Below are 57671 nucleotides of genomic sequence, written 5' to 3' on the forward strand. Positions count from 1 at the left end.
GGGTCGCGCTCATCGGCTACAGCGCGATCGCAAGCGCGGCGAAGCCGGGCGCCGCGGGTCGCGCTCATCGGCTACAGCGCGATCGCAAGCGCGGCGAAGCCGGGCGCCGCGGGTCGCGCTCATCGGCTACAGCGCGATGTCGCGCGGCGCCCCCCGCAGGCCGGCCCAGAAGAGGTTGATCAACATCTCGGCGGCCGCGTCGACACCGATGTCGCCGGTGCTCAGGCGGCTGGCCACTGCCTCACCCGCGCCCACCAAAGCCACCGCCATAATCTCGATTTCGCGGTCTGTCATCGGATTGCGGGTGCCGGCCCGCACCAGTCCCGCCACCAGTTCGATGATCTGCTCGCGTCCCTCACGGACCATGTGGGCGAACGCCTGCGAACTCGTGGCCTGGGTGTACATCACGATCCACGACGCGCGGTTGGTGTCGATGTAATGGAGGAACGCCACAATGGTGTTGCGCAGCAGATCTTTTGGGCTCTGGCTGAAATCGATATCGCCGCGCACCACGTCGATGAAGCGGCCCATCTCGCGATTCAGGCAGGCACCGAACAGGTCTTCCTTCGATCCGTAGTACAGGTAAAGCATCGGCTTGGAGATCTGCGCTTCGGCGGCGATCGCGTCCATTGAAGTCTCGTGATAGCCGTTGACCGAGAACATCTGCACTGCGGCGTCGAGCATCTGCTGCTCACGGACAGCACGGGGTAACCGCTTGGTCCCACCTGCCATCCTTCTGCGCCCCCCAGCCTGTCTATCTAGCCTGTCTATCTGACTTTAAAGTAAGCAATCGGCTAGTGCCCACAATTGGCCTTGACGCCCTTCATTGCCGCCACCCGCACCAGCGCGTCGTCGACCTGCTGCGGCGGCAATTCCCCGGCATTGACCGCCTGCTCCAACCGGTCCAGGACCGCCGGAACTTCCTTGGTGGTGATCCACAGCGCGATGTCGGTGCCCGCCTGTAAGGTCTTCAGCACTGCCTCGGTCACCCCGAACCGGTCGGAGATCGCGGCCATGCTGGACAGGTCGTCGCTGAACACCGCCCCGTTGAAGGGCGGACCGCCGTAGCCGGTGCCGTCGCGCAGGAACTTGATTGCGGGCGCGCTCAGACTGGCCGGCTCGCTGCCGGTCAAGCCGGGCACCTGCATGTGGCCCACCATCACAGCTACCGGTATCGAGGTCAGCAACGTCTTATAGGGCAGTAGATCGTTGGCGATCAGTTCGGACAGCGGCGGCGTGGTGACACCGCCGGTGTGCGAATCGCCGGAAGCATGCCCATGACCCGGGAAGTGCTTGAGCACTGGCAGTAGGCCGGCATCCCGTAGGCCCTGCGCGTATGCGCCGGCGTACTCGGTCACCTTGGCGGGATCCGAGCCGAACGAGCGATCGCCGATCACGGTGTCGTCGGGTTGGTCGGTGACATCGACGACCGGGGCGAAGTCGACGGTGATACCCAGGTCCTTAATCTTGCGGCCACGCTCGGCCACCAGATCGTGGACCTGCGCCGGGGTCATGGTCGCGGCCATCTCCTTGGCCGTCGGCCCCCTGCCTCCCAACAACGTCCGCAACCGAGAGACCCGGCCGCCCTCTTCGTCGACGCCCACTGCCAGGGGCAGCGGAGTGGCGGCCGCCGCGATCTCCGCGAGCGGACCGGGGAGCATGGTCAGGTCGGTGTCGCTGTCGATGATGATGCCGCCCACATGCGAATCGGTGATCACGGCCTTGGCGTCGGCGGCATCCTTCACACCGACCATCAGCAACTGGGCCAGCTTGTCGCGGAGATTCGGGATCTTTGCGGGGACGTCGGCCGGATCAGCGCAGACCCGAGGCGCCGGCGCGGCGGCGGGAGTCGCCTTGCTGGTCGACGAATTCGGCGGGGACGAGGTGGCCGATCCCTTCGGCGAGCTGCCGTGACCGCAGGCCACCACCAGCGCCGATGCTGCCAGTCCTGCTGCTAGACGTACGGCCAGGGTGCGGGGGAGAGCCATCCGGCCATGCTGTCATGGCGCGTGCCCGGTCGGTGATGTCAGGGCCGACGTTGGGCGCACGAAATTGTTTACCCTGCCGCAAATAGGCGGATGCTGCTAGTTTTTGCCCAACGCCCTATTGACTGGCAGGGAGGAGCCAGCAGTGCCCGGGTTCACGCTCGCTGCAATCGCAAGCATCGCGGCGGGATTGTCGATCGGTGCGGCGGCGACCGTCGGGATCACCCTTGCCGCTGCAGACCAGTACGCGCCGGTGCAGGTGGTCCCTGCGCAGGCTCCAATCGGGCTGAACTCGGTGGAGTACGGCGGGCGCCTACCAAATTTGCCGTGCAACAGCGTTCAGTCTTGTCGGGGCCTGCTGCCCCCGTGGCTGCATTAGACCTCGCGGGTCAGGCACCATCGCTCTGCTAGGTTGAGGGCCATGAATCGGATCGTCGCGCCCGCCGCCGCCAGCGTTGTAGTTGGCCTGTTGCTCGGTGCAGCCGCGATCTTCGGTATCACCCTGATGGTCCAGCAGGACACCAAGCCGCCGCTGCCCGGCGGCGATCCGGGGTCGTCGGTGCTCAACCGGGTCGAGTACGGCAACCGTAGCTAGCCAGACAGCGCAGGCCCCGAGCGCGGGATCTGCGGACACGACATTGGATTCACTGGTGGCGCCGCTTTCTCGCCGATGGCTGCTGCTGGTCGGCGCGGTCGCGCTGATCCTGACTTTCACCCAGTCCCCCGGGCAGATTTCGCCCGACACCAAGCTCGACCTCACCGCCAACCCACTGCGATTTCTGTCTCGCGCGACCGACCTGTGGAACAGCGAACTGCCGTTCGGCCAGTCGCAGAACCAGGCTTACGGCTACCTGTTTCCGCACGGCGCGTTCTTCCTGATCGGACATCAACTCGGCGTCGCCGGCTGGGTCACCCAGCGCCTCTGGTGGGCGCTGCTGCTAACGGTCGGTTTCTGGGGGGTGCTGCGGGTCGCTGAAGCGCTGGGCATCGGCAGTCCGACGTCCCGGGTGGTGGGGGCGGTCGCCTTCGCGTTGTCGCCGCGGGTACTGACCACGCTCGGATCGATCTCGTCGGAAACCCTGCCGATGATGCTGGCCCCCTGGGTGCTGCTGCCGACGATTCTGGCGCTGCGCGGCAAGCCGCTGCCGGGCATGCCGGATAGACCAGTCCGGGTGTTGGCCGCCCAGGCCGGGTCGGCGGTGGCCCTGATGGGCGCGGTCAACGCGATCGCGACGATGGCTGGTTGCCTACCCGCCGCGATCTGGTTGGTCTGTCACCGGCCGAATCGGCGGTGGCTGCGTTACACGGGTTGGTTGCTGTTGGCCCTCATCCTGGCGGTGCTCTGGTGGGTGGTGGCGCTGAGTCAGTTGCGCGACGTCAGTCCACCGTTCCTGGACTTCATCGAATCCTCCGGCGTGACGACACAGTGGTCCTCGCTGGTGGAACTGTTGCGCGGCACCGACAGCTGGACACCTTTCGTGGCGCCGACCGCCACGGCCGGCGCACCACTGGTCACCGGGACGGTAGCTATCCTGGGCACTTGTCTGGTCGCGGCGGCCGGACTGGCCGGCCTGGCCAGTGTGGCGATGCCGGCGCGCGGCCGACTGGTGACGATGTTGCTGGTCGGCGTGGTGCTGCTGGCCATCGGTTACAGCGGCGGACTGGGCTCACCGATTGCCCAGCAGGTGCAGGCGTTTCTGGACGCGGCGGGCACTCCACTGCGCAACGTGCACAAGTTGGACCCGGTCGTCCGTATCCCGCTGGTGCTCGGCCTGGCCCAGCTACTGGGCCGTATCCCGTTGCCGGGTAGTGCGCCGAAGCCGCTGTGGCGTAACGCTTTAGCCCACCCGGAACGGGACCGCCGGGTCGCCGTCGGGGTCGTCGCCCTGATCGCCCTGATGGTGAGCACCTCGCTCGCCTGGACGGGACGGCTCACCCCGGCGGGAGCGTTCAACGCAATACCCGACTACTGGCATCAAGCCGCGGATTGGCTGGACACGCACAACACGGGCACCCCAACACCCGGGCGCGTTCTGGTGGTACCCGGCGCGCCCTTCGCCACTCAGCTGTGGGGCACCAGTCACGACGAGCCACTTCAGGTCCTGGGCAGCAGCCCGTGGGGGGTGCGCGACTCCATCCCGCTGACTCCGCCGCAGACCATCCGGGCCATTGATTCGGTGCAACGCCTGGTCGCGTCCGGTCAGCCGTCCGCCGGCCTGTCAGACACCCTTGCCCAACAAGGCATTTCGTTCGTCGTGGTGCGCAACGATCTTGATCCGGAGTCTTCTCGGTCGGCGCGACCCATCCTGGTCCACCGCGCCATCGCGGGCTCGCCGGGGCTGGCCAAGGTCGCCGAATTCGGCGCACCGGTAGGCCCGGGCACGCTGGATGGTTTCGTCAACGACAGCGGTCTGCGACCGCGCTATCCCGCTTTGGAGATTTACCGAGTGGGTTCGGGCGCCAACCCGGGCGCACCGTACTTCGCCGAAACCGACCAACTGCCCCGCGTCGACGGCGGCCCTGAGGTGTTGTTGCGTCTCGACGAGCGACGACGGCTGCTGGGCCAGCCCGCACTGGGGCCGGTGCTGATGACCGGGGATGCCCGGGCCGCGAGCTTGCCGACACCGGTAGTTACTGTTACCGACACTCCGCTGGCCCGCGAGACCGACTACGGTCGCGTCGACCAGCATTCATCGGCGATCCGGGCGCCCGGAGATGCCCGGCACACCTTCAATCGGGTGCTCGACTACCCGTACCCAGGCGCGCAAACGGTGTACGGGGGCTGGACCGGCGGCCGGATCACCACTTCGAGTTCGTCGGCGGATGCCACCGCACTGCCCGATGTCGCCCCGGCGACCTCGGCGGCGGCAGCAGTCGACGGCGACCCGGCGACCGCGTGGGTGTCGAACTCGCTCCAAGCAGCCGTCGGGCAGTGGCTGCGGGTGGATTTCGACAATCCGGTGACCAACGCCGTCCTCACCCTGACGCCCAGCGCGTCGGCCGTCGGCGCCCAGATCCGCCGCATTCTGGTCGAGACCGCCAACGGCAGCACCACGCTACGGTTCGACGAGGCCGGCAAACCACTCAGCGTCGCGCTCCCGTACGGCGAAACGCCATGGGTGAAGATCACTGCCGCCGCCACCGACGACGGCTCGCCCGGTGTGCAGTTCGGCATCACCGACTTGACCATCACCCAATACGACGCGTCCGGATTTGCGCACCCGCTTCAGCTCAGGCACACCGTGCTGGTGCCCAGACCGCCACAAGGCGCGGCGATCACACGCTGGGACCTGGGAGCCGAACTGCTTGGTCGGCCGGGGTGCGCGCAAGGGCCCAACAACGTGCGCTGCGCCGCCTCGATGGCGTTGGCGCCCGAAGAGCCGGTCAACCTCAGCCGCACCCTTACCGTGCCGAGTCCGACATCGGTGATCCCGACGGTGTGGGTCCGTCCGAGGCAGGGCCCCAAGCTGGCCGACCTGATCGCCGAGCCGGATACCACCCGGGCACACGGCGACTCGGACTCGGTCGAGATCCTCGGCTCGGCGTACGCGGCCACCGACGGCGATCCGGCCACCGCATGGACGGCGCCGCAGCGGGTCGTGCAGTTCAAGAACCCGCCCACGATCACCCTCACACTCCCCCGGGCAACCGAGGTCACCGGGCTGCGTCTGCTGCCCAGCCGCTCAGCCCTGCCCGCCCATCCGACAATGGTGGCGGTCGACCTCGGCGACGGGCCGCAGGTGCAGGCCATGAGCACGAAATCCGATGCTCAGACGCTGCCGTTGCACCCGCGGGTTACCGACACGATCACCATCAGCCTGCTGAATTGGCAGGACATCATCGACCGCAATGCGCTGGGTTTCGATCAGCTCAAGCCACCCGGGTTGGCCGAGATTGTCGCGCTGGGCGCCGACGGCAATCCAATCGCGGCGGCCGACGCCGCCCGCGACCGCACCCGTGAGATCACCCTGGATTGCGACAACGGCCCGATCATTGCGGTGGCAGGCCGGTTTGTGCACACCTCTATCCGCAGCACCGTCGGCGCGCTGTTGGACGGCGGGCCCGTCGCGGCGGTGCCGTGTCAAAGCGGACCGATCGAGCTTCCGGCAGGCCAGCAGGAGTTGTTGATCAGCCCCGGTGCGGCCTTCGTCGTCGATGGAGCTGAGCTGTCCACGGTCGCCCAGTCACCCAGTGCCACAACCACTTCGGCCGCAACCGGAGCGTGGGGGCCGGCCCGGCGCGAAGTGCGGGCACCTGCCTCGGCCGCCTCGCGGGTTCTGGTGATACCGGAGAGCATCAACCCCGGTTGGGTGGCACGCACCGGCAAGGGAGTGCGACTGACGCCGGTGACAGTGAACGGGTGGCAGCAGGGCTGGTTGGTGCCCGCCGGGGATGCCGACACCATCACGCTGACCTTTGCCTCCAACACGGTTTATCGGGCCGGTCTCGCCGTTGGACTGGCCTTGCTGCCGCTGCTGGCATTGCTGGCGTTCTGGCGACGCCGAGGCGTCGACCAGGGCCCTCCGACTGTTGCGTGGAACACCGGCCCCTGGGCGGCGGTGGCGGTGCTGGGCGCGGGTGCATTGATCGCCGGCGCGGTGGGAGCCATCGTCGTCGGGGCAGCATTGGGTGTGCGGTACGCGCTGCGCAAGCGGGAATCGTTGCGCGACGGGCTTACAGTCGCGGCGAGCGCGGGCGGCCTGATCATGGCGGGAGCATTGCTTTCGCGGCAACCTTGGCGCTCGGTCGACGGGTACGCCGGGCACGCAGCGAGCGTCCAACTGCTGGCGCTGATTTCGGTCGCCGCTGTGGCGACGTCTGTCGTAGCGCTGACCGCGCCACGCCGGGAAACCAACGGAGAGTAGTTGGCACCCGTTACTTCCTGCGGTTGACTGGATATCCAGGTTGACGTGAACACCGCCGACCGAGGAGTTGTGGGCCGATAGATGGTTACCTCATGGTTCTCGGCACCCGAATTCTGGCTGGGCCGACTCGTCCTCGAGCGTGGCGTGGCGCTGATCTATCTGATCGCGTTCGTCGCGGCCGCGCGACAGTTCCGGCCGCTCATCGGAGAACGCGGAATGCTGCCGGTGCCGGCGTATCTGGCGAAACGGTCATTCTGGCGGGCGCCCAGTATTTTTCAATTCGGCTACTCCGACCGATCGTTTGCCTTCGTGTGCTGGCTGGGGGCCGCCCTGTCGGCAGCCGTGGCGTGCGGCGCGGCCGGGCTGGTGCCGTTGTGGGCCGGCATGCTGATGTGGTTGACGCTGTGGGGGCTTTATCTGTCGATCGTCAACGTGGGCCAGGCCTGGTACGGATTCGGTTGGGAATCCTTGCTGTTGGAGGCAGGGTTCCTGATGGTCTTTTTGGGCAACGACCGGGTCGACCCGCCGCTGCTGACGCTGTTGCTGATGCGCTGGCTGCTGTTCCGGGTCGAGTTCGGCGCCGGACTGATCAAATTGCGCGGGGACCGGTGCTGGCGTGATTTGACCTGCCTCTACTACCACCACGAAACCCAGCCGATGCCGGGGCCATTGAGCTGGTTCTTCCATCACCTGCCCAAGCCTCTGCATCGGATTGAGGTGGCGGGCAACCATTTTGCGCAACTGGTCGTGCCGTTCGGGCTGTTCGCGCCGCAACCGGTGGCGAGCATCGCGGCGGCGATCATCATCGTCACGCAACTATGGCTGGTGCTGTCGGGGAACTTTGCCTGGCTCAACTGGCTGACGATCTTGTTGGCGTTCAGCGCCATCGATCAGTCGTCGGTGGCGATGTTGCTGCCTGGACTCACTCATCCTGTGGTGCCGGGACCGCCGCTGTGGTTCGCCGGCCTCGTGATCGCCTTCGCGGCCATCATGCTGGTGCTGAGCTATTGGCCGGCACGCAACATGCTTTCGGCGCGGCAGCGAATGAACATGTCTTTCAATACCTTTCATTTGTGCAACACCTACGGAGCCTTCGGCAGCATCTGCCGCACCCGCGGGGAGGTGGTGATCGAGGGAACCGACGAGGTGTCGCTCACCGAGCAGACGGTGTGGCAGGAGTACGAGTTCAAGGGCAAACCCACCGGTTTACGACGATTGCCGCGCCAATTCGCGCCCTACCACCTGCGATTGGACTGGCTGATGTGGTTCGCCGCCATCTCCCCCAGCTATGCACAGCCCTGGATGACAGCGTTCCTGCATCGCTTGCTGGACAACGACACCGACACGTTGAGATTGTTGCGGCACAGCCCCTTCCCGGATGCCCCGCCTCAGTATGTGCGCGCCCAGCTCTACCAGTACCGGTTCACCACAGTTGCCGAGTGGCGCCGCGACCGCAACTGGTGGCATCGCACTCTGATCGGGAGTTACGTCGCCCCGATTCAGCGAGTGTGACGCTGCAGTCACATTCGGGGTCGAGCGTGCCTATGCCGTCACATTGGAGCGCCGTGGCGGCATCAGAGCGTTTCGTCCAGCTCGCCGAGCCGGTCGGTCAGCCGCAGATTCTCCGAATAGTCCACGGGACAGGCGATCAGCGAAACCCCGTCGCCCTCCAGTGCGGTACGTAGTGTCGGCAGCAACTCTTCAGCACTATTGATTCGATATCCCTTGGCGCCAAAGCTCTCTGCGTACTTCACCACATCCGGGTTGCCGAACGACACATAGTGGTGTTCGCCGAGTTCCAGGTCCATCTTCCATTCGATGAGACCGTATCCGCCGTCCTCCCAGATCAGCACCACCAGCGGTATCCTCTCCCGCACCGCCGTCTCGATCTCCTGGGAGTTCATCAGGAATGCGCCGTCGCCAACCACGGCCAGTACCTTGACATCCGGCAGTGCCAGCTTGACACCGAGCGCACCGGGCAAGGCAAAACCCATGGTGGACAGCCCGTTTGAGATCAAGCAGGTATTGCGTTCATAGGTCGGATATAGCCGCGCCATCCACATCTTGGTCGCGCCGGTGTCCACCAAAACCACGTCGTCGCGGTCCAATGCCGCCCTGGTGTCGGCGACGATCCGCTGCGGAGCCAGCGGAAAGCGTGAATCCTGTTGTCCCCGCTCGAACTCCTCAGACAAAAGCCCGGATCCAGGAACGTCGGCGTCGTCGAACCGGTGATCGGGCAGCGCGTCGGTGAGCTCGTTCAGCGAGTCGCTGATGTCGCCGATGATGCCGACTTCGACCGAGTAGTGCGCGTCGACCTCGGCCGGGAACCGATGGATATGGATGATCTTCTTGTCGGCGTTCGGGTTGATCCGGACCGGGTCGAACTCCTGCAGTTCGTAGCCCACCGCAATGACGACGTCGGCGTTGTCGAAGCCGAAGTTGACGTAGTCATGCGTCATGAAGCCCAGCGTTCCGATGCCGTTCGGGTGGTCGTCGGGCATGACGCCCTTGCCGTGGAAACTGCTGGCCACCTTGATACCCAACGCTTCGGAGAAGCGCACCAGGGCCTCGGTCGCGTCGCTGCGTGCCGCCCCGTGTCCGGCCAACACCACCGGAAGGCGCGCTTTGCGCAGGATGTCAACCGCACGAGCAATCTGGCGGGCTGCCGGCGCGTCGGCGCGAACAACGTTGCGCGGCAACGGAGTCAGCTCGTAGTCGTCGTCGTCCTCGTCGATATGTTCCGGGACGGCCAGATAGACGGCTGCCGGGCGTTCGGTCTCGGCCGTTTTGAAGGCCTTGCGGACCATCTCCGGGATGGCATGCGGAGTCGGTATCGCCGCCGACCATCGCGTTATGGGAGCGAACATCGACACCAGGTCGACCGACTGATGCGACTCCTTGTACTCGCGGTCCTGCCCGACCTGTGCCGAGATCGCGACCACCGGGGTGCTGTTGGTGGTGGCGTCGGCAACCCCGAGCTGCATGTTGATCGCGCCCGGGCCCAGCGTCGCGGACACCACCCCGGCGCGCCCGGTCACCCGGCCATACATCTCGGCCATGAACGCCGCGCCCTGCTCGTGCCTAGTAAGCACATAGCGGATATCGGAAGCCGCCAACGCCTGAATGAACCGGATGTTCTCTTCACCGGGTATACCGAAAACGACGGCTACCCCCTCGTTTTCCAAACACTTGACGATCAACTGAGCTGCGGTGCTCATCCGCCACCTCCCTCTTGGAACGATAGTGGCAGGCTAGGTGTTACCCGTTTTGCAACCACTACAGACGAACGCAGACGAAGGAGGCCCATCGTGGCCATCGCCACCATCAATCCGGCCACCGGCGAGACAGTCAAAACCTTCACCGCCGCCACCGATAGCGAGGTCGACGCAGCGATCGCGCGCGCCCATGAACGGTTCCTCGACTACCGCCACTCGACCACCTTCGCCCAGCGCGCCGAGTGGGCGCACGCCACGGCTGAACTGCTGGAGAAGGAAGCCGACGAAACAGCGGCCATGATGACCCTCGAAATGGGCAAGACGCTGGCTTCGGCCAAGGCGGAAGCGATCAAATGCGCCAAAGGTTTTCGCTACTACGCCGAGAACGCCGAGAAGCTGCTCGCCGACGAGCCGGCCGAAGCGTCCAAGGTCGGCGCGAAGAAGGCCTACGTCCGGTACCAGCCGCTGGGAGTGGTGCTGGCCGTCATGCCGTGGAACTTCCCGCTCTGGCAGGCCGTCCGATTCGCTGCCCCCGCGCTGATGGCGGGCAATGTCGGTCTGCTCAAGCATGCGTCGAACGTGCCGCAGTCGGCCCTCTACCTTGCCGACGTGATTGCCCGGGGCGGCTTCCCGGACGGCTGCTTCCAGACCCTGCTCGTCCCGTCCGGAGCCGTCGAACGCATCCTGCGCGACCCGCGGGTGGCTGCGGCCACGCTCACCGGCAGCGAACCGGCCGGCCAGTCGGTGGGCGCCATCGCTGGTGACGAGATCAAGCCCACCGTGCTGGAACTCGGCGGCAGCGACCCGTTCATCGTGATGCCGTCGGCGAATGTGGATGAGGCAGCGAAGACCGCGGTCAAGGCCCGGACCCAGAACAACGGGCAATCCTGCATCGCCGCGAAGCGATTCATCGTGCACACCGACATCTACGACGCGTTCGTCGACAAATTCGTGGAGCACATGCAGGCGCTGAAGGTCGGTGACCCGACCGACCCGGACACCGACGTGGGTCCGCTGGCCACCGAGAGCGGCCGCGACGAGATCGCCGGGCAGGTGGACGCCGCCGTCGCGGCGGGCGCCACGGTCCGCCTCGGCGGCAAGACGCCCGACCGGCCGGGTTGGTTCTATCCGCCGACGGTGATCACCGACATCACCAAGGACATGTCGCTCTATACCGAAGAGGTGTTCGGCCCCGTCGCTTCGATGTACCGCGCGGCGGACATCGACGAGGCCATCGAAATCGCCAACGCCACCACCTTCGGGCTCGGCTCTAACGCCTGGACGAACGACGAGGCCGAGCAGGAGCAGTTCATCGATGGCATCGAGGCCGGGCAGGTGTTCATCAACGGGATGACGGTGTCGTTCCCCGAACTCGGGTTCGGGGGCATCAAGCGGTCGGGCTACGGTCGCGAACTCGCGGGTCTGGGGATCCGGGAGTTCTGCAACGCGAAGACGGTCTGGGTCGGCTAGCGCTGGCGAGCAGACGCAAACTCGCACGAATCGAGCCGATTTTGTGCGAGTTTGCGACTGCTCGGCGTCACACGGACGCGAAGACCTTGTCGTCCTCGACGGCGAAGGTGTCCTCGAGCTGCAATGGCGAATAGTCGACGTCGATCTCGCTCAGCGGCCGGCCCCGCGCACTGGAAATTGTGCCGAACCGGCGCATGCCCTTGTCGGCGGAGTACTGCAGCATCTCGTCCTTCGACAGTTCGAAAGGCGGATTTTCGCCGTACAGGGTGAAGCCGTCCTCGGTGAGCTGCAACGCCAGCGGAATGAGCTCGTTCATCCGGTTTTCGAACACCGTCCAGTTGGCATCGTCGGCAGCGACGTGCCGCCGGCAGGTGAAGGTGCCCCACGCCATGTGCCGACGCTCGTCGTCACCGATGCGCCGCACCAGTTCCTGCATCCCCGGCAAGATGCCGCGCTTGACGCAGATCTTCTGCCAGGCGTAATAACCGGTGAGGGCGAGCATTCCCTCGACGATGTGGTTGTAGGTGACCGACGCCCGAATCTGAGCGGCCGGTGACGGGTCGATGGCCAGCTTGTCGAGCGAGTTCGGCAACTCCTCGTAGAAGATCGTCCGATACGAGGGCAGATCGTCGAGGTATTTGTGCAGATCGTCGGTCACCCCGACGGCGTCGAGCCACATCCGGAACACCTGGGTGTGCTTGGCTTCCTCGAAAGCGAACTGCGTCAAGTACATTTCGTCGCCCAGTCGTCCCTCGGCCCGCATGGCGCTCATGAACGGCTGGATGTCCTGCGTGACCGACTCCTCTCCGGCGATGAACTGCGCGCACAGCCGGATGGCATAGTCGCGCTCATCGTCGGAGAGCTCCGCGAAGTCGGTCTGGTCGCGGGAGAAGTCGATATCGGCGGGATTCCAGAACTTCGCGTTGCCGCCGGCGAACAACTTCAGCGGCATGCTGGCCCAGTTCAGGCCACCGGCACTGATCGAGCCGAATTGTGTGCGCGTCATGGGATCTCCTTTGATCGGACCAGGGCTGGGCTGACGGCAGGTCTGGGGGCGGAGAACGCAGCTGACAGGACGGCGACGAGCCTGCGCACGGCCAGTGCCGGCTGCTCCGGGGTGGGCTCGTCGAGGCCGAGGATCGGATCCAAGCCGCGCATATAGGGCGCCAGCGCCAGGTGCGGAAAAATCATCAGCAGCAACGACAACAGCACGTCGGTGTCGGAATCCTGCCGTAGGTCACCGCGGCGGTGCGCGTCGTTGACCAGCGGGCGGAGCACCTCCAGGTAATGCCGGTGCACAACGGTCCGCACGCTGATACGGGCGTCGGTGTCAACCTCCAAAGTCGCCGCGGCATGCAGCGAGCGTTCTCGTGGATGCTCCGCGTAATAGGCGACCCAAGCGTCAAGCAGGTCGGTGAGGAAATCGAAGAACGGCCGGCTCGGGTCGATTTCGCGAACGACGTCCTCGACAAAGGTGCGCACCCGCAGGCTGGCGACATCGGCGATGTAGGCGTACAGGTCGCGCTTGTCCGCGAAGTACTGGAACAGGCTGCCCTTGGCGACCCCGGCGCGCCGGGCGATGACGTTGAGGCTGCCGTTGGAGAAGCCGTGCGCGCCAAATTCGGCCTCTGCGGCTTCGATGACAGCGGCGCGGCGAGCCGGGTCGACACGGGCCCAAGTAACCGTCGGCATAAGACTCCTTGCGACGAATATGACCACTGGTCATATTACTGTGAGGTAGTTCACAGTCAAGGTTAATGCCGGGTCCGCGCGCCCGCGCGGGACCAAAGGTTGCCGCTACGGACGCGTTATGGTGCCATTTCGTACGCGCCGTTGAGCGGCAGCACGTATTCGTTCCACACCTTGTCGTAACGGGCCGCGTCGTTGGCCGGGCGACGGATCATCCGCAGCGCGAACTTGGCCTGGTCGTCGGTGGTGGCGGCCTTGTCGTTGAGTTCGACGGCGTAGCTGTTGAAGTCGCGGACCAGCAGGCCGAAGATCTCGTCGAGCAGCGCTTCGTCCACGCCAGTCAGCGGCGCTTCCTCCAGGATCAGCTGCGCATAGGGCACCAAGGCGAAGATCTGGCCGACCCCGAAGGCGAAGTCGATGTCCTTCTGCTGCGCCGCAGTCGGAGTCGCGGCGGCCAGCAACTCGGCCAGCACGTCGATCTGCTCGCGCAGCAGCGCGACATTGGGCAGGTGGGCGTAGCTGTCGAAAGAAGCCCGCCAGTCGTGGAAGCGCACCTTGCCCAGGCCGCCGGTCGGGCCCTGGTTGAACAGGAACGAGTCGTCGGCGTCGTCGTCGCGGCGGCCGATCAGCGGCAGCGCGGCGTCCGGCGCGAACAGGAAGTTGGGCATGAACTTGGCGAGCAGTCCGATGTTGATGTGGACAGTGCCTTCCAGTCGGGGCAGCATGCCGATCTCCTGGGCGACAGTCTCGAAGAACATGTCCTTCTCGACGCCCTTGGCGGCCATGACATCCCACAGCGCGGTGATGACGCGCTCGCCCTCGCCGGTGACCTTTGCTTTGACGAGCGGGCTGTACAGCAGGTAGCGGCGGTCCTCGGCGGACGCGCTGCGCATGTAGTCGCTGGCCCGAGTGGCGACCAGTCGCATCGCGACCAGACGCGCATAGGAGTCGGTGAGCAGTCGGCGCACATGGCTGAAGTCGGTGACGACGGAGCCGTAGAGGTGGCGGTTGGCGGCGTGGGTGACCGCCTCGTACAAGGCGTGGGTACACATGCCGATCGAGCCCCAACCGAGGTTGTACTTGCACACGTTGACGGTATTGAGCGCGGCGTGGAACGCACCCATGCCGCGGTGCAGCAGGTCGGCCTCGGTGACGGGGTACTCGTTCAGCGCGTAATTCGCCACATAGTTCGCCGAGTTCACCACGTTCTTCTTGCAGTCGTAGCGGTCGTCGTGGGAGTCGGCGGCGAAGAAGACGTATTCGTCCTCGGCGTCCGGGCTCGCGATCTTGCCGAAGGTGGACGCCATCCGGGCGACATTGGCGTTGCCGATGTAGTACTTCTCGCCCGATGCGGTCCAGCCGTGCTCGGAGGGCGTCAGGATCATGTCCGTCTGGTAGATGTCGGCTCCGTGCGCCTGCTCGGACAGACCGAAGGCGAACACCTCACCCTGCTCGAGCTGAGCTGCCGCTTTGCGCTTGGCGTCCTCGTTGTCGCTCATCCAGATCGGGCCCAGACCCAGCGCGGTCACCTGGAACGGGTACCAGTAGCTCAGCCCATAGAAGCCGATGATCTCGGCGAACTCGCTGATCCGGTAGGTGTCCCACCGGCAGTCGTCGGCGCCGTACTCCGCCGGGGTCAGCAGCGACGCGAAGATGCGGTTCTCCGCGATGTGGTTGAGAAAGTCGGTGTACCAGGCGCGCTCGCGGGCGTCTTCCTTGAGCTTCGCCTTGCCACGCTTCTCGAAGAAGTCCACCGTGGCCTGCATAATCTCGCCCGACCTGGCGTCCGGGTATTTGCGTTGCAGGTTGTTGGGGTTGAGCAGCATCAGGGTGGCTCCAGCACGAGGGGTGAGTGAGGTCAGAAAAGGCACGACGGCTCGACCGTACTGCACCGGTCTTGTTGCTGGAGCAGGTCTGGACAAAACGGCACTGTCGGCCGACCACCAAACCGACCTAGCATCAAAGGCGTGTCAGAACTCAATACCGCCCGCGGAACGATCGACACCACTGATCTAGGCGTGACGCTCATGCATGAGCACGTGTTCATCATGACCACCGAGATCGCACTGAACTACCCCGAGGCGTGGGGTGATGAGGAGAAGCGGGTCGCTGACGCCATCGCCCGACTCAACGAGCTGAAGTCGCGAGGGGTGGACACCATCGTCGACCTCACGGTCATCGGCCTGGGCCGCTACATCCCGCGCATCGCCCGGGTTGCCGCCGCCACCGGCCTCAACATCGTCGTTGCGACGGGTTTGTACACCTACAACGACATACCTTTCCGCTTTCACTACGAAGGCCCGGGCGGGATGCTGGGCGGCCCGGAGATCATGGCCGACATGTTCGTCCGCGACATCGAGCAGGGCATCGCCGACACCGGCATCAAGGCCGGAATCCTCAAGTGCGCCACCGACGAACCCGGCATCACGCCCGGGGTCGAACGCGTGCTGCGCGCCGTCGCTCAGGCGCATAAGCGCACCGGGGTACCGATCTCCACCCATACCCACGCAGGGTTACGACGCGGCCTCGAGCAGCAACGGATCTTCGAGGAAGAAGGCGTGGATCTGACTCGGGTGGTCATCGGGCATTCCGGCGACAGCACCGACGTCGGCTACCTCGAGGAACTCATCTCCGCCGGCTCCTACCTCGGGATGGACCGGTTCGGCATCGACGTGATCCTGCCCTTCGAGGAGCGGGTGGGCATCGTCGCCACCATGTGCGAACGCGGGCACGCTGACAAGATGGTGCTATCCCACGACGCCAACTGCTATTTCGACGCGCTGCCCGAAGATCTGGTGCCGCAGATGGCGCCTAATTGGCACTACCTGCACATCCACAACGACGTGATTCCCGCCCTCAAAGAGCGTGGCGTCACCGACGAGCAGTTGCACACCATGCTCGTCGACAATCCACGCCGCATATTCGAGAGGCAGGGCGCCTATTCGTGACGGTCCCGCCGATCGGAACCCAGATTTCACGGCTGGCCGAACTCGCCCCGGACGAACCGGCCGTCAGCTGCAACGGACAAACCATCACCCGTGCGGAACTCGAGTCCTCGGCCAACCGGTTGGCTCGCGCCTATGCCGAACGCGGCGTCACCGCCGGCAGCTACGTGAGCATCGTGCTGCCCAACTCGATCGAGTGGGTGCAGGCGACGGTGGCGTGCTGGAAATTGGGCGCGGTGCCCCAACCGCTGTCGCCGCGGCTTCCGGATGCGGAATTCGAAGGCTTGCTTGAGCTGAAGCCGCGATCGCTGCTGATCGGGCGTGCGGATCCGAACGGTGTAATACCTAGCGTGCCTCCGGGTTTCGTTCCTGATGAAGGCGTGTCCGATGCCGAACTCCCCGAAGCGGTGTCGCCGGCCTGGAAGTCTTTGGCCTCCGGGGGCAGCACCGGACGACCCAAGCTGATCGAGGCCGGCGGCGACAGCCGGATTCCGTCGGCGATCGGCTACCCGCTGGGGGCCGCAGAAGGCGACACCAGCCTGGTGCCGGTGCCGCTGAGTCACAACACCGGGTTCACCACCGCGACGATCGCCTTGTTGATGCGCCACCACCTGGTGCTGCTGCCCCGTTTCGATCCGCACGAATTCCTGCGACTCATCGGCGAACACCGGGTCACTTTCATCACCACGGTGCCGACGATCATGCAGCGGGTGCTGCCCGTCTACAACGCCGACCCGAACTCCTATGACCTGTCTTCGATCCGCCGGTTCTGGCATGTGGGCGCGCCCTGCCCGCCTGCCGTCAAGGAGGCGTGGATCAAGCTGCTGGGGCCCGAGGCGCTGTGGGAGCTCTACGGCGGCACCGAATTGCAGGCATTGACCTTCATCAACGGCGAGCAGTGGCTGGCACATCCCGGATCGGTGGGCCAGGTAGTCGCCGGGGAAATGAAGGTGCTCGACGACGACGGCAATCCCTGCCCGCCCGGCGTGGTCGGCGAGATCTATATGCGCCCCAGCCCGGGCAGTCCCGCGACCTACCGCTACGTGGGCGTCAAAGCCAAGAACCGGGACGGCTGGGATTCGCTGGGCGATCTCGGCTATTTCGACGCCGAAGGTTTCCTCTACCTGTCGGACCGCCGGGTCGATATGTTCACCGTCGGCGGCCGCAATGTCTATCCGGCAGAGATCGAGAACGCCTTGTCCGAACACAGCGACGTGTTGTCCTGCTTGGCCGTCGGCCTTCCTGACGAGGACCTGGGCCAAGTCCCGCACGCGCTGGTGCACACCGTCAGCGGGTCTGTCCTGGACGCTGCAACGGTGCAAGCGTTCGTAGGCGAACGGTTAGCGGCATACAAGGTGCCGCGCACCGTCGAATTTGTCGATGCGCCCCTGCGGGACGACGCCGGTAAGGCACGTCGAACGGCGGTGCGTGACAATGTGATAGCGCGACTGCGCGCTGCGGAACACCCAGGGGGTCAACCGTGAACGAGGCCTTTGCTGTGCAGTACTCCGGGCTGAGCGACATCGGTTGCGAACGTTCCGAGAATCAGGACCGCTGGGGAAGGGACGACGATCAGTACTTGTTCATCGTCGCCGACGGTGTTGGTGGCAGTAGGGACGGCGCGCTGGCCGCCCAGACGATGGTGGACATCCTGCCCAGGTACGTCGCCCACCACCTGCCGCTGGACCAGCGCGACCAACCGGACGCGGCCGACCGACTGGCCCGCGCCGTCTCCGAACTCTCCGACGACCTGCACGCCAAGGCGCAGACCGATGCCCGCTATCAGGGCGCGAACAGCACGCTGGTCGCGGTGGTCATCGCGGGCACCCGCGCGTTGGTGGCCCACCTCGGCGACAGCCGGGCCTACCTGCACCGGGAACTACCGCTGCAGCGGTTGACCCGCGATCACACCCTGGTACAGGCCCTGGTCGACGCCCACCAGGTCGATGCCAAGGACACCGGCCGCCATAAGGCCCGCAGCGTGGTGACCCGCTACATGGGGATGCCGCCACCCGCCAAGGCCGACGGCAGCGCCGTGGAACTGCAACCCGGCGACCGGATCCTGATCTGCAGCGACGGCCTGCACGGTGTGGTGAAAGAGGCGGGGCTGGCCAAGATTCTGGATCTGAATCCTGATCCTGGCTACGCGTGCCGGGACCTGATCTCGGCGGCCCGCGACGGCGGCGGACCCGACAACATCACCGCTGTGGTGATCAACATCTTCAGTCAACACGGGTTGCCGGCGACGCAGCCGGTGAAGATGGCTGACTGACCCCAAAGTGCCGTCGCCGGAACGCATCCCGGACATAGGCCAGCATGACCTCGGTAACGTTCGCCGAAAGTGGTGTTACAGCAAGACGATTGGGCCGCGTCGGCGGATTGGTGATGTCGGCGACCGTCAGCGATAGGTGCGGACGCAGTCCGCGCACCGCGTGCCGCACGGCGCATTCTTCAACGGCGTAGGGGTATCGCGAGCACACGGTCGTGACCCCGGACTGACCTTCGTGCTCCCACGGCATTTCGTACAGCGGCGTCCCGTCGGGCACCCCCGGCGTGAACGGGAAGACTGCGAATGGCCAGCGATGGTCGTGTAGGTCGCCACTCACCGTCCTAGGGAAGACGTGCATCGCGACGGAGTACTCGCGACGCTCCGGCACCTCGGCCACCAGGCTGTCGGCCGCCTCGATACGGACGTACTGATCGGCGATGTCCGACGCCCGCCACGCGCCGGCATCGTCGAGGTGGCGGTTGAACTTCTCGAAGTTCTCCAACAGTGTCCGCAGCGTTGGCGAATCCCGCGGCGAGGTCAATATGGTCAGGTCAGACATAGCGCGGCGATGCCAGCATCTTCGGATGGTCATCGCGTGGCTGGCGATGCTGACGATCATCTCGGTCGCCGCATTGACCCTCAGCGTCGTGGTGTGGATGCGATTGCCGCGCCGGTCGCCCGCACCCCCGGAGTACTCGCCCTACCCCGCGCAACCACCGTCATACGGTTCTCCGTACCCTCCGCCGACCACACCGGGGCCTGCCACACGTTGGGAACACCATTCGGGGTGCACCGGAACGACCATCGACTACCAGACGATCGAGCGGATGAGGCTCACGGCGCGATCGCGTCGGCTTCCCGGTCCTGTGATTCGTCCTGCTTTTCGCGTTTCTCCCAGCGGCGCAACGCCTCCCGGCAAGGTGACTCGACCAGCGCATAGCTCACCGCAGCGATCGCAATGCCGAAGAGCAGAGTCAGTGCCAGCACCGTCGGCATGTGCCCGGAGAACGCGAATACCCCGAGCACCGGGAATACCATGTCCAGCGCGGCCAGGTGCCAGATGAACAGGCCGTAGGACCAGCGCCCCAAGGTGACCATCAACGTGCTGCCGAGCAGTCGGTGCGGCGTATCGAGGCGGTCCAGCACCAGCGGCGCCACCAGAGCGAACGCCACCACCGAACCCATCGCGGTCTTCACCGAGAACTGCAAGGCGGTGCTCGGCACCAGGCCGGCCGGACCCGCCAGCGGAGATGCCGCCACCAGGAAGGCCGCCACCGCCGCCACAGCCATCACAACGCGGCGGCGAGCCAACCGGTGCGGCCAGCCGACCGGGCTGTGCACCAATTCGGCCAGCAACATTCCGGCGGCAAACCAGGAGAAGAACGCCGGCGGCCAGTTCACCGGATTGGCACCGGGGCCACCACCCAGAACGGCCAGTGGCAACCAGCCCCAGCCCCAACTGAGCGCTCCGAGCGCAGCGATCGTCGGAATGCGGGCGCCTACCGGGATCCGGCGCGCCAGGAACGCCAGGATCGGCAGAGCCAGGTAGAAACCGACCTCGACGGACAGGCTCCACATCTGGGTAAGACCGCCGGTGAGGGTCAGCGGCACGTAAATCTGGGTGAGGGTGAGGTTTGCCAACCACACCGTCAGGTTGGCGTGGTTCGAATCCGGCAGCAGGGTCAGGATCACCACCACCGCGACCAGATATGCCGGCATGATGCGAACCAGGCGCGACCGTAGATAGTGGCCCGTCCGCGGCCTCGGCGACAGATCCCTTGCCGCCGCCGCGTGCGCACGCCACAACAGGAATCCGGACAACGTGAAGAACACCGCGACGGCCAGATCGAAGCGGCCGAACAACCGGCCGTCGATCCCGCTGGCGTGTCCGGTCTGGAAGGCGACGTGGGTGACTACTACACCCATGGCGGCGCACGCGCGCATGCCCTCGACGGCAGGCAGAAAGCTACGGGTCCCACCCACCTGCTGGTCGTCGGTCACGGTCACAGTCTGCCGGGGCGCTGCTCCGAAGTCTTCAGTGCGCCTAAGCTTGGCTCGAGTTCGTCCGTCGAGCGAATGCCCTCTGCTGTTAGGGTCAAGCGGGTCTGCCTCGCTGCTTGGTCAGGTCGGAGCGGGTCGCGACCAATTCTTGGACCAGAAGGAGGTCACAGCAACGTGAACCGAGCAGTCATGTTGCGCATCGCCGCATGCGGGACAATCGGACTCGGAGCCGCACTGCTGATCGCCGCGCTGCTGTTGTCGACCTATACCAGCAACAGGATCACCAAGATCCCGCTCAATATCGATGCGACGCTGATCGCCGAAGGCAACGGAACCGCGCTGGACGCGGCGTCACTGTCCAGTGATCACGTCGTCGTCAACCAGAATGTGCCGCTGGTCTCGCAGCAGCAGATCAGCGTGGAGACGCCCGCCAACGCCGAGGTGGTCACCCTGCAGGTCGGGTCCTCCGTCCGGCGCAGCGACAAGCAGAAGGACACCGGCCTGCTGCTGGCCATCGTCGACATCGTGACCCTTAACCGCAAGACCGCGCTGGCGGCGACGGACGAGTCACACCGCGGCGCGGTGCAGAACCCGCGCGGCGTCGGCGACGAGACCCCGCCGACCGCAAAGCCGGTGCGCCACGAAGGTCTGGCGTACCGCTTTCCGTTCAACACCGAACGCAAGACGTACCCCTACTTCGATCCGATCGCGCAGAAGCCATACGACGCGAACTACGAGGGTGAAGAAGACGTCAACGGGCTGACCACGTATCGGTTCACCCAGAACGTCGGTGTCAACAGCGAGGGCAAACCGGCCGCGCCGATCCCCTATCTGTCGCTGTACGGGGCGAATGAGGACGGCAAGATCACCACCTCCGCGCAGATGTGGGGGGTCCCCGGCGAGCCGGGTGAGCAGATCACCATGACGCGCTACTACACCGCGAAGCGCACTTTCTGGGTCGACCCGGTGTCCGGCACCATCGTCAAGGAAACCGATCAGGCCGACCATTACTACGCCCGCGACGCGCTCAAGCCCGAGGTGACACTGGCCGACTTCAAGGTCACATCCACCCCGGAGACCGTCGAATCTCAGGTCAATTCGGCGCGCGACGAGCGGGACCGACTGGCCCTCTGGTCACGGGTATTGCCGATCACGTTCACCGCTGTCGGGTTGATCGCGCTGCTCGGGGGTGGCGTGCTCGCGTCGTTCAGCCTGCGGACCGAGAGCGCATTGACCGACCCCAGCCTGGACCGCGAGGACACCGACTTTCTCCGGCGTGCCGGACTGGAGCCACCGATCCCGGGGGCTGAGGCAGAGACCGAGAAGATTCCCGCGCAGCGGCCGGATCTCCATGAGGAGTCGAGTCCACCGGGTGCAGATCCGCCCGCGGATCCGGCCCCACCCGATGCCGGGCCGACTGAGCCCGGTTCGCCGCCCGCGAGTCCCGCCGGCCCGACCGAGCGGGCTTAACGCTGCCCGTCCGGGCCTTACTTCTACGCTGGTCCCGGCCGGCGTACGCGTTGGTCCTTGCGCTGTTGGTGCTCGGGCCGGTTCTGGCGCCGGGGTATCTGCTGCTGCGCGACGCGGTGTCCACTCCGAGGTCGTATCTGTCGGATACCACGCTGGGCTTGACGGCGGCTCCGCGCGCCAGCCCGCAGGATTTCGCGGTTGCACTGGCATCGCATGTGCTCGACGGCGGAATCGTGGTCAAGGCGCTGCTGCTGATCGGACTGTGGCTGGCGGGTTGGGGGGCGGCCAGACTGATCGCCACAGCGCTGCCCGAAGCCGGCGCCGCGGGCGAGTTCATCGCGATCACCCTGGCGATCTGGAACCCGTATGTCGCTGAGCGACTGCTGCAGGGACATTGGAGCCTGTTGGTCGGCTACGGCTGTCTGCCGTGGATCGCGGCGACAATGCTGGGACTGCGGATGCGGGGCGGTGGCTGGTGGGGCTTCTGCGGCCTGGCCTTCTGGGTGGCGCTGGCCGGGCTGACGCCGACCGGGCTGTTACTCGCGGCGACGGCGGCACTGGTGTGCGTGGCGGCCCCGGGTGACGGCTGGCCGCGGTTGTTGTGTGCGATCACAGCGTTGGGCGTTGCGGTGGTAGCTGCCCTCCCGTGGCTGATCGCGTCGCTGCTGGGCTCGCCGCTGGCCACAGCCACGGCCGCCAACGGGCTCGGTGTGAATGCGTTCGCGGCACGGGCCGAACCGGGTCTCGGCACATTAGTCAGCCTGGCCGGCCTGGGTGGGATCTGGAACAGCCACGCCGTACCGGACTCGCGGACAACGCTTTTCGCACTGATGTCCACCCTGGCGCTGTTCGCCGTGGTGGCGGCCGGACTTCCCGCGGTGCTACGTCGTCCGGCCGTGGTGCCGTTGTTGGTGTTGGCCGCAGTGTCCGTGCTGGTGCCGGCCTTGATGGCCACCGGGCCGGGTCTGCAGTTGCTGCGCGCGATCGTCGACGCCATACCCGGCTTCGGTGTGTTGCGCGACGGCCAGAAGTGGGTTGCGCTGGCCGTGCCCGGGTACGCGCTGGCCGGTGCCGGCGCGGTGCTCGTGCTGCGACGCTGGTTGCGCCCCGCCGTGGCGGCCGTCTGCTGCTGCCTGCTGCTGTTGCTGGCGCTGCCCGACCTGGCCTGGGGAGTCTGGGGAAAGGTCGCCGCGGTGCACTATCCACCCGGCTGGTCAGCCGCGGCGGCGGCGATCAACCGCGAGCCCGGCCCGGTGGCCGTCCTGCCGGCCGGCACCATGCGGCGGTTCGTCTGGTCAGGCCCGGCCCCAGTGCTCGATCCCCTCCCCCGCTGGGTGAGTGCGGATGTGCTCAGCACCGGCGATCTGGTCATTTCCGGCGTGACCGTACCCGGCGAGGGTGCCCACGCCCGGGCGGTCCAGGAGATGCTCAAGTCCGGGACCGAACCGGTGACGCTCGCTTCGGCCGGGGTGGCGTGGCTGGTGGTCGAATGCGGCACTGCCGGTGACATGGCGGCGAGCGCACACACGGTGTCGCAGCTGACAGCGGTCTACCGCGACAAGGACATTGCGGTCTATCGGATCGGTGGACATTCCGAGGGGGTCCCCGCCGCCCGTCGGCACGCGGTGCTGGCTGCGCATCTGGCGTGGCTGGCCCTGCTGGTGGTCGGGGGCGTTGGTGCGTTGATCGGGATTAGACGAGCCCGCTGACGCGCTGGCCCGCTTGAACGGTTTCCAGCACGGTACGCAGCGCGTCGGCACTCTGCCGCCAGGAGAACTCCACACTGCGCGCTTGGGCTTTGAATCCGAGTTGGTCGCGCAGGACTGGATCGGATAGCAACTCGTCGAGCCGGTCCACCAGTTCGGCGCCGGTATCGACCAATATGCCGGTGACGCCGTCGATGATCGAGTCGGACAGGCCGCCGGAGGAGCGATACCCGACGGTCGGCACGTGGTGCTGGCCCGCCTCGACCACCGCCAGGCCCCACCCCTCTTTCCGGGACGGCAGTACGTGCACCCAGGAGTGTTGCAGCAGATGGTGTTTGGCCACGTCGTCAACGTGGCCGTGGAACGTGACGGCGTCAGACACACCTAGCTGTTGCGCGTGGTCGACGAGCCGCTGACGCCACCACCCGCCGCCGACGACGTCGAGGTGCAGACCCGGGATGCGGGGTCGCAGCGCTGCAAGCGCATCCAGCGCGTCCTCGATCTGCTTGTGCGGCACCAGCCGAGACAGCACCACCACGCGCGGCGCCTCCGCCCGCTGACCGGACAGCGTCTGCGCCGGCGCCTCGTCTAAACCATTGCGAACCACAGCGATTCGTTCGCCGTCCACACCGAGTGCCACCAGATCCCGCGCCGAGGGCAGCGACACGGTCACGTACTGGTTGTGTCGGTGCAATCGCGGGGACAGCGTCGACTCGACGAACCAACCCACCCGGGACAACACTGGACCCGCCACCGGCCACTGCTCGCGGTGGCAGTGATGCACCAGCACCACCACCCGCCGTCCGTAGAGCAGCCTGGCCAGGAAGGGCAACCCATTCTGCGTGTCGACGACCACGTCGGGTCGGACGTGGCGCAGTGAGCCGAACCCGATTTTGGCCAGCGCCATCGCCAGCATCGCCCAGATATAGACGGTGTAGCGGCCCCCGGCCCGACTGATGCGTACCCCGTCGACGACCTCATGACGGAGGGCGCCCGGGTAGCGCGCAGTGCGCAACGTGACATCGACGCCATCGGCGGCGAGTTGCGCGCCGATGCGCTGCAAATAAGTCTCGCTGCCGCCGCCCTGCGGATGCCCGGTATCGCGCCAGCACAGCAGCAGCACGGATCGCAGGTCAGACATCGGTTACAGCGTAACGGGCGATGAGACCAGCGCTCGCCGCAAACTGGACGCAGCGGTCGTAACCTTTGCTGTTTCGCCCGCCACTGGCCCGCATTGAAAGAATTATCCAGATTAGGCTCGGCGAATCGGTGGCGAGATCCTATGGTGGGCGCAGTACCGTGCGTCAACGGGAGGTGGGGTGTGGAAGGCACACCATTTGGCCGCTACCGCCTGATCGAGTTGCTGGGCCGCGGTGGCATGGGCGAGGTGTGGCGGGCGTTCGACACCGTCACCGAACGCGTGGTCGCACTCAAGGTGCTTCCCGCCGAGTTCGCCGACGACGAAACCTTCCAGCAACGATTCCGCCGCGAAGCTCGCTCGGCAGCCGGACTCGACGAGCCGCACGTCGTCCCCATCTACGACTTCGGCGAGATCGACGGACGCTTGTTCGTCACGATGCGCCTCATTCAGGGTCATGATCTGCAAACCGTGCTGGCCGATGGGCCGCTGGACCCCACGCGCGCGGTTTACATCATCGAGCAGGTGGCCTCAGCGCTTCACGCCGCTCACCGCATCGACCTGGTCCATCGCGACGTCAAACCCTCCAACATCCTGGTCGCCGAGGACGATTTCACCTACCTGATCGACTTCGGTATCGCTCGCTCGGCGGGCGACACATCACTGACTCACGGCGGCGGCGTCGTCGGGTCCTTTGCCTACCTGTCCCCCGAACGGCTGACCAACGGGCGCAGCGATCACCGCGCCGACATCTACGCTCTGACCTGCGTGCTGCACGAATGCCTCACCGGAAGCCAGCCCTTCCCAGGCGGCAGTCTCGAACAGCAGGTCGGAAACCACCTATCCAAACCCCCACCGCGTCCGTCCACCCTGCGGGCGAACCTGCCCGCCGACCTCGACCGGGTCATCGCCAAAGGGATGGCCAAGAACCCCGACGATCGATACCGCACTACCAAGGAATTGATCACCGCGGCGCGCACCGCCGTCACCGCACCTCTCCCCAAGCCCGCGTCACCACCAGCACCAACACCGCCACGGGCCCAATCCGGATCCGACCAGCCAACTGTCCGCGCGCCGTACCCGGCACCGCAGGGACACCAGCCCAAGACCCCGGTCATGTACTCGCCCTACCCGACCCCGCCGAAGGCGGCATCCTTCGCGCGGCCCGCGGTATCCGTCCCCAATCCGCCTAGTACGCCGCCGGCCACCCCGAAGCCCCGTAGCCGCCAGATACGGGTGTGGGCAGGCATCGCTGCCGTCGTCGTCGTGTTGGCCGTTGTTGCCGCCGTTGTCATAGTGAGAGGCCGGAACTCGGACAGCGCCGATGCGGTCAGCTCGGCACCGACCACCACCACCTCTGCCGCCCCTCTCGTTGCCCGGGGGGCATTGAACGGGCTGCTCCTCAGTGTCGACGCGATCAACGCGGCGATGGGGGCCACCAAGCTGGCCGACTCGGGTGGTCGCCATGCGATCGGCAAGAGTCCCGTCCAGATCTCGCCCGCGGAGTGCCGGGTCGTCCACGCGCTGGATTCCGCTGCCTACACGGGTAGTGCGTGGACCGATTCGCTACAGGAGGAGTTCGTCGAGGATCCGGCCAATCACTGGATCGACCAGGCTGTCGTGCGGTTTCCCTCAGCGACGAGCGCGGCCGAGTTCGTGGAGAAATCACTGCCAGTATGGGCGGCCTGCGAGAACGCAACCTATTCCGTGAAGTGGCCTAACAGCGAACCCAATCAATGGTCTTCCGGGCCGGTATCGAACGTCCTCGGGACCCTCTCGATCAACCTCAAAGGCAGCGGTTGGAGTTGTCAGCAGGCGCTAACTTCTGCCAACAACGTGGTGGTCAACGTTTCGGCATGTAATTACGGCCTCACGAGTGAGGGGGTCAGCATCGCTGAGCAGATCGCGGCGAATGTTCCCAAGTAGCGCCCGATCCATGGGTGCGGCGCGGACGTAGGGTGTGCGCGTGGCGGTCACCGACGTCTTCGCGCGACGCGCGCGGCTGCGCAGATCGGCACGACTGCTGTCGGAGTTCCGCTTCGAACAGTCCGACCCGGCGCGCTTCTACGGCGCGCTCGCCGCCGACACCGCAGCGATGGTCGGCGACCTCTGGCTGGCGAACCGGGGCGCGTCCCCGGCCGGGCGCACCCTGCTCGACGTCGGCGGCGGACCCGGCTACTTCGCCTCGGCGTTCGCCGACCTCGGGGTCCGCTACATCGGCGTCGAACCGGATCCGAGTGAAATGCACGCCAGCGGACCCGTGTTCGCGGGCGAACGAGGCAGTTTCGTCCGGGCGTCGGGCATGGCACTGCCGTTCGCCGACGATTCGGTGGACATCTGCCTATCCTCGAACGTCGCCGAGCATGTGCCGCGTCCCTGGCAGCTTGGCAACGAGATGCTGCGGGTGACCCGGCCCGGCGGGCTGGTGGTGCTGTCCTACACCGTGTGGCTGGGCCCGTTCGGAGGCCACGAAATGGGACTTACGCACTACCTCGGCGGCGCACGTGCCGCAGCCATGTATGCGCGCAAGCATGGCCGTCCGGCCAAGAACAACTACGGGTCGTCGTTGTTCGCGGTGTCCGCCGCCGACGGCATGAAGTGGGCCGCGAGCACTGGGGCGGCTTTGGCGAGTTTCCCTCGCTACCACCCGCGATGGGCCTGGTGGATGACGTCGGTACCTGGACTTCGCGAGTTACTGGTGAGCAATCTGGTGCTGGTCCTGCAAGCGCAGTAATGAAACATGTTCTCGTTTTGCGCCGGCTTGGGTAGGGTGGCGATTGTGACTGCAGTAACAACCGCTACGACGGAGTACGACAAGCTATTCATCGGCGGCAAGTGGACGGAGCCGTCGACCGACCAGACCATCGAGGTGCACTGCCCGGCCACCGGCGAATACGTCGGCAAGGTTCCGCTGGCAGCGGCCGCCGATGTGGACGCAGCGGTCGCTGCGGCCCGGGCGGCATTCGACAGCGGCCCGTGGCCTTCGACGCCGCCCAAGGAACGCGCGGCCGTCATCGCGAGCGCGCTCAAGCTGCTCGAAGAGCGCAAGGAGCACTTCGCCAAACTGCTCGCCGACGAAACCGGCCAGCCGCCGATGACCATCGAGACGATGCACTGGATGGGTTCGATGGGGGCGATGAACTTCTTCGCCGGCCCCGCCGTCGACCAGGTCAAGTGGCGCGAGATCCGCAACGGCTCCTATGGGCAGACGATCGTGCACCGCGAAGCGATCGGTGTGGTGGCCGCGATCGTGGCCTGGAACGTGCCGTTGTTCCTGGCGATCAACAAGCTCGGTCCGGCATTGCTGGCCGGATGCACCGTGGTGCTCAAGCCGGCGGCCGAAACACCGCTGACGGCAAACGCTTTGGCGGAGGTGTTCGCCGAGGCCGGGCTGCCCGAAGGTGTGCTGTCGGTAGTACCCGGCGGCATCGAAACCGGACAGGCACTGACCTCCAACCCCGACGTCGACCTGTTCACCTTCACCGGCAGTTCGGCGGTCGGCAAAGAGATCGGCAAGCGCGCCGCGGACCTGCTCAAGCCTTGCACCCTGGAACTCGGCGGGAAGTCGGCGGCGATTCTGCTCGAGGATGTCGACCTGGCGTCGGCGATCCCGATGATGGTGTTCTCCGGGATTATGAACACCGGTCAGGCCTGTGTGGGCCAGACCCGCATTCTGGCGCCACGCTCGCGGTACGACGAGATCGTGGAAGCGGTAAGCAATTTCGTGCAAATGCTGCCGGTCGGGCTGCCGTCCGACCCGGCCGCCCAGATCGGATCGCTGATCTCGGAGAAGCAGCGCAGCCGGGTCGAGGGCTACATCGCCAAGGGCATCGAGGAAGGCGCCCGCCTGGTGTGTGGCGGCGGCCGTCCCGAAGGTCTGGACCAGGGCTTCTTCGTGCAGCCCACGGTGTTCGCCGACGTCGACAACAAGATGACCATCGCCCAGGAGGAAATCTTCGGGCCGGTGCTGGCGATCATTCCTTATGACACCGAAGAGGATGCGATCAAGCTCGCCAACGACTCGGTGTACGGCCTGGCCGGCAGCGTGTGGACGACCGACATCCCCAAGGGCATCGAGGTTTCGGAGAAGATCCGCGCCGGGACGTATGCCATCAACTGGTACGCCTTCGACCCCTGCTGTCCGTTCGGCGGCTACAAGAACTCCGGCATCGGTCGGGAGAACGGGCCTGAAGGTGTCGAGCACTTCACTCAGCAGAAGAGCGTGCTGATGCCGATGGGGTACACGGTCGAGTAACTGCGGCGAGCAGACGCGAACGCCCTCGAAACCGAACGGTTTTGGGGGCGTTTGCGTCTGTTGGGCCGAACTAACGACCCTTGAACTGGGCCTGGCGTCGCTCGATGAACGACTGCACGCCTTCGGCGGCGTCCGCGCTGGCGAACAACTCGCCGACCGCGGGTCGCAGTCGCTCGATCGCGGCCGACTCACCCTGGGTCCGGGCCAGATGCGCGGATGCGAGCGTGGCCCGTACCCCCAGTGGGGCGGCGCGATCGGCGATGGTGTGCGCGATCTCGCGAGCCTTCGTCAAGGCATCGGCAGCGTCTTCGGCAACATCCTGGACCAGCCCAAGCCGATAGGCCTCGGCGGCGTCGAACTCGTCGCCGGTCAGTAACCAGCGCATGGCGTTGCCCCAGCCCGCCTCGCGGGGCAGCCGGATGGTGGCGCCGCCGAACGGATAGATCCCGCGCTGCACTTCCAGCTGGGTGAAGCGGGTTCCGGCGGCCGCGATGCGGATGTCGGCAGCCAGCAGCAGTTCGATGCCCAGCGTCATGCACCAGCCGTGCGCGACCGCGATCAGCGGCGTGGTCCAGGAGCCGTCCAACCGCCACGGGTCGCGGCCGTCCTCCGGAAACGCCAGCTCTCCGGCCGCAATCCCGGGGCCGACGTCGACGAGGTCCAAGCCCGCAGTGAAGTGGTCGCCGTGGGCGAACAGCACTCCGACGCGAAGCGAGTCGTCGGATTCCAGCAGCGCATAGGCGCGGGACAGATCGGCGAGCATCGCCCGATCGAATGAGTTGCGCTTGTGCGGCCGGTTCAGGCCGATCAACAGAACATGCCCGTCCCGCTCGAGCGAAACGGTGTCGAGGGAGATGAGAGTGCCGGCATCGAGGCTTGTCATCGACCCAGTGAACCGCATAAATATGAATTATACAATAGTCCATAATCGTTTAGATCGACTCGATCACAAGTCGATAGCGAGCGGTTGCTTACTAAGTGGCGTTCTTATATGCTTCTCAGCATATTCATGGGTTGAGCGTCTCAGTGGGGAGGCGCCGCGCATGAGCAGGAAACGCCGGGAGTAACCATGTGGATCATCGAGCTCAACATCGCCGGTCTGCGATATACCCGCGAGATGCCAGACGTGCGGCACCCGTTCCGAAAGGGTTCTCGCCATCTGCACTGGCCGGCACTCCGGCACAGCCCTCAGGCATCCCAAGCCGCATGACGCCAACAACCACCAAGCGCCCCAGCACGCGGGACAAGATGCTGGTCAGCGCCGCCCAGGTGATGCGCGAGCGCGGTGCCGCCGGCGTGACCATCGACTCGGTTCTGGCCCGCAGCGGCGCGCCGCGCGGCTCGGTGTATCACCACTTCCCCGAAGGACGCAGCCAGATCCTGTTCGAGGCACTGCGCTACGCGGGCGACTCCATCACCACCGTGATCGACGACGCGGCCGACCGGGGCGCCCGGGCGCTGCTGCGCGAATTCGTCAACTACTGGGACCACCTGCTGACCGATGGCGGCTTCACCGCCGGTTGCCCGGTCGCGGCCGCCGCGCTCGGCTCGGCCGACGATGAGCTCGAACTCACTGTCGCGGCCGGCGACATCCTGGACCGCTGGTCGACAGCGATGACCCGGGCATTCATCGCCGATGGCTTTGACGAACCGACTGCGGCGTCGCTGGCGGTCACATCGATAGCCGCAATGGAAGGCGCCATCATGCTGTGCCGATCGACGCGCAGCGCCGCACCCCTTCGCGCCGTCGGTGAGCAGCTTGAATTCCTGGTCAAGGCAAGGGAATTCGTTCGTCGCAATGAATTGGCCGACAAGCGCGGCGCCTGAACGGCCTCGACTGAGTGCCGAAGCGCTCGACGCGACGACGGGCGCCTACGCCGGCACCGAGGCTGCCCAACGCCGCGGCCACCGGCCCGTAGCAAATGGTGTAACAGCAAACCCTCAACGCCATCGGACAGCCACCGAACTGCTGCTGCACCGCCCGTTGATCGGCGACGCACCAACGGAGCACCGGGCACCGGACAGAACGGCGCCGTTGTTACCGGCGGTACCGGCGCATCGGCGGCACCGCCGGACTGCTCGTCAGCATCAACGGGGACAACGGAGCAAAAGGGCCCCATTAACCCCTGGCCGGGCAGAAACTTCAGTCGCTGGCGGGCAGCGGCTTGACCTCTTTGAGCCCCAGTTTGGTCTCGCCCACGCTGAGACTCCCCTTGCCGGGCTTGGTCACCAGCACCTCGGCGCCCGTTTCGTCCACGTAGCGCTTGCCCATCACACTGCCGTCGGCAAACGCCGGATCGAGGTCGCCCTCTCGTGGGCCGCCCATCTCCACCATCGGCGCGCCGCCGCAACGCAGGTCGTCGAGGCTGTCGGCACTTCTGACGACGATCACCTGGGTGTCACAGACCTGGCTGGCCAGGCGGCTTCCGTTCTTGATCATGATTGCGTCCCTACTAGATTCTCGATGATCTCCCGGCGAAGCACCTTGCCGGTCGCGGTAGTTGGCAGCTCGTCGCGAAACACTACTCGGTCCGGCGTGCGGGACCCTCGCAAACTCTTTCGGACATATTCACGCAGTTCGTCCGGGTCCGGATCGATGCCCGCGAGCGGTACCACGACGGCGACGATCGCCTGGCCCCACTGCGAATCCTCCACCCCGACCACCGCTACGTCGCGCACGTGCGGGTGTTCGATCAGCACCTCTTCCAGTTCGGCGGGCGCGATGTTCTCACCGCCGCGGATGATGGTGTCGTCACTGCGGCCGCCGATGAACAGATATCCGTCGACGTCCAGCATGGCGATGTCTTTGGTTGGGAACCAACCGTTTTCGTCGAGCACCGAGCCGATGCCGGTGTAGCGGCCGGACACCTGCTCGCCGCGGACGAACAGTTCGCCGGTCTCCCCCGGCGCCAGCACGGTGCCGTCCTCGCCGCGAATCTGCAGTTCGATGCCGGGCACCGGTTGTCCGACCGAGCCCAGTCGCCGGGCAATCGTCGCGTCGGAGGCCGCCTGCGCATCGCGGTGGTCGTCGGGCGTCAGCACAGCAATCGTCGAGCTGGTCTCGGTCAGTCCGTAGGCATTGACGAAACCGACGTCCGGCAACAGTTCAAGAGCCCGCCGCACCAGCGGCAGACCGACTTTCGAGCCGCCGTAGGCCAGGTTTCGCAGTGCGGCCAGCTTGTGTTCGCCGGTCTCGAGCACGTTGACGATGCGGTCCAGCATGGTCGGCACCAAGGTCGCGGTGGTCACCTGCTCGTCATTGACCAGACGTACCCACTCGTTGGCGTCAAAGCTGGTTAGATACACCATCTTTCGGCCCGCATACAGGTTAGACAGCGCGGCCCCGACCCCGGCGATGTGATACGGCGGCACGCAGATCAGCGCAGCGTCCGCGGGGCCGGCCGAGTCGAATTCGACCGTCCCGGTGACATAGCTGGTCAGGTTGTTGTGGGTGAGTTCGACGGCTTTCGGTTGCGACGTGGTTCCTGACGTAAACAGCACTATCGCGACGGAATCCGGGTCGGGGAACTCCGCGACCGGGTCGGCGCTACGGGCGGCGGTGACGAAGTCATCGGACAGCATCACCCGACGTTCGACGTCGTCAACCGTGTCTCGGTAGCGCTCGTCGACGATCACCAGCGGATCGGGCAACCGGTCGATCAGCGCGGCAATGCCGTCGGCGGACAACCGGTAGTTGATCGGCGTGAAGCTCAGCCCAGCGCGGGCGGTCGCGAAGATGAGCAATGGCAGCATCGCGCCGCCGGTTCCGATGTACACCACGTGCTTGGCACCGGACGCTGCGATAACCCCCGCACTGCCGTCGGCGAGGTCGCTGAGCTCCTGCGTCGTCAGCCGCAGGTCCCCAGAGACAACGGCCGTGCGGTCCGGGTTGCCCGACACAGCCATCTCGAGAAGCAGCGAAATGCTCAAGTTCGATCCTCCGGGCCCGTTACAAATCTAGCCCACAGTGTAACTCATGGATCGACGGATCAGGTGCCCGTCCACTTCGGCGGGCGCTTCTCGGCAAACGCGATGGCGCCTTCCTTGGCGTCCTTGGACATGAAGATCGGCGCCAGGATTTCGATCTGCTTGGTAAACCGGGTCTCTAGGCTCCAGCCGCGGGATTCGGTGATGATCCGCTTGGTGGCGGCTACCGCGAGCGGGCCATTGGCGGTGATCTTCTCCGCCAGTGCGATCGCCGCATCCAGCGCCCCGCCGGGCTCGGCCAGCACGTTGACCAGGCCCAGCGCATGCGCGCGCTCGGCGGATATCTGGTCACCGGTCAGCGCCAGCTCCATGGCGATCGCGGGCGGAATGCGCTCGGGCAGCCGCAACAATCCCCCACCGCCGGCGACCAGGCCGCGCTTGACTTCCGGAATACCGAACGCCGAGTCTCGCGAGGCCACGATCAGGTCGGTGGCCAGCGCCAGCTCGCAACCGCCGGCCAGGCAGAATCCCTCGACCGCAGCGATCAGCGGCTTGGCGGGCGGACGCTCGGTGAAGCCCATGCCCCGGCCTTGGACGACGACATTCTCGCCGCGGGCAAAAGCCTTAAGGTCCATGCCTGCGCAGAACGAGCCGCCGGCGCCGGTCAGGATCGCCACCGAAAGGCCGGCGTCGTCGTCGAGCCGATCCATGGCATCGGCCAGGCCCCTACTGACCGCGGCATTCACCGCGTTCTTTGCCTTCGGGCGGTTGATCGTGATGATCAGGATGCGGTCCCGCTGCTCGACCAGGACCTCGGGCTCGGTGTTAGCTTCGTCGCTCACATTGCCGATCGTAACCGCCGACCTGCGTGACGAATCGGCCGGTCAATGTAACGCTGTCGGCGACCTGGGATCAGGCCGGAGCCAGCGCCTCCGGGACCACCGTCAGCTCACCGGACAGTCCTGCGGCCCTGCGTATTTCGACGAACTCGGCGACCATCGCCTCGGTCACTTCGTGCGGGTCCTTGAGCGTGCGGCCGTCGGACAACACCGAGATGTTGAGTTGATCGACGTAGCTCCACACAGTGATGTTCAGACCGCTGCCGGCGGTCAGTGGCCCGACGGAATAGATCTCGGTCACCAGCGCACCGCCCACCCGGCCACGGACCCGCGGACCCGGCACGTTCGAGATGTTCAGGTTGAGCACCTTGTTCTGCCCGTCGCGGCTGGCCAAATACCTGAACATCGCCTGCGTCGCCGTCGGCGGCCAGTAGGCAGCCCAGCGGCTGATCAGTTCCGGCCCCAGCAACTGATGGCTTTCCTTGGCGAAGACCGCGTTGTCATGTGCGGCTTTTACCCGTTCCAGCGGGTCGTCCAGGTCGGTGGGCAGCGCGACCATCATTCCGGTGAACTTGTTGCCGGAGATCCGCTCCGGCGAGAAGTCGAAGCTGATCGGCACCGAGGCCAGCAGCGGCTCGGCCTTGCCGTCGTAGCGCAGCAGCAGGCTGTGCAACGCCCCGCTGGCCATGGCCAGCACCATGTCGTTGATCGTCGCGCCCAGCTTCTTGCCCGTCGCCTTGACATCGGCCAGCGCCAGCGTGGCGGTGGCAAACCGGCGCTCGGAGTCAAGCATGTGGTTCATGAAAGTCGGCGGGGGCGTGAACGGCATGGTCAGTTCCGGCGAAAGCTTGCGCGAGCTGCGTCGTACCCGCCGGACGCCTTGCGCGGTGTAAGCGACGGTTGCAGGGATGCGCTTGATGTGCCGCATGTGGTCGACGAACGCCGTACTCATCAGCTCCCGTTTGGTCGGCGCCGGATCAGGCGTGTAGGAGCTGACCTGCGGCGTCGGCATCAGATCCATGCCGTGCGCCATCAAGTTGGCCGACGCGACACCGTCGGCCAGGGCGTGGTGGATCTTGAGCACAACGGCGATCCGGTCATTGGCCAGGCCCTCGACGAAGTACATCTCCCATAACGGGCGGGCGCGGTCCAACTGCGTGCTGCCGATCTCCCCGATCGCCACGTCGAGTTCACGGCGGCCACCCGGCGCCGCGACCTGCCATGGCCGGACGTGGTAATCGAAGTCAACCTCGCAGTTTTCCCGCCACATCGGGTGGTGGAACCGGTACGGAACGTCGATCAGCTGGTAACCGAGCGGGACCAGCTTGTCCATCCGGCTGGCGATGACCTGACGAAACGCATCGATAGAAAAGCCACGACTGGCCGGATCGAGTTCGATGACGGCCACCTTGAGCGTGTGCATGTGCACGTTCGGCGTCTCGCTGTACAGCAGTACCGCGTCCCACCCGGTCAGCCGCTTCACCGCAGTTCCCTACCCATAGCGCGACCTTACAAGCGGTCGGACTTCAGATGACTTCTTTGGCGAACTGTGTCCGGGTGCGGTGGACCTGGTTGAGGAACAGCGACGTGGCGTGGGCCATCGCACCCGCGCGTGGTCCGTCGAGCATGTCGAAGCCGTGGCCCGCGCCCGGCAGTTCCACGTAGTTGACCGACGAGGTCGAAACCGCACGCAACCGCTCAACGAAGCTACGGGCCTGCGCCACCGGGATCACGTTGTCCTTGCTGCCGTGAATCACCAGGAACGGCGGTGCGTTTCGGTGCACGCGGGCAATCGGCGACGCGTCCCGGAACACCTCGGGGCGACGGGCGATCGAACGCTGGACCACCACCCGCTCCAAGAATTCGACGAACCGCGCGCGTTCCGGCGTGGAGCGGTCCTCCCAGTCGTAACGGCCGTAGATACCGACGACGGCGTCGACGGAACTGTCGGCACCCTCAGGCAGCTCGGCCTGGTAGCTCGCGTCATCGGGGGCCAGTCCGGCCAGGGCAGCCAGGTGACCGCCGGCCGAACAACCCGCCACCGCGACGAAATTGCGGTCGCCACCGAACTTGTCGACATTGGCCCGCGCCCACGAAATGGCGGTTTTGACGTCGGTGATGTGGCGCGGCCAGCGGTTCTGCGGCGACACGCGGTAGTTGATCGCCAGGCACACCCAGCCCTGCTCCGCCAGCCGCGACAGCAGTGCGGTCCCCTGCATCTGGGTGCTGCCGTGCACCCAGGCACCGCCCGGCACGAACACCAGCACCGGCGCGGATTCCAGTGACACATCCTTGCGGCGCCATACGTCCAGCGTCTGAACCGGGTTATCGCCGTAGTGGACGCCCCGGCGGTAGAGGTACTTACTCCGGCGCAGCGCCTTCCTGAATGGGGGCGTGGGGTCTGCGGCGGGCCACTCGACGTCCAGTTCGGCGGCCGACACCATCCCGCGCAAGGCCGCGATCGACACGTCGTTGGTGCTCTCGCGATCACGACGGCGCTCTTCCTCGCTGCCCCGACCCTTGAACGATGCGGACATCAGTTCAGGCGCGAACCGCATGCCCCAGACGCTCAGCGCGGCGACGGTCCCGATCGGCTCGAGTCGCTTTCCGACCAACGGCAGGGAAGCCCCCGCCTTGCTCATGGCCAGCAGATAGTCAGCAGGACTGGCCTGCAGCATCCACTTGACGCAAGATTTGGACTGTCCACTCGCGGTCATGCTGGGGAGCGTACCCCTACTGACCGGTAATAACCCAGCATTATCTCGGGGTCGCCTGGCGGTGCCCGGAACGCCTGTGCATCCGAATCAGTCTCACCGCGTAGGCAATGGCACTGGCGGTGAACATCGTGGCGGTCAGCAGCAACCATCGGCCGAGAAATGGCTGTTGGGACCCTCCGGTGGCGGCCTGATACGTATCCGCCCCCTGTTCGATGATGCCGGGCAGGAATACCAGCAGCGTGAGGCCCGCTCCGAGAGCCGGGACTCGAATGTAGTTACGCACCGGAACTTTTGATTCATGCCGACTGCGGCGCGCCGGCCTGGACAGCGCCGAGTCCAGTGCCGCGTCGGCCAGCGCGTAGATCGGGAACAGCACCAGGTCATGGCCGATGACGGCGGCGGCAAACCAGACGACGATCGACTGCCACCACACACCCGGATTCCACAACGTGACGGGCTTGGCGATCAGCAGTACGTAACCCAGCATCGCTAGACCGGCCAGCATGGTCAGCAGATGCAGCGGATGGGCTCCGTAGTACCGCGTGAAAAGCTTTGCCAGGTTACGCATTTCGACCCGGAGCGAAGTCGATGGAGGCAACCCATTTGGTGTTGTGCACCCCGGGCAGCGCGGGGACGATGATCCGGGCCGGATAGCCGTGGTCCATCGACAGGTCTGCGCCGTTGACCCGCAAGGCGAGCAGCGCGTCCCGATCGACGATCTGATTGGCCGCCAACGTGGCCACGCTGAACGCGCCGCCACGTTGCAGCGACGTCACCCGCGCTGAATCCGGTGCCGCCACCCCGGCCAAGCGCGCCAGATCGGCCAGCCGCACCCCGCTCCAGGTCTGCACCGTCGACCAGCCTTCGACGCAGGCGATAGGTAACCGCGCGGTGTGTTGTGGCATGCCGTTGAGCGCCGCACGGTCCAGCACCACCGCGGCCGGCCCACCGCGCAGGACCAGTCGCCATTGCTCGCCAACCGCTTCGGGCGTGATGCCGGCGACGGCCGCGGTCCTGTTGATCGGGAAATCTCGACTGCCCGAGGGCTGCCGGCCGCGGGGCAGCAGCAGCGCAACACTGCGGGCCGGCCCGCCGAGAGTCTGGCCGACCGTCAGAACCGCGATCAGCAGCACGCCGGATCCGACGAGGGCCAGCGCACCGCGCCGACTCATCGTCGGCTCGGCCGGATCCTCGGCGACCAGTCCGGTGTCGTCCGGCGACTCCGCACGAGTACCAGAGGTGCTGGTATGAAACACTTCTCGTAGCGGTAGCGATCGCAGCCCGGTGATCATGTGCGGAATCTTGAGCGCGATATGCGTCAGGAAACCCGCGATGAAGACCCAGGCCCCGAAGTAGTGCGCGTCATAAAAGCTGAATCCGAAGATGTAGTCGTACTGAATGTTGAGCACGCCGGTGACGATCTCGAACAGCAGACCGCCGACCAGCATCAGCAACGACAGCCTCTCGGCCAGCTGCGCGATCGAACGCGCCGGCGGCCAGACGAACAACTTCGGGATCACCGACCACAACTTGGCCAATACCACCGGGATGATCACCAGCCCGAGCCCCACATGCAGCCCTTGCGTCAGCCGGTACAGCCAGGACGGGTGGGTGGGCCAGGTGAAGAGCGGTAGTCGAAGCCATCCGACGTCGGCCGGGATGGCTTGGCCGAACTGCGGCGCGTAGGCAATGTAGGAGAGCAGGCCGGTGACGATGATGACCGGCAGCACTATCAGCAGCACCAGCCCGAACACCGAGGTCAGCCACAGGCCGCGCAGCGGGCTCTTGAACCGAACCCGCACGCGTGCGCTCACAGCGCGGCCAGGGTGGCGATCACCCGCCCGCCGATCATCCGGATACCGGTCAGGGTGAGGCCGACTTGGGCGGCAAGGATTGCGGCGCTGTCCACGCCGACCGAGGCCCAGCGGAACCACTCCCCGACTTCGCTGCCGGCTTCCAACCGCACCCACCGCTCTCGGATACCGATGGCCTGCGTGTCGAACTCGGCAATGCAGCGACCGCCACGGCCCAACAACTCCGCGGCCCGACCGACAATGCGCCGGGGGTCGCCACCGAGGCCGACATTGCCGTCGATCAACAACACGGTCTGCCAACGGCCCGTCCCGGGCAGCGGCTCGAACACGTCACCCAGTAAGACCGGAGCACCGCCACGGGTCGCGAGCCGTATCGCGGTCACTGACCGGTCGATACCCAGCGCCGGCACACCACGCTCGATCAGCCGGGCCACCAGACGGGCCGGACCGCAGCCCAGCTCGATGGTCGGTCCGCTGCACATCTGGGTGACGGCCTGATCGAACGCGTCATCCGACGCCTGCTCCTGAGCGTTCGCAGAAGTGTGGTCGGCTGCGGGCGCTACCTTGCCCAGCCAGCGGTGAGCGGGCAGCGGGGTTATCTCGCCGTCATCGTGCCGGATCCAACATCGTTCGCCGTCCAGTGCCCGCTCGTACAGATGCCCCAGCATTTCACGCCTCTCGCATCCCGCTTGACCACGTCGCGTGAACACTCGGTGACCGCCGGCCACGTCTGCCAGCTTCTCCATCGATACCCCGTTCGCTGAGAGGCCAACCCATAGATGTCAATGGTTCCGCTCAGCGATCGCGAAAAGTCCACACCAATGATTCGGTGCCGAAGCGGGCCGAGATGGCGCAGGTTGGATACTGAGTTCGTGTCGGCACCACTGAACGATCCCGTCCATCCAGACCTACGCCGCATCGCGCGCTTCGCGCCGCGACGATTGGTGGGTCCCCGAAGTCTGCGGATCATGCGGGTGCTGATGAATTTGCGGCCCGGTGGCGGATCCGACGACGTCGAAGTACTCACCCTGGGATCCGGTGTCGGTGTTCGCCTGTACCGACCTGCCGGCGTCGCCGAGCCGGGTCCGGCCCTGCTGTGGATTCACGGCGGCGGCTATGTGCTGGGCAGCGCGGAACAGGACGACGACCTGTGCCTGCGCTACAGCCGACGGCTGGGGATCACCGTCGCGTCGGTCGAGTACCGGCTGGCGCCCGAGCACCCGTATCCGGCTCCGCTGGAAGACTGTCACGCGGCCTTGGTGTGGCTGGCCGGGCTGAGCACGGTAGATCAGGCGCGGGTGATCATCGGCGGCGCCAGCGCCGGGGGCGGGTTGGCCGCCGGGTTGGCCCTGTTGGCGCGAGATCGCGGTGAAGTCGCACCACTATTCCAACTGTTGGTGTACCCGATGGTCGATGACCGCAGCTCTGCATCTGCAAGCCCGGTCAGCGACAACTTTCGGCTCTGGAACCAGAAGTCCAACCGCTTCGGCTGGGCGGCCTATCTCGGCGATGCGGATCCCGCGGTGGCCGTCCCGGCCAGGCGCGAGGATCTCGCCGGTCTGCCGCCCGCCTGGATAGGAGTGGGCACTCACGACCTGTTCCACGACGAGGACCTGGCGTACGCCGAACGACTACGCGACGCCGGAGTGCCGTGCCAGGTCGACCTGGTGCCGGGCGCGTTCCACGGATTCGACCTGGTGGCAGCAAAACTTCCGGTGTCACGGCAATTCTTCGACAAGCAGTGTGAAGTCCTGAGTGCCGCGCTGGCGCCAGCCGGGTGAATCACATCGCGAAGTAGACGAGGTCGCCGCCGATAATCGTCGCGGCCACGAGTCCGGCATCCAGCTCGGCCAGTGCGACCTGCGGCGGTTCGGAGAGCACGCACAGATTCCCCGGCTCGCCTATCTCGACCGTGCGGGGTCGGTCCGGCCGATCCGGCCAGCCGAGAAACATCGTCAGCGCCGTCCGCGGCGAGACACATTCGGCCGCATTGAGGACCGCGCCGGATCGGGTGGTGCGCGTCACCGCGGCCCGCATCGCCGCCCACGGGTCGCCGTGGCCGAACGGCATGTCCGTCGACAACGCCACCGCAACCTTCGCATCCAACAGCGACGCGACCCGCCAGAGCTGATCGTGCTCGTAGGCGGGCACCTCCGCGAGGTACTGGTCGCCGCGTTCGGCCACGAAGTTGGGCTGTGTGACCACCGTGAGGGCCAGGTCGGCCAGATCCACCAAGTTGTCTTCAGGCACCACGGCGGCGTGTTCGATGCGGTCGAGCGGATGACTGCCCGCCACCCGCAAGGCTGCAATGGTCACCACCAATTGGGCGGCGGTCACGCAGTGCACGGCTACCGGTTGCCCGACGCTGTGCCGGTCAGCTATCCAGGCCGTCAGCGCATCCAGGTCCAGACGATCGTCGTGCAGGATCTTCTTACCCGGTGACAGCAACCGCACTCCCGGCCGGAATTCGCCGCTGCGGTGCGCCATCATCAGCGAAATCAGGTGCCCGGCGTCCACATCCGGCGTGGCATCGGTAACGCCGGTGACGCCGGTCGAAGTGATGCGCCGGCTCAGTTCGGCCAGATCGGTTTCGCGTTGCTGCAAAGCTTCCGACCAAGGGTCGGCGCTGCGCAGCCGGCCGTCGGGATGACCGGCCAGGCCGACGCGTCCCAACGCGGCCGAATTGAGCACCCACAACGCGCCGCTGCGGTGCTGGACGCGTACCGGCACATGCGCCAACACAGCGTCCAAGGCCCTGCGGTCCAGGTCTCCGGCCACTGACTCGTGGTATCCGATAGCCCGGATCCAGCCGTCGGCGCCCGGTGCCGCGTTCGACAGGGCATGCGCGAGCTGCTGCCGGTTGCAGACCGCGGGAGGTCCGACGGAGAGCGAATCCAGTGCCGACGCCGCCGAGCGCAGGTGCACGTGGTGATCGTGCAGACCGGGCAAAACGGTTCCGCCGCCGGCGTCGAGCACGCCCTCTCCGTGTCGCGGCGTCAGGCGGGCACCCACTTCTTCGACCCGCACCCCGACGCGGATATCGGCACTCGTCCCATCCAGCAGGGTGGCTCGCTGAATCAGCACGTCAGGAGTCTTCGTTCGGCGACCATCTGTTGCACGACGGCGTTATCGGCCCCCAGCGCCACGGCGGCCTTATCGACCGCGGGAGCTGACGGCGGTCGGGCCAGGAACTTCGCGTCCGGGGGATGAGTCGGCAGCGCCGCATAGGTCGCGGAGACCGCCGCCATGGAAACCTCGATCAGTTCGCCGCCGCCGCGGTCCAGCGATTCGACGACAGCGCGGGCGGCCTCCAGGCCGGTCAACGGGTCGGCGATGGCGTCGCCGCAAAACACCGGACCGCCCGTCCCTAATGAACCGCCCACCAGACCGCCCGCAACGGCGGCGTCGTCGCCGAACGCCGGCCGGCGGGATTGTGTGCCGTACCCGGTGATCCGCAGCCAGATGCGCCCAGCGGGTGGCGCGATGTCGTCAGGCCCGAGGTGTCTGCGTGCCAGCGCTTCGGGTCGCGACCCTTCGATCACGATGTCGGCCACCGACAGCAGGTCGCGCAATTGGTCCGCCTGCCCGTCGAAGTCCAGACAGTAGGAGAGCTTGTCGGCATTGATCCAGTCGAAGAAGGTCCGGTGCCCGGCCCGGGTGCCGTCGGGGCGGCCGGGGCTCTCCACTTTGATGACGGTGGCGCCGGTCCTGGCGAGCAGCTTGCCGCACAGCGGGCCCGCCCACATCGACGACAGGTCGGCCACGATCAGTCCGGCCGGACCGCGTCCGGGTACGCGCGGCGACGTCTGCCGGATCCGCGGCGGCGCGGCGGCGGCCTCACTCAGAGCTGCGGCGGGGATGTCGAGCAGTTCGGCACGCTCGATGATCTCGGCCAGCGGACGGGTGGCCGCCCAGCGCTGCAGCAGCGGCCACGGATCTTCGCCCGCTTCGTTGATGTCGTCGATGCGCAGCAGCGCCGGTACTGCGGCGATGTCGTCCTGACGCGACAACGTGACTGCGCACCAGCCGTCGCGGGCCTCGAACAAACGAGTGGAACCCCCGTTCGACACGCGGCCGCCCCGTGCCAGGCCGAGCAGCGCGGCTCGTCCGGTCAGCAGGGCCGCCGCATCCGGGGCGATCCGCTGGGCACGCTGGAGCACGTTCGATCGGGAGAAGTCGGGCGGGCCGTCGGACAGGCCGGTGAGGAAAGCGAGCCCGCTATCAGCCCACTGGCTTCCTAACCCGGAACTCACCCCACCATGGTGCGCGCCGCTGACGGCCGTCGGTTACCGGGTGCGGCGAGGTTGTCCGACCTTGCTTCGAGCAGGCCCACTATGACCGACCGAGGTGCGGCAAGGGGGGACTGGAGGAGACCATTAGAACGGTTCACAGTATTTTGGCGGAAAGATAGTATGTTTTTGCCGGTTTCGAGTTATCTTCGTATCGGCTTAGCCAGTGAACATGACCGGGGGCATCTTCTCGACGCTTGGGTCGTGTCCGAGGGATGGACGGGTTCCCGATGTCGTACGTGATCGCAGCACCTGATGTGCTCTATGCAGCCGCTTCACACTTGGCCGGTCTCGGCTCAACGCTCGAATCGGCCAATGCCAGCGCGGCAGCCTCGACTACGAGTCTGCTGGCCGCGGCCGAAGACGAGGTGTCTGCCGCAATCGCGGCCGTCTTCGGCGCGCACGGCCAGACCTACCAGGCCGTCAGTGCGCAAGCGGCGGCGTTCCATGATCAGTTCCTGCAGACCCTATCGCTGGGCGGCGGTGCCTACGCCACTGCGGAAACGGCCAACGCGGGCCCGCTGCAACCGCTGATCAATCTGATCAACACACCGACCGAGACGCTCTTCGGGCGCGCGCTGATCGGTGACGGCGCCAACGGGGTCGACGGGACCGGCTCGAATGGCGGTGACGGCGGCTACCTATACGGCAACGGCGGACGCGGCGGCACGGGTGCGGCCGGACAAGCAGGTGGCGCTGGCGGCTCGGCCGGCCTGATCGGCAGCGGCGGCGCGGGCGGCGCCGGCGGCGCCTCGGCTCTTATCGCCGGCGGCGCGGGCGGACGCGGCGGCAACGGCGGTTTCCTGTGGGGCAACGGCGGCCCCGGCGGTGCCGGCGGTGCCAACACCGGCGGGCTCGGATCCGGCGGATTCGGCGGCGCAGGCGGCCAGGCCTATCTGTTCGGCAGCGGCGGTAACGGCGGCCTCGGTGGTTCGAGCACCACCGCCAACGGCGGCGACGGCGGCGCGGGTAATACCGGTGGGATCTTGTACGGCGACGGCGGCGCGGGCGGCGCGGGCGGCAACGCGGGCCTTACCGGAAGCGGTGGCGCTGGTGGCACGGGCGCCAACTCGTGGCTGCTCGGCAACGCCGGGGCTGGCGGCGCCGGCGGCAACACAGCGGGCATCGGCGGTGCGGGCGCGGGCGGTGACGGCGGGAACACCATCCTCGGCATCGCCGGGTCCGGCGGCGCCGGCGGTAATTCCGGCGGCACTGGCGTCGGTGGAGCGGGCGGCCTCGGTGGCAACGCGTACCTGGCCGGACTCGGCGGAAACGGTGGAGCGGGCGGTAACAGCGTGGGCTCCGACGCGGGTGCGGGTGGCGGCGGCGGCGCCGCGTTCGTGCTCGGCTACGGCGGAAATGGTGCGGCCGGCGGCTTCAGTCAGGGCGGCTACGGCGGAGCAGGCGGATCGGGCGCGGCTGGCGGGCTCCTGCTCGGCAGCGGCGGACATGGCGGAGCCGGCGGCTCTACCACCGCGGCAGTCGGGTCTGGCGGAGCCGGTGGAGCCGGCGGCATTTCCTGGCTCGTCGGCGAGGGCGGCTCCGGCGGCGCCGGTGGCAGCAGCGTCAACGGTGTCGGCGGTGCAGGTGGTACGGGCGCTCAGGCGGGCGTCCTGCTCGGTACCGGCGGCTCCGGCGGCAATGGTGGCAGCACAAATCTCCTGAACGGCGCACCCGGCAACGGCGGCACCGCCGGCAACGCCGGCCTGTTCGGTCGAGGCGGTAACGGTGGCGCCGGCGGCGCTTCCAACAACGCCCTCGGTGGCTTCAGCGGCAACGGCGGCCTAGGCGGCAACGGTGGCATCCTGCTCGGCAACGGTGGCCACGGGGGTGCCGCTGGCTTCAGCGCGGCAGGCACTGACGGCATCGGCGGCGGCGGCGGCAATGCCTTCATATTGGGTAACGGTGGTAACGGCGGCAATGGCGTGATCGGCGGCACTGCCGGACGCGCCGGACTGCTAATCGGCTTCGGCGGCGACGGCGGAACCATTCAGCACGGCGCCAACGGTGGCCTGCTGTTCGGAAACGGTGGCAACGGCGGCAACGGCAGCGTCGAGTTGGGCACTAACGGCGGCAACGGCGGCAGGGCCTGGTTGTTCGGCGATGGTGGCCAGGGGGGTGCCGGCAGCGGCGGCGTGTTGAGCGTCGCCAACGGGAACGGCTTCAACGGCGGCAGCGGCGGAGAAGGCGGCATCCTCTTCGGCTTCGGCGGCTCCGGCGGGGCCGGGGGCACCGGCTTGGTCTTGGGCGGCACCGGCAACGGCGGAGCGGGCGGAACCGGCGGTCGCGGCGGGTGGCTGTTCGGCACCGGCGGGTTCGGCGGCGCGGGTGGCAACGGCGGTGACGGCACCGCCGTGTTGGCCGGCGGTAACGGCGGTCAGGGCGGCAATGCCGGCGCAAGTGGTCTCCTCGCCGGTAACGGCGCGGGCGGCGGGAACGGTGGCGCGGGTGGCACCGGGGTCGCTCTCGCCGGCGTAGGCGGGAACGGCGGACAAGGCGCCTCGACGACCTTGTTCGGCAACGGCGGTTCCGGCGGCATCGGCGGCGGCGGTGGCGCGAGTTTCTCGGCGATAGGCGCGGCGGGCGGCCAGGGCGGTGCTGGCGGCAACAGTGGCTTCATCTACGGCAACGGCGGCGGCGGCGGCACCGGCGGGGCCGGCGGTGCGGACAACAACCCAGTCGGCCAGGGCGGACCTGGCGGCGGCGGCGGCACTGGCGGCAACGCCACGTTCATCGGTAGCGGCGGCGTCGGCGGAGTCGGCGGCTCCGGCGGCACGGGAGTGTCAGTCGGAACCACCGGAACGACGGGTAACGGCGGACGCAAGGGCCTGTTCGGCTGACGCTGGGCCGTCCATCGGCCGTCCCGAAAGCCGTTGACTTCGGTGGCGGGCCCGCCCTTTCGCAGGGCGGGCCCGATTGCTGTTCGCGACACGGTACCGATGGTCATGGATAAGCGCGTAACCAGTGCTGCGCTGTGGCCTGTGCCACATTTCGCGGACTCGGATGTGGCGTGCGGCCCGTTTCAGAAACTTTTTGGATGAAATACCAGGTTTCCGACAGAAAGATAGTTTGTTTTTGCCGGTTTCGAGTTATCTTCGTATCGGCTTTGCCAGATATGCATGACCGGGGGCATCTAAACGTGACCTTGGTCATGTCCGAGGTAGTGGACGGATACCGATGTCGTACTTGATCGCAGCACCTGACGTGCTCTCCGCAGCGGCTTCAGAGTTGGCGGGCCTCGGCTCGTCGCTCCAGACGGCGAATGCCGCAGCGGCCGCCTCGACTACCAACCTGGCGGCCGCGGCCCAAGACGAGGTGTCGGAGGCCATTGCGGCCCTGTTCGGCAACCACGGGCTGGCGTATCAAGACATCAGCGCGCAGGCCGAGGCTTTTCAAAGCCGGTTCCTGCAAACCCTGTCCGCGGGCGCGGGCCAATACGCCTTCGCCGAGGCCGCGAACGTGGCGCCGCTGGCGGACTTCGGCCAAGCGGTATGGGGCGCCGTCAACGCACCCAGCTGGATCCTGTTCGGTCGGCCCTTCGTCGGTGATGGCGCCAACGGCAGCGCGCCAGGTCAAGCCGGTGGCGCCGGCGGCTTGCTCTACGGCAACGGCGGTGCCGGCGCGGCCGGTGCGACCGGTCAGGCCGGTGGAGCCGGCGGTGACGCGGGGTTGATCGGTGCGGGCGGCACCGGCGGGGCCGGCGGCGCCTCGGCGGTCGGCAATGGCGGTGCCGGCGGTGCCGGTGGTAGCGGCGGTTGGTTGTACGGCAGCGGTGGTGCTGGCGGTGTCGGCGGGGCAAACCTCAACAGCTTCGGGTTCGGCGGCGCCGGCGGCGCCGGCGGCCGGGCATTCCTGCTCGGTGCCGGTGGAATCGGTGGCGCGGGCGGTGGCGGTGCGAACGGCGGCCACGGCGCAACCGGTGGCCTCGGCGGATTCCTGTACGGCGACGGCGGGGCTGGTGGCGCCGGCGGTGCCAACCTGAGCCCGACCGGTGTCGGTGGTAGTGGCGGCGCCGGTGGCGACTCCTGGTTGCTGAGCGCCGGTGGCGCTGGTGGCGCGGGTGGCGCCGGACCGACGGGCAACGGCACCGGCGGTTACGGCGGTTACGGCGGCCACGGTGGTCTCTTCGCGGGCGCGGGTGGCGCGGGTGGCGCTGCTGGGTCGGGTGTAGTCGGCGGGACAGGCGGCGCCGGCGGTACCGCCGGATGGCTTTCCGGCGGATCGGGCGGTGCCGGCGGCACCGGCGGCATCGGCAGCACGGGCTTCGGTGGGCTAGGTGGCGTCGGCGGCAATGGCGGGCTGTACGGAGTCGGCGGGGCGGGTGGCACCGGCGGGACTGGCGCCACCCAAGGCGGCGTCGGCGGCATCGGCGGCAACGGCGGCTGGCTGTTCGGCATGGGCGGCACCGGCGGCAGCGGTGGCACCAGCGGCGCCGGCTACAACGGCGGCGTTGGTGGAGCGGGCGGCAACGGCGGCTGGCTGTACGGCAATGGTGGCGTCGGCGGTAACGGCGGCAACGGTGGCAACGGGCTGGCCGGAATTACCGGCGGGATCGGCACCAACGGCGGCCACGGCGGTAACGGTGGCGCCGGCGGTCGCGGCGGTCTGCTGTTCAGCGACGGCGGCAATGGCGGTAACGGCGGCCTGGGTGGCCGCGGCGGATCGGGTGGTAGCGGCATCAATGGCGCCGACGGCACGTACCCCAGCGGCAACGGTGGCAACGGTGGTGACGGCGGCGGCGGCGCGCTCGGCGGTAACGGTGGCAATGGTGGCGCGGCTGGCCAGGGCGGCCTGCTCTTTGGTGAGAACGGCATCATCGGTCGCGGTGGAAACGGCGGCGACGGCGGTCTCGGTGGCCTCGCCGGCAACGGCGGTAACGGCGCGGCCGGCAACGCGTTCAGCGTCAACGGCGGTAACGGCGGTAACGGTGGCAACAGCAACGGCGTCGGCGGCGCCGGCGGCGCGGGTGGTGCCGGTTCGGTCAATGGAACGCACGGCAAGATCGGCAGCACGGCCATCGGCGGTGGCAACGGCGGTAACGGTGGCGCTGGCTACGACGCGTCGACCGGGTCGGTCGCCGGTCTCGCCGGCGGCAGCGGCGGTAACGGCGGTAACGGTGGCACCTACGGCAACGGCGGCTACGGCGGCGCCGGCGGCAACGGTGCGGCCGGCGCGGGCGGCGCCAATGGCGTCGACGCGGGTGAGAGCGGCACCAGCGGCCTGATCGGTGGCGCAGGCGGTAAGGGTGGCACCGGCGGCAACGGCGGCGCGGTCTCCGGTAACGCCGGAGCCGGCGGGCTCGGCGGTAACGGTGGCGCCGGCGGCAACGGTGGCCAGGGTGTTGGCGGCCGGTCAGGCGATGACTTCGGTGCCGGTCAGTCCGGTAAATCCGGCGGTAACGGCGGCGACGGTGGTACCGGCGGCGCCGGTGGCCAAGGCGGCGCGGCCGGCACGGTCACCAAGGGCAATGCCGCCGCGGCGGGTCTGGGCGGCAACGGTGGCGCCGGCGGTAACGCCGGTACCCCGGGTGACGGTGGTCGCGGCGCCGACGGCAATTCCAAGATTCTGGACGGCGGCAGCGGTGGTGCGGGCGGTAACGCCGGCGTGGCCGGCTCCGGCGGTCAGGGTGGCACCAACGGCACCGGTATCGGCAAGGGCACGGACGGCACTGCCGGTATCGGCGTCGACGGCGGTCGCGGCGGTGACGGTGGCGACGGCGCGACGGGCCAGGCCGGCGACAACGGCGTCGGTGCTGGTGCCAGCGGCACCAACGGTCTTGCCGGCGGTAAGGGCGGCACCGGTGGCGCTGGTGGCGCGGCCGGCGGCGTCGGCACCACGGGTGGCGACGGTGGAACGGGTGGCCAGGGTGGCACCGGCGGTAAGGGCGGCAGCGGCGTCGACGGAAAGACCGGCGCTGCCACTGCAGGCATTGGTGGTTCGGGCACGGCCGGCGGTAACGCCGGCTCCGGCGGCGCTGGTGGTGACGGTGGCACCGGTGGTACCGCGGGTAGCGCTGGCACTAAGGGTGGCTCGGCAGGCAACGCCGGTAGCGGTGGCGCGGCCGGCGATGGTGGCGACGCGGGTCAGGCCGGCGCTGGTGGCACCGGCGCGGCAGGCGCCACAGGCGCGGCCGGGACCAACAACGGCGCCGGATACGCCGGTGGTAACGGTGGTAACGGTGGTGCGGGCGCCGACGGCGGTAAGGGCGGTGTCGGTGGCGCGGCGGGCACCGGAACTGGTGGCAACGCGGGCGCCGACGGCAACGGCGGTGCGGGCAGCAATGGTGGCGTCGGCGGAAACGCGGGTGCCGGTGGCACTGGCGTTGACGGCGCCAATGGTGTGGCCGGTGTCAACAATGGTGCCGGCATCGCCGGTGGCAACGGTGGCGCGGGTGGCACCGGTGGCACGGGTGGTAAGGGCGGTACCGGAGGTCAAGCCGGTGGCGCCCTCGCGAGCGCCGGTAAAGACGGACTTGGTGGAGCAGGCGGACTCGGTGGCAACGCCGGCATCGCTGGTGACGGCGGCCGCGGTGCCGACGGCATCACCGGCTTTGTCGACGGTGGTGCCGGTGGTAACGGCGGCAGCGCCGGGGCGGTCGGTCTCGGTGGCGCCGGCGGCGCCAATGGCGGTACCGGCGGCGGCACGGGTGCAGCAGGCCTCAACGGGGTGGGCGCCAACGGTGGTAGCGGTGGCGCTGGTGGTAACGGTCTGGCTGGAGCGGCCGGTAGCAACGGCATCAACACCGGTGACAGCGGCACCAATGGTCTTGCCGGCGGCAAGGGCGGCGACGGCGGTGCCGGTGGTGCGGCCAGCGGTGTTGGTACCCAGGGCGGCAGCGGTGGCGCCGGTGGCACCGGTGGTGCCGGCGGCCAGGGTGGTAGCGGTCTTGGCGGCGACCACGGACAGGTCGGAGTCGACCAGTGGGGCACCGGAATCGGTGGCGGCCAGAACGGTGGAAACGCAGGCGCCGGTGGTGATGGCGGGGCCGGCGGTAAGGGCGGTGCTGCGGGTAGCGGTGACATCGCCGGCAGTTCGGGCAGCGGTGGCGCGGCGGGCAATGGCGGTAACGCCGGCACCGCGGGCGCAGGCGGCATAGGCGTCAACGGCGCTGCAGGGGTCGCCGGAGTCAACAACGGCGCAGGCACTGCAGGCGGTAATGGTGGCGCCGGCGGTAGCGGTGCGAACGGCGGTAACGGCGGGGCCGGCGGTCAAGCCGGCACCGGTACCGGCGGTGCCGCAGGCAAGGACGGCAACGGCGGTAACGCGAGCAACGGCGCGGCCGGGGGAACGGCCGGCAAGGGTGGCGCTGGCGTCTCCGGCGCTAATGGCGTTGCCGGCGTCAACAACGGCGCCGGTGTGGCCGGCGGCGACGGCGGAGCGGGCGGCAAGGGTGGCGCCGGCGGGGCTGGCGGCACCGGTGGTACTGCCGGTGGCGGCACGGCCACGGCGGGTGCCGACGGTAAGGGTGGAGTCGGTGGCCAGGGCGGAAACGCAGGCACTGCCGGTGACGGTGGTCGCGGCGCTGACGGTGCTGGCGCCTTCGTCGACGGTGGTGCCGGTGGTGCCGGTGGTAACGCCGGCGCGGTCGGTGCCGGTGGCGCCGGTGGAGCCGACGGCGGCAAGGGTGGCGGGTCCGGCGCGACCGGACTCAACGGTCTGGGCGCCAACGGTGGTAGCGGCGGTGCCGGTGGAAACGGCTTGGCCGGGGCGGCCGGTAACAGCGGCATCAACACCGGCGACAGCGGCACAAACGGTCTCGCCGGCGGTAAGGGTGGCGACGGTGGCGCCGGCGGTAATGCCAGTGGTGTCGGAACCAAGGCCGGTGACGGTGGTGCCGGCGGCGTCGGCGGGGCCGGCGGCAAGGGCGGCTCGGGTGTCGACGGCGACCACGGGCTTCAGACGAACGGCGCAGGTGGCTCCGGTCAGGCCGGCGGCAACGCCGGGGCTGGTGGCGACGGCGGTGCGGGCGGTAAGGGTGGTGCGGCCGGTGCCGTCGGCGACATCGCCGGCAAGGCCGGCGACGGCGGGACCGCCGGTAACGGTGGCGCTGCGGGTCTGGCCGGCAAGGGTGGCGCGGGCGCGGCAGGCGCCAACGGTGTCGCGGGTCTCAACAGCAACGCCGGCTACGCCGGCGGCGATGGTGGTGCCGGCGGCAACGGCGCCAACGGCGGTAAGGGCGGCGCCGGTGGCGCTGCCGGTGGTGTCGGCGCGAACGCGGGCGCTAACGGCAACGGCGGTAACGCGAGCGCCGGTGGTGTCGGTGGCGCGGCCGGCAACGGTGGGGCCGGCGTCAACGGCCAGAACGGTGTGGCCGGAAACAACTTGGGTGCGGGCCAGGCCGGCGGTAACGGCGGCGCCGGCGGTAAGGGTGGTGCCGGTGGTACGGGTGGCACCGGTGGTGCTGCAGGCACTGGTGGTACCGGTGGTGTCGCGGGCACGAACGCCACAGGCGGCAACGGTGGCGTCGGCGGTAACGCGGGCGTCGCGGGCACCGGTGGCCGCGGCGCCGATGGCGTCGTCGGCTTTGTCGACGGAGGCGCTGGCGGCCTGGGCGGTAACGCCGGCGCGATCGGCACCGGTGGTGCCGGCGGCGTCGGCGCGGCCGGTAACGGCACCGCAGGCAACAACGGCATCGGCGCCAACGGTGGCGCAGGTGGCGCCGGTGGTAACGGCCTGGCCGGAGCTGCCGGCAGCAACGGCCTTAACAACGGTCAGAGTGGCACCGCGGGCGCGGCCGGCGGTAAGGGTGGCGACGGTGGTGCTGGTGGTAACGCCAGTGGTGTCGGAACCAAGGCCGGTGACGGTGGTGCCGGTGGTACCGGTGGCGCCGGCGGTCAGGGTGGCTCGGGCATCGATGGCCTGAACGGAGTCACCACTGTCGGTGCCGGTACCGCCGGGCAGGCCGGCGGTAACGCCGGTGCCGGTGGCGACGGCGGCGCGGGCGGTAAGGGTGGCGCGGCGGGTGCAGTTGGAGACATCGCCGGCAAGGCCGGCGACGGTGGTGCGGCCGGTGACGGTGGCGCGGCCGGTGCTGCGGGTAAGGGCGGCACCGGTGCGATCGGCAATGACGGCATCGCGGGTCTGAACAACAACGCCGGTTACGCCGGTGGTGACGGTGGTGCCGGCGGTAACGGCGCCAACGGCGGTAAGGGCGGCAACGGCGGCGCGGCGGGCGGTCTCGGAGCCAGTGCAGGCGCCAACGGCAACGGTGGCGCGGCCAGCGCCGGTGGTGTCGGTGGCGCGGCCGGCAACGGTGGGGCCGGCGTCAACGGCCAGAACGGTGTGGCCGGAAACAACTTGGGTGCGGGCCAGGCCGGCGGTAACGGCGGCGCCGGCGGTAAGGGTGGTGCCGGTGGTACGGGTGGCACCGGTGGTGCTGCAGGCACTGGTGGTACCGGTGGTGTCGCGGGCACGAACGCCACAGGCGGCAACGGTGGCGTCGGCGGTAACGCGGGCGTCGCGGGCACCGGTGGCCGCGGCGCCGATGGCGTCGTCGGCTTTGTCGACGGAGGCGCTGGCGGCCTGGGCGGTAACGCCGGCACGATCGGCACCGGTGGTGCCGGCGGCGTCGGCGCGGCCGGTAACGGCACCGCAGGCAACAACGGCATCGGCGCCAACGGTGGCGCAGGTGGCGCCGGTGGTAACGGCCTGGCCGGAGCTGCCGGCAGCAACGGCCTTAACAACGGTCAGAGTGGCACCGCAGGCGCAGCCGGCGGTAAGGGCGGCGACGGTGGTGCTGGCGGTAACGCCAGTGGTGTCGGAACCAAGGCCGGTGACGGTGGTGCCGGTGGTACCGGTGGCGCCGGCGGTCAGGGTGGCTCGGGCATCGACGGCCTCAACGGGGTCACCACCTCAGGTGCCGGCACCGCCGGCCAGGCCGGCGGTAACGCCGGTGCCGGTGGCGACGGCGGCGCGGGCGGTAAGGGTGGCGCGGCGGGCGCGGTCGGCGACATCGCCGGCAAGGCCGGCGACGGTGGTGCGGCCGGTAACGGTGGCGCGGCCGGTACCGCGGGTAAGGGCGGCACCGGTGCGATCGGCAATGACGGCATCGCGGGTCTGAACAACAACGCCGGTTACGCCGGTGGTGACGGTGGCGCCGGCGGTAACGGCGCCAACGGCGGTAAGGGCGGCAACGGCGGCGCAGCGGGCGGTCTCGGAGCCAGTGCCGGCGCCAACGGCAACGGTGGCGCGGCCAGCGCCGGTGGTGTCGGTGGCGCAGCCGGCAACGGTGGGGCCGGCGTCAACGGACAGAACGGCTTCGCCGGACAGAACAACGGCGTCGGCCAAGACGGTGGCGATGGTGGCGCAGGCGGTAAGGGTGGTGCCGGTGGCACCGCAGGCACGGCAGGTGCGGCGGGTACCGGCGGCAAGGCCGGCACCGGCACCGCGGGTGCGGGCGCATTGGGCGGCAACGGTGGCGCCGGAGGTAACGCCGGTGTCGCGGGCGCCGGTGGTCGCGGTGCTGACGGCGCCTTCGGCTTCAGCGACGGCGGCGCTGGCGGCAAGGGCGGCAACGCGGGCGCGATCGGTGTTGGTGGTACCGCGGGTGCCGGTGGCACCAACGGCGCCAACGGCGTCGGCGCCAACGGTGGCGCCGGTGGCGCGGGCGGTAACGGCCTGGCCGGTACCGCAGGCAACAACGGCATCAGCACGGGCGACAGCGGCACCGCTGGCTCTGCCGGCGGTAAGGGTGGCGACGGTGGCGCCGGCGGTAACGCCAGTGGTCTCGGAACCAAGGCCGGCGATGGCGGCGCCGGTGGCGCTGGTGGCGTCGGCGGTAAGGGTGGCTCGGGCGTCGGCGGCGGTAACGGCGTCACCGGGGTCGACCAGTACGGCACCGGTGTCGGCGGCGGCCAGGCGGGCGGTAACGCAGGCGCCGGCGGTGACGGCGGCGCGGGCGGTAAGGGCGGCAACGCCGGTACGGGTCCGATCGCGGGCAAGGCCGGCACCGGTGGTGTGGCGGGCAACGGCGGTGACGCCGGCGCTGCAGGCAAGGGCGGCGTGGGCGCGCTCGGCAACAATGGCATTGCCGGAACCAACAACCTCTCCGGCACTGCCGGTGGTGACGGTGGCGCCGGTGGTAACGGCGCCAACGGCGGTAAGGGTGGCGCCGGCGGTGCCGGCGGCACCGGCGGCCTCGCGGGCAAGGACGGCAACGGCGGTAACGCCAGCAGCGGTGCGGCCGGTGGGGCGGCCGGCAAGGGTGGCACCGGCGTCAATGGCGGTAACGGCCTGGCCGGAGTCGACCAGTACGGCACGGGTGTCGGTGCCGGCCAGGCCGGTGGCGACGGCGGCGCGGGCGGTAAGGGTGGTGCCGGTGGTACCGGCGGCACCGGTGGTGCTGCCGGCGGCGGTACCGGCTCGGCGGGCACCAACGGCACGGGCGGCAACGGCGGCCTCGGCGGCAACGCCGGCACGGCCGGCGATGGTGGCCGCGGCGCCGACGGCGCCGGCAACTTCGCCGACGGTGGCGCTGGCGCCAAGGGCGGTAACGCAGGCGCGATCGGTCTCGGCGGCACCGCGGGTGCCGGCGGCACCAACGGCGCCAACGGCATCGGCGCGAACGGCGGTAAGGGTGGTGCCGGTGGTAACGGTCTGGCCGGCGCAGCAGGTGGCAACGGCTTCAACACTCAGAACCCGAACGGGACTGCGGGCGGGGCCGGCGGTAAGGGTGGCGATGGCGGTGCCGGTGGTTTGGCCAGCGGCACGGGCACCACGACTGGTGCCGGTGGCGCCGGTGGCACCGGTGGCGCAGGTGGCGTCGGCGGGTCGGGTATCGACGGTCTCAACGGGGTCTCCACCGCGGGCGCGGGAACCGCTGGCCAGAACGGCGGCAACGCCGGTGCTGGCGGTGACGGCGGCGCCGGCGGTAAGGGTGGCGCCGCGGGCGCTGCCGGTGGCGGCCAGACCGCCGGTGCCAACGGCAACGGTGGTGCAGCAGGTAACGGTGGCAACGCCGGCATCGCAGGTAAGGGTGGTGCGGGTGCGGCCGGCAATGACGGCATCGCGGGTCTGAACAACAACGCCGGTTACGCCGGTGGTGACGGTGGTGCCGGTGGTCAGGGCGCTAGCGGCGGTAAGGGTGGTGCCGGTGGCGCGGCCGGTGGTGCCGGCGCCAACGCGGGCAACAACGGCAACGGCGGCAACGCCTCCGCCGGTGGTGTCGGTGGCGCGGCCGGTAACGGTGGCGCCGGCGTCAACGGCCAGAACGGTTTCGCCGGACAGAACAACGGTGCGGGCCAAGACGGTGGCAACGGTGGCGCAGGCGGTAAGGGTGGTGCCGGTGGCACCGCTGGCACCGCCGGTGCTGCGGGTACCGGCGGCAAGGCCGGCACCGGCACCGCGGGTGCGGGCGCCCTGGGCGGCAACGGTGGTGCCGGTGGTAACGCCGGTATCGCGGGTACCGGTGGACGCGGCGCTGACGGCGCCTTCGGCTTCGCCGATGGCGGCGCGGGCGGTAAGGGCGGCAACGCGGGCGCGATCGGTCTCGGTGGCACCGCGGGTGCCGGCGGCACCAACGGCGCCAACGGTGTCGGCGCCAACGGTGGCGCCGGTGGCGCGGGCGGTAACGGTCTGGCCGGTGCGGCGGGCGCGAATGGCGTCAACGGCGGCAACGCCAACGGCGGCGCAGGCGCGGCCGGCGGTAAGGGCGGCGACGGCGGCGCCGGTGGTCTGGCCAGCGGCACCGGAACCACGACGGGCGCCGGTGGCGCCGGTGGTATCGGTGGCAACGGTGGTAACGGCGGATCTGGCATCGACGGTCTCAACGGCGTCTCCACGGCCGGTGCGGGTACTGCGGGTCAGGGCGGCGGTAACGCCGGCGCCGGTGGCGACGGTGGCGCGGGCGGTAAGGGTGGCGCCGCGGGCGCTGCCGGCGCGGGCCAGACGGCGGCCGCGAACGGCGACGGTGGTGCGGCCGGTAACGGTGGCAACGCGGGCACCGCGGGCAAGGGTGGCGCGGGCGCGGCCGGCAATAACGGCATCGCGGGTCTGAACAACAACGCCGGCTACGCCGGTGGCGACGGTGCCGCCGGCGGTCAGGGCGCCAACGGCGGTAAGGGTGGTGCCGGTGGCGCGGCCGGTGGTGCCGGCGCCAACGCGGGCAACAACGGCAACGGCGGTAACGCCTCTGCTGGTGGTGTCGGTGGTGCGGCCGGTAACGGTGGCGCCGGTGTCACCGGACAGAACGGTGTGGCCGGGACCAACAACGGCGCGGGCCAGGCCGGTGGCGATGGTGGCGCGGGCGGTAAGGGTGGCGCCGGTGGCACTGCGGGCACCGCTGGTGCGGCGGGTACCGGCGGCAAGGCCGGTACCGGCACCGCGGGTGCGGGCGCATTGGGCGGCAACGGTGGCGCCGGCGGTAACGCCGGTGTCGCGGGCGCCGGTGGTCGCGGTGCGGATGGCACCTTCGGCTTCGCCGATGGCGGGGCCGGCGGTCTTGGCGGTAACGCGGGCGCGGTCGGTGCCGGTGGTACCGCGGGTGCCGGTGGCACCAACGGCGCCAACGGCGTCGGCGCCAACGGCGGCGCGGGCGGCGCGGGCGGTAACGGCCTGGCCGGCGCAGCGGGTGCAAACGGCGTCAACGGCGGCAACCCCAACGGCGGCGCGGGCGCGGCCGGCGGTAAGGGCGGCGACGGTGGCGCCGGCGGTAACGCCAGCGGTACGGGAACTAAGGCCGGCGACGGTGGTGCCGGTGGTATCGGTGGCGCCGGTGGCGTCGGCGGTTCGGGCATCGACGGTCTCAACGGGGTCTCCACCGCGGGCGCGGGTACTGCCGGTCAGGCCGGCGGCAACGCCGGTGCCGGTGGCGACGGCGGCGCGGGCGGTAAGGGCGGCGCGGCCGGCGCGATTGGCGACATCGCCGGCAACAACGGCAACGGTGGCGCGGCCGGCAACGGTGGCAACGCGGGCACGGCGGGCAAGGGCGGCGCGGGCGCGGCCGGCAACGACGGCATCCCGACGCTGAACGGCAACGCCGGTTACGCCGGTGGTGACGGTGGCGCTGGCGGTCAGGGCGCCAGCGGCGGTAAGGGTGGCGCCGGTGGCGCGGCCGGTGGTGCCGGCGCGACTGCGGGCAACAACGGCAACGGCGGTAACGCCTCCGCCGGTGGTGTCGGTGGCGCGGCCGGTAACGGTGGCGCCGGTGTCAACGGACAGAACGGCTTCGCCGGACAGAACAACGGTGCCGGCCAAGACGGTGGCAACGGTGGCGCGGGCGGTAAGGGTGGTGCCGGTGGCACCGCAGGCACCGCGGGTGCGGCGGGTACCGGTGGCAAGGCCGGTACCGGCACCGCGGGTGCGGGCGCGCTGGGTGGCAACGGTGGTGCCGGTGGTAACGCCGGTATCGCGGGTACCGGTGGTCGCGGCGCTGACGGCGCCTTCGGCTTCATTGACGGCGGTGCCGGCGGCAAGGGCGGCAACGCGGGCGCGATCGGCCTCGGCGGCACCGCGGGTGCCGGTGGCACCAACGGCGCCAACGGCACCGGCGCCAACGGTGGCATCGGTGGTGCTGGTGGTAACGGCCTGGCCGGAACCGCAGGCAACAACGGCGTCAGCCCCGGCGGCAGCGGCGCGAGTGGCACCGCCGGTGGTAAGGGTGGCGACGGCGGCGCTGGTGGTAACGCCAGTGGTCTCGGAACCAAGGCCGGCGACGGTGGCGCTGGTGGCACCGGTGGCGACGGCGGCAAGGGTGGCTCGGGTATCGACGGCCAGAACGGCGTCACCACTCCTGGCGCGGGTACCGCTGGACAGGCCGGCGGCAACGCCGGTGCCGGTGGCGACGGCGGCGCCGGCGGTAAGGGTGGTGCGGCAGGCACCGGCCCGATCGCCGGTAACAACGGCAACGGTGGCGCGGCCGGTAACGGTGGCGCGGCGGGCGCGGCGGGCAAGGGCGGCATAGGCGCCGCCGGTAACCAGGGCATCCCGGGCCAGAACGGCAACGCCGGTTACGCCGGTGGCGACGGTGGCGCCGGCGGTAACGGTGCCAACGGCGGTAAGGGCGGCGCCGGTGGCGCGGCCGGTGGTGCTGGCGCGACTGCCGGCAACAACGGCAACGGTGGCGCGGCTAGCGCCGGTGG

The 57671-nt window shown here is 68.3% G+C and carries 37 protein-coding genes (1 of these 37 only partly in view); 17 read left to right on the forward strand and 20 right to left on the reverse strand.

Annotation, left to right across the window (positions count from 1 at the left end; genetic code table 11):
* Positions 1-126: 126 nt before the first annotated feature.
* Entirely contained in the window at positions 127-732 is a 606-nt protein-coding gene (locus ACZY1I_RS11995; RefSeq protein WP_463754619.1) for a TetR/AcrR family transcriptional regulator, read from the reverse strand.
* 62 nt (positions 733-794) lie between these two features.
* Positions 795-1988: a glycoside hydrolase family 3 N-terminal domain-containing protein gene (locus ACZY1I_RS12000; RefSeq protein ID WP_463754620.1), complete on the reverse strand. Its 1194-nt coding sequence runs from the start codon at positions 1986-1988 to the stop codon at positions 795-797.
* A 142-nt stretch (positions 1989-2130) separates the two neighbouring features.
* Here ACZY1I_RS12000 and ACZY1I_RS12005 point away from each other — a divergent pair, with 142 nt between their 5' ends.
* The 4 genes from ACZY1I_RS12005 (at position 2131) to ACZY1I_RS12020 (ending at position 8362) form a co-directional block, all read left to right on the forward strand.
* Positions 2131-2364, forward strand: coding sequence for a DUF2613 domain-containing protein (locus ACZY1I_RS12005; RefSeq protein ID WP_463754621.1), 234 nt, complete (start codon positions 2131-2133; stop codon positions 2362-2364).
* Between the two features lie 42 nt (positions 2365-2406).
* A complete protein-coding gene (locus ACZY1I_RS12010; RefSeq protein ID WP_463754622.1) occupies positions 2407-2580 on the forward strand; it encodes a DUF2613 domain-containing protein in 174 nt (57 codons plus the stop codon).
* A gap of 55 nt (positions 2581-2635) precedes the next feature.
* The gene (locus ACZY1I_RS12015) at positions 2636-6850 is read left to right on the forward strand and encodes an alpha-(1->3)-arabinofuranosyltransferase (protein WP_463754623.1); all 4215 of its coding nucleotides are present in this window, start codon (positions 2636-2638) and stop codon (positions 6848-6850) included.
* Positions 6851-6931: 81 nt separating this feature from the next.
* Positions 6932-8362, forward strand: coding sequence for a lipase maturation factor family protein (locus tag ACZY1I_RS12020; RefSeq protein ID WP_463754624.1), 1431 nt, complete (start codon positions 6932-6934; stop codon positions 8360-8362).
* Positions 8363-8424: 62 nt separating this feature from the next.
* Here the strand turns inward: ACZY1I_RS12020 and ACZY1I_RS12025 are convergent, their stop codons facing one another.
* Positions 8425-10068: an acetolactate synthase large subunit gene (locus tag ACZY1I_RS12025; RefSeq protein WP_463754625.1), complete on the reverse strand. Its 1644-nt coding sequence runs from the start codon at positions 10066-10068 to the stop codon at positions 8425-8427.
* Between the two features lie 90 nt (positions 10069-10158).
* Here ACZY1I_RS12025 and ACZY1I_RS12030 point away from each other — a divergent pair, with 90 nt between their 5' ends.
* Positions 10159-11535: an NADP-dependent succinic semialdehyde dehydrogenase gene (locus tag ACZY1I_RS12030; RefSeq protein WP_463754626.1), complete on the forward strand. Its 1377-nt coding sequence runs from the start codon at positions 10159-10161 to the stop codon at positions 11533-11535.
* A gap of 67 nt (positions 11536-11602) precedes the next feature.
* Here the strand turns inward: ACZY1I_RS12030 and ACZY1I_RS12035 are convergent, their stop codons facing one another.
* The 3 genes from ACZY1I_RS12035 to ACZY1I_RS12045 form a co-directional block, all read right to left on the reverse strand.
* Positions 11603-12541: a R2-like ligand-binding oxidase gene (locus ACZY1I_RS12035; protein WP_463754627.1), complete on the reverse strand. Its 939-nt coding sequence runs from the start codon at positions 12539-12541 to the stop codon at positions 11603-11605.
* Entirely contained in the window at positions 12538-13227 is a 690-nt protein-coding gene (locus ACZY1I_RS12040) for a TetR/AcrR family transcriptional regulator (protein WP_463754628.1), read from the reverse strand. Before ACZY1I_RS12040 ends, ACZY1I_RS12035 begins: the two co-directional genes overlap by 4 nt.
* A 116-nt stretch (positions 13228-13343) precedes the next feature.
* The gene (locus ACZY1I_RS12045) at positions 13344-15050 is read right to left on the reverse strand and encodes an acyl-CoA dehydrogenase family protein (protein ID WP_463755098.1); all 1707 of its coding nucleotides are present in this window, start codon (positions 15048-15050) and stop codon (positions 13344-13346) included.
* Between the two features lie 141 nt (positions 15051-15191).
* On the opposite strand from ACZY1I_RS12045, the gene ACZY1I_RS12050 reads away from it, so the two are divergent.
* Genes ACZY1I_RS12050 through ACZY1I_RS12060 form a run of 3 tightly spaced genes read left to right on the forward strand, consistent with a single transcriptional unit; the run spans position 15192 to position 18441 of the window.
* Entirely contained in the window at positions 15192-16172 is a 981-nt protein-coding gene (locus ACZY1I_RS12050) for a phosphotriesterase family protein (protein WP_463754629.1), read from the forward strand.
* On the forward strand, positions 16169-17653 hold the full coding sequence (locus ACZY1I_RS12055; RefSeq protein WP_463754630.1) for an AMP-binding protein: 1485 nt from the start codon (positions 16169-16171) through the stop codon (positions 17651-17653). Before ACZY1I_RS12050 ends, ACZY1I_RS12055 begins: the two co-directional genes overlap by 4 nt.
* Entirely contained in the window at positions 17650-18441 is a 792-nt protein-coding gene (locus ACZY1I_RS12060; protein ID WP_463754631.1) for a PP2C family protein-serine/threonine phosphatase, read from the forward strand. Before ACZY1I_RS12055 ends, ACZY1I_RS12060 begins: the two co-directional genes overlap by 4 nt.
* Here the strand turns inward: ACZY1I_RS12060 and ACZY1I_RS12065 are convergent.
* Positions 18392-18997, reverse strand: a complete 606-nt coding sequence (locus ACZY1I_RS12065) for a hypothetical protein (RefSeq protein ID WP_463754632.1) — start codon at positions 18995-18997, stop codon at positions 18392-18394. The genes ACZY1I_RS12060 and ACZY1I_RS12065 overlap by 50 nt on opposite strands.
* 275 nt (positions 18998-19272) lie before the next feature.
* Complete coding sequence (locus ACZY1I_RS12070) at positions 19273-20445, reverse strand: acyltransferase family protein (RefSeq protein WP_463754633.1); 1173 nt, start codon at positions 20443-20445, stop codon at positions 19273-19275.
* Between the two features lie 168 nt (positions 20446-20613).
* Between ACZY1I_RS12070 and pgfA the strand changes: the two genes are divergently transcribed.
* Positions 20614-21909, forward strand: coding sequence for a cell envelope lipid trafficking protein PgfA (gene pgfA / locus ACZY1I_RS12075; protein ID WP_463754634.1), 1296 nt, complete (start codon positions 20614-20616; stop codon positions 21907-21909).
* A 2-nt stretch (positions 21910-21911) separates the two neighbouring features.
* Complete coding sequence (locus ACZY1I_RS12080; protein ID WP_463755099.1) at positions 21912-23618, forward strand: MmpA family trehalose lipid delivery protein; 1707 nt, start codon at positions 21912-21914, stop codon at positions 23616-23618.
* On the opposite strand, the gene ACZY1I_RS12085 is transcribed toward ACZY1I_RS12080, so the two are convergent.
* Positions 23602-24756 (reverse strand): glycosyltransferase family 4 protein, encoded by a 1155-nt coding sequence (locus ACZY1I_RS12085; RefSeq protein ID WP_463754635.1) that lies wholly within the window; start codon positions 24754-24756, stop codon positions 23602-23604. The two genes, ACZY1I_RS12080 and ACZY1I_RS12085, sit on opposite strands and share 17 nt — an antisense overlap.
* A gap of 180 nt (positions 24757-24936) precedes the next feature.
* On the opposite strand from ACZY1I_RS12085, the gene ACZY1I_RS12090 reads away from it, so the two are divergent.
* Genes ACZY1I_RS12090 through ACZY1I_RS12100 form a run of 3 tightly spaced genes read left to right on the forward strand, consistent with a single transcriptional unit; the run spans position 24937 to position 29008 of the window.
* Complete coding sequence (locus tag ACZY1I_RS12090; protein WP_463754636.1) at positions 24937-26679, forward strand: serine/threonine-protein kinase PknH/PknJ; 1743 nt, start codon at positions 24937-24939, stop codon at positions 26677-26679.
* Positions 26680-26719: 40 nt separating this feature from the next.
* The gene (locus tag ACZY1I_RS12095) at positions 26720-27487 is read left to right on the forward strand and encodes a class I SAM-dependent methyltransferase (RefSeq protein WP_463754637.1); all 768 of its coding nucleotides are present in this window, start codon (positions 26720-26722) and stop codon (positions 27485-27487) included.
* Positions 27488-27532: 45 nt separating this feature from the next.
* Positions 27533-29008 carry an aldehyde dehydrogenase gene (locus ACZY1I_RS12100; RefSeq protein WP_463754638.1) on the forward strand — a complete coding sequence of 492 codons (1476 nt, stop codon included), beginning with the start codon at positions 27533-27535 and terminating at the stop codon, positions 29006-29008.
* Between the two features lie 70 nt (positions 29009-29078).
* On the opposite strand, the gene ACZY1I_RS12105 is transcribed toward ACZY1I_RS12100, so the two are convergent.
* A complete protein-coding gene (locus ACZY1I_RS12105) occupies positions 29079-29891 on the reverse strand; it encodes a crotonase/enoyl-CoA hydratase family protein (RefSeq protein WP_463754639.1) in 813 nt (270 codons plus the stop codon).
* 323 nt (positions 29892-30214) lie between these two features.
* Here ACZY1I_RS12105 and ACZY1I_RS12110 point away from each other — a divergent pair, with 323 nt between their 5' ends.
* Positions 30215-30835 (forward strand): TetR/AcrR family transcriptional regulator, encoded by a 621-nt coding sequence (locus ACZY1I_RS12110; protein WP_463754640.1) that lies wholly within the window; start codon positions 30215-30217, stop codon positions 30833-30835.
* A 316-nt stretch (positions 30836-31151) separates the two neighbouring features.
* On the opposite strand, the gene ACZY1I_RS12115 is transcribed toward ACZY1I_RS12110, so the two are convergent.
* From ACZY1I_RS12115 to ACZY1I_RS12150, 8 genes are all read right to left on the reverse strand, one after another.
* On the reverse strand, positions 31152-31448 hold the full coding sequence (locus tag ACZY1I_RS12115) for a hypothetical protein (protein WP_463754641.1): 297 nt from the start codon (positions 31446-31448) through the stop codon (positions 31152-31154).
* Positions 31445-32938, reverse strand: coding sequence for a class I adenylate-forming enzyme family protein (locus ACZY1I_RS12120; RefSeq protein WP_463754642.1), 1494 nt, complete (start codon positions 32936-32938; stop codon positions 31445-31447). The genes ACZY1I_RS12115 and ACZY1I_RS12120 overlap by 4 nt, the downstream gene beginning before the upstream one ends.
* Before the next feature lie 59 nt (positions 32939-32997).
* Positions 32998-33777, reverse strand: coding sequence for a crotonase/enoyl-CoA hydratase family protein (locus tag ACZY1I_RS12125; protein WP_463754643.1), 780 nt, complete (start codon positions 33775-33777; stop codon positions 32998-33000).
* Positions 33778-33847: 70 nt separating this feature from the next.
* On the reverse strand, positions 33848-35257 hold the full coding sequence (locus ACZY1I_RS12130) for a WS/DGAT/MGAT family O-acyltransferase (RefSeq protein ID WP_463754644.1): 1410 nt from the start codon (positions 35255-35257) through the stop codon (positions 33848-33850).
* A gap of 43 nt (positions 35258-35300) precedes the next feature.
* Complete coding sequence (locus tag ACZY1I_RS12135; protein WP_463754645.1) at positions 35301-36491, reverse strand: alpha/beta fold hydrolase; 1191 nt, start codon at positions 36489-36491, stop codon at positions 35301-35303.
* 40 nt (positions 36492-36531) lie between these two features.
* Positions 36532-37059: a hypothetical protein gene (locus tag ACZY1I_RS12140; protein WP_463754646.1), complete on the reverse strand. Its 528-nt coding sequence runs from the start codon at positions 37057-37059 to the stop codon at positions 36532-36534.
* Entirely contained in the window at positions 37052-38305 is a 1254-nt protein-coding gene (locus ACZY1I_RS12145) for a molybdopterin-dependent oxidoreductase (protein ID WP_463754647.1), read from the reverse strand. The genes ACZY1I_RS12140 and ACZY1I_RS12145 overlap by 8 nt, the downstream gene beginning before the upstream one ends.
* Positions 38302-38973, reverse strand: a complete 672-nt coding sequence (locus ACZY1I_RS12150; RefSeq protein WP_463755101.1) for a class I SAM-dependent methyltransferase — start codon at positions 38971-38973, stop codon at positions 38302-38304. Before ACZY1I_RS12150 ends, ACZY1I_RS12145 begins: the two co-directional genes overlap by 4 nt.
* A gap of 204 nt (positions 38974-39177) precedes the next feature.
* Here ACZY1I_RS12150 and ACZY1I_RS12155 point away from each other — a divergent pair, with 204 nt between their 5' ends.
* Positions 39178-40086, forward strand: coding sequence for an alpha/beta hydrolase (locus tag ACZY1I_RS12155; protein WP_463754648.1), 909 nt, complete (start codon positions 39178-39180; stop codon positions 40084-40086).
* Position 40087: 1 nt separating this feature from the next.
* On the opposite strand, the gene ACZY1I_RS12160 is transcribed toward ACZY1I_RS12155, so the two are convergent.
* The gene (locus tag ACZY1I_RS12160) at positions 40088-41389 is read right to left on the reverse strand and encodes an amidohydrolase family protein (RefSeq protein WP_463754649.1); all 1302 of its coding nucleotides are present in this window, start codon (positions 41387-41389) and stop codon (positions 40088-40090) included.
* Positions 41383-42558 carry a CoA transferase gene (locus tag ACZY1I_RS12165; protein WP_463754650.1) on the reverse strand — a complete coding sequence of 392 codons (1176 nt, stop codon included), beginning with the start codon at positions 42556-42558 and terminating at the stop codon, positions 41383-41385. Before ACZY1I_RS12165 ends, ACZY1I_RS12160 begins: the two co-directional genes overlap by 7 nt.
* A 266-nt stretch (positions 42559-42824) precedes the next feature.
* Here ACZY1I_RS12165 and ACZY1I_RS12170 point away from each other — a divergent pair, with 266 nt between their 5' ends.
* Both ACZY1I_RS12170 and ACZY1I_RS12175 read left to right on the forward strand, forming a co-directional pair.
* The gene (locus ACZY1I_RS12170; RefSeq protein WP_463754651.1) at positions 42825-45434 is read left to right on the forward strand and encodes a PE family protein; all 2610 of its coding nucleotides are present in this window, start codon (positions 42825-42827) and stop codon (positions 45432-45434) included.
* 337 nt (positions 45435-45771) lie between these two features.
* Positions 45772-57671, forward strand: partial view of a PE family protein gene (locus ACZY1I_RS12175; protein ID WP_463755140.1) — the 5' portion only. Its footprint extends 9148 nt past the window's final position; 11900 of the gene's 21048 nt are visible here — the first part of the coding sequence; the start codon lies at positions 45772-45774; its stop codon lies off the right edge, out of view.

Source organism: Mycobacterium sp. IDUB_37 (genome assembly GCF_055419245.1).

Bases quoted from the DNA above. Each gene is read 5' to 3' on its own strand.
- ACZY1I_RS12000 (WP_463754620.1), bottom strand. From the start codon at position 1,988: ATGGCTCTCCCCCGCACCCTGGCCGTACGTCTAGCAGCAGGACTGGCA.
- ACZY1I_RS12110 (WP_463754640.1), top strand. From the start codon at position 30,215: ATGACGCCAACAACCACCAAGCGCCCCAGCACGCGGGACAAGATGCTG.
- ACZY1I_RS12135 (WP_463754645.1), bottom strand. From the start codon at position 36,491: ATGACCGCGAGTGGACAGTCCAAATCTTGCGTCAAGTGGATGCTGCAG.
- ACZY1I_RS12040 (WP_463754628.1), bottom strand. From the start codon at position 13,227: ATGCCGACGGTTACTTGGGCCCGTGTCGACCCGGCTCGCCGCGCCGCT.
- ACZY1I_RS12170 (WP_463754651.1), top strand. From the start codon at position 42,825: ATGTCGTACGTGATCGCAGCACCTGATGTGCTCTATGCAGCCGCTTCA.
- ACZY1I_RS12115 (WP_463754641.1), bottom strand. From the start codon at position 31,448: ATGATCAAGAACGGAAGCCGCCTGGCCAGCCAGGTCTGTGACACCCAG.
- ACZY1I_RS12010 (WP_463754622.1), top strand. From the start codon at position 2,407: ATGAATCGGATCGTCGCGCCCGCCGCCGCCAGCGTTGTAGTTGGCCTG.
- ACZY1I_RS12025 (WP_463754625.1), bottom strand. From the start codon at position 10,068: ATGAGCACCGCAGCTCAGTTGATCGTCAAGTGTTTGGAAAACGAGGGG.
- ACZY1I_RS12085 (WP_463754635.1), bottom strand. From the start codon at position 24,756: ATGTCTGACCTGCGATCCGTGCTGCTGCTGTGCTGGCGCGATACCGGG.
- ACZY1I_RS12140 (WP_463754646.1), bottom strand. From the start codon at position 37,059: ATGCGTAACCTGGCAAAGCTTTTCACGCGGTACTACGGAGCCCATCCG.
- ACZY1I_RS11995 (WP_463754619.1), bottom strand. From the start codon at position 732: ATGGCAGGTGGGACCAAGCGGTTACCCCGTGCTGTCCGTGAGCAGCAG.
- ACZY1I_RS12020 (WP_463754624.1), top strand. From the start codon at position 6,932: ATGGTTACCTCATGGTTCTCGGCACCCGAATTCTGGCTGGGCCGACTC.
- ACZY1I_RS12065 (WP_463754632.1), bottom strand. From the start codon at position 18,997: ATGTCTGACCTGACCATATTGACCTCGCCGCGGGATTCGCCAACGCTG.
- ACZY1I_RS12105 (WP_463754639.1), bottom strand. From the start codon at position 29,891: ATGACAAGCCTCGATGCCGGCACTCTCATCTCCCTCGACACCGTTTCG.
- ACZY1I_RS12150 (WP_463755101.1), bottom strand. From the start codon at position 38,973: ATGCTGGGGCATCTGTACGAGCGGGCACTGGACGGCGAACGATGTTGG.
- ACZY1I_RS12035 (WP_463754627.1), bottom strand. From the start codon at position 12,541: ATGACGCGCACACAATTCGGCTCGATCAGTGCCGGTGGCCTGAACTGG.
- ACZY1I_RS12045 (WP_463755098.1), bottom strand. From the start codon at position 15,050: ATGCTGCTCAACCCCAACAACCTGCAACGCAAATACCCGGACGCCAGG.